44 protein-coding genes and 2 pseudogenes (2 of these 46 cut by a window edge) are annotated in these 57,671 nt (G+C 66.8%); 34 read left to right on the forward strand and 12 right to left on the reverse strand.

Translation table 11 applies throughout. The features are described from left to right. From ACFZCE_RS17520 to ACFZCE_RS17540, 5 genes are all read left to right on the forward strand, one after another. Window positions 1–394, forward strand: partial view of an HlyD family efflux transporter periplasmic adaptor subunit gene (locus tag ACFZCE_RS17520; RefSeq protein WP_390941251.1) — the end only. The gene continues 986 nt to the left of window position 1, outside the view; 394 of the gene's 1,380 nt are visible here — the last part of the coding sequence; its start codon lies off the left edge, out of view; its stop codon occupies window positions 392–394. 3 nt (window positions 395–397) lie between these two features. Continuing rightward, the gene (locus ACFZCE_RS17525) at window positions 398–2,518 is read left to right on the forward strand and encodes an efflux RND transporter periplasmic adaptor subunit (protein WP_390941253.1); all 2,121 of its coding nucleotides are present in this window, start codon (window positions 398–400) and stop codon (window positions 2,516–2,518) included. A gap of 84 nt (window positions 2,519–2,602) precedes the next feature. Next, window positions 2,603–3,589 carry a tripartite tricarboxylate transporter substrate-binding protein gene (locus tag ACFZCE_RS17530; RefSeq protein WP_390941255.1) on the forward strand — a complete coding sequence of 329 codons (987 nt, stop codon included), beginning with the start codon at window positions 2,603–2,605 and terminating at the stop codon, window positions 3,587–3,589. 75 nt (window positions 3,590–3,664) lie between these two features. Next, entirely contained in the window at window positions 3,665–4,648 is a 984-nt protein-coding gene (locus tag ACFZCE_RS17535) for a tripartite tricarboxylate transporter substrate-binding protein (protein ID WP_390941257.1), read from the forward strand. A gap of 410 nt (window positions 4,649–5,058) precedes the next feature. After that, entirely contained in the window at window positions 5,059–5,385 is a 327-nt protein-coding gene (locus tag ACFZCE_RS17540) for a hypothetical protein (protein WP_390941515.1), read from the forward strand. A 44-nt stretch (window positions 5,386–5,429) separates the two neighbouring features. Here ACFZCE_RS17540 and ACFZCE_RS17545 read toward each other — a convergent pair whose 3' ends face one another. Continuing rightward, on the reverse strand, window positions 5,430–6,494 hold the full coding sequence (locus ACFZCE_RS17545; RefSeq protein ID WP_390941259.1) for an aldo/keto reductase: 1,065 nt from the start codon (window positions 6,492–6,494) through the stop codon (window positions 5,430–5,432). A 107-nt stretch (window positions 6,495–6,601) separates the two neighbouring features. On the opposite strand from ACFZCE_RS17545, the gene ACFZCE_RS17550 reads away from it, so the two are divergent. After that, window positions 6,602–7,504, forward strand: coding sequence for a LysR substrate-binding domain-containing protein (locus tag ACFZCE_RS17550; protein ID WP_390941261.1), 903 nt, complete (start codon window positions 6,602–6,604; stop codon window positions 7,502–7,504). A gap of 53 nt (window positions 7,505–7,557) precedes the next feature. Continuing rightward, window positions 7,558–7,956, forward strand: a complete 399-nt coding sequence (locus ACFZCE_RS17555) for a hypothetical protein (protein WP_390941263.1) — start codon at window positions 7,558–7,560, stop codon at window positions 7,954–7,956. A gap of 35 nt (window positions 7,957–7,991) precedes the next feature. Here the strand turns inward: ACFZCE_RS17555 and ACFZCE_RS17560 are convergent, their stop codons facing one another. Further along, complete coding sequence (locus ACFZCE_RS17560) at window positions 7,992–8,210, reverse strand: hypothetical protein (protein ID WP_390941265.1); 219 nt, start codon at window positions 8,208–8,210, stop codon at window positions 7,992–7,994. Window positions 8,211–8,743: 533 nt separating this feature from the next. Here ACFZCE_RS17560 and ACFZCE_RS17565 point away from each other — a divergent pair. Further along, window positions 8,744–10,330, forward strand: a complete 1,587-nt coding sequence (locus tag ACFZCE_RS17565) for an ABC-F family ATPase (protein WP_390941267.1) — start codon at window positions 8,744–8,746, stop codon at window positions 10,328–10,330. A 234-nt stretch (window positions 10,331–10,564) separates the two neighbouring features. Here the strand turns inward: ACFZCE_RS17565 and ACFZCE_RS17570 are convergent, their stop codons facing one another. Beyond that, the gene (locus ACFZCE_RS17570) at window positions 10,565–11,854 is read right to left on the reverse strand and encodes an MFS transporter (RefSeq protein WP_390941269.1); all 1,290 of its coding nucleotides are present in this window, start codon (window positions 11,852–11,854) and stop codon (window positions 10,565–10,567) included. A 239-nt stretch (window positions 11,855–12,093) separates the two neighbouring features. Here ACFZCE_RS17570 and ACFZCE_RS17575 point away from each other — a divergent pair, with 239 nt between their 5' ends. From ACFZCE_RS17575 to ACFZCE_RS17600, 6 genes are all read left to right on the forward strand, one after another. Next, on the forward strand, window positions 12,094–13,467 hold the full coding sequence (locus tag ACFZCE_RS17575; protein ID WP_390941271.1) for an MFS transporter: 1,374 nt from the start codon (window positions 12,094–12,096) through the stop codon (window positions 13,465–13,467). Between the two features lie 33 nt (window positions 13,468–13,500). Further along, entirely contained in the window at window positions 13,501–15,285 is a 1,785-nt protein-coding gene (locus ACFZCE_RS17580) for a dihydroxy-acid dehydratase (protein WP_390941273.1), read from the forward strand. 18 nt (window positions 15,286–15,303) lie between these two features. Next, window positions 15,304–16,152, forward strand: coding sequence for an ureidoglycolate lyase (locus ACFZCE_RS17585; RefSeq protein WP_390941275.1), 849 nt, complete (start codon window positions 15,304–15,306; stop codon window positions 16,150–16,152). An 11-nt stretch (window positions 16,153–16,163) separates the two neighbouring features. Continuing rightward, window positions 16,164–17,294, forward strand: a complete 1,131-nt coding sequence (locus tag ACFZCE_RS17590) for a fumarylacetoacetate hydrolase family protein (RefSeq protein WP_390941277.1) — start codon at window positions 16,164–16,166, stop codon at window positions 17,292–17,294. Window positions 17,295–17,487: 193 nt separating this feature from the next. Further along, complete coding sequence (gene copD / locus ACFZCE_RS17595) at window positions 17,488–18,342, forward strand: copper homeostasis membrane protein CopD (RefSeq protein WP_390941279.1); 855 nt, start codon at window positions 17,488–17,490, stop codon at window positions 18,340–18,342. Beyond that, window positions 18,339–18,614, forward strand: a complete 276-nt coding sequence (locus ACFZCE_RS17600; protein ID WP_390941281.1) for a peptidylprolyl isomerase — start codon at window positions 18,339–18,341, stop codon at window positions 18,612–18,614. The genes copD and ACFZCE_RS17600 overlap by 4 nt, the downstream gene beginning before the upstream one ends. 73 nt (window positions 18,615–18,687) lie before the next feature. Here ACFZCE_RS17600 and ACFZCE_RS17605 read toward each other — a convergent pair whose 3' ends face one another. Next, entirely contained in the window at window positions 18,688–18,960 is a 273-nt protein-coding gene (locus tag ACFZCE_RS17605) for a DUF1652 domain-containing protein (RefSeq protein WP_390941283.1), read from the reverse strand. Window positions 18,961–19,273: 313 nt separating this feature from the next. On the opposite strand from ACFZCE_RS17605, the gene ACFZCE_RS17610 reads away from it, so the two are divergent. From ACFZCE_RS17610 to ACFZCE_RS17640, 7 genes are all read left to right on the forward strand, one after another. Then, a complete protein-coding gene (locus tag ACFZCE_RS17610) occupies window positions 19,274–20,128 on the forward strand; it encodes a Ku protein (protein WP_390941285.1) in 855 nt (284 codons plus the stop codon). 117 nt (window positions 20,129–20,245) lie between these two features. Further along, window positions 20,246–22,666 (forward strand): autotransporter outer membrane beta-barrel domain-containing protein, encoded by a 2,421-nt coding sequence (locus ACFZCE_RS17615; RefSeq protein WP_390941287.1) that lies wholly within the window; start codon window positions 20,246–20,248, stop codon window positions 22,664–22,666. Between the two features lie 100 nt (window positions 22,667–22,766). Then, entirely contained in the window at window positions 22,767–23,015 is a 249-nt protein-coding gene (locus ACFZCE_RS17620; RefSeq protein WP_390941289.1) for a hypothetical protein, read from the forward strand. Window positions 23,016–23,123: 108 nt separating this feature from the next. Beyond that, a complete protein-coding gene (locus tag ACFZCE_RS17625; protein WP_390941291.1) occupies window positions 23,124–23,609 on the forward strand; it encodes a cytochrome b/b6 domain-containing protein in 486 nt (161 codons plus the stop codon). Between the two features lie 209 nt (window positions 23,610–23,818). Further along, a complete protein-coding gene (locus ACFZCE_RS17630) occupies window positions 23,819–24,742 on the forward strand; it encodes a class I SAM-dependent methyltransferase (protein WP_390941293.1) in 924 nt (307 codons plus the stop codon). Between the two features lie 82 nt (window positions 24,743–24,824). After that, entirely contained in the window at window positions 24,825–27,104 is a 2,280-nt protein-coding gene (locus ACFZCE_RS17635) for an EAL domain-containing protein (protein WP_390941295.1), read from the forward strand. Window positions 27,105–27,177: 73 nt separating this feature from the next. Next, window positions 27,178–27,483: a DUF6482 family protein gene (locus tag ACFZCE_RS17640; RefSeq protein WP_390941297.1), complete on the forward strand. Its 306-nt coding sequence runs from the start codon at window positions 27,178–27,180 to the stop codon at window positions 27,481–27,483. Between the two features lie 132 nt (window positions 27,484–27,615). Here ACFZCE_RS17640 and glgB read toward each other — a convergent pair whose 3' ends face one another. Genes glgB through ACFZCE_RS17655 form a run of 3 tightly spaced genes read right to left on the reverse strand, consistent with a single transcriptional unit; the run spans window position 27,616 to window position 35,208 of the window. Then, window positions 27,616–29,844 (reverse strand): 1,4-alpha-glucan branching protein GlgB, encoded by a 2,229-nt coding sequence (gene glgB, locus ACFZCE_RS17645; RefSeq protein ID WP_390941299.1) that lies wholly within the window; start codon window positions 29,842–29,844, stop codon window positions 27,616–27,618. Window positions 29,845–29,861: 17 nt separating this feature from the next. Beyond that, a complete protein-coding gene (treS, locus tag ACFZCE_RS17650) occupies window positions 29,862–33,161 on the reverse strand; it encodes a maltose alpha-D-glucosyltransferase (RefSeq protein WP_390941301.1) in 3,300 nt (1,099 codons plus the stop codon). 22 nt (window positions 33,162–33,183) lie between these two features. Continuing rightward, complete coding sequence (locus tag ACFZCE_RS17655; protein ID WP_390941303.1) at window positions 33,184–35,208, reverse strand: maltotransferase domain-containing protein; 2,025 nt, start codon at window positions 35,206–35,208, stop codon at window positions 33,184–33,186. Between the two features lie 137 nt (window positions 35,209–35,345). On the opposite strand from ACFZCE_RS17655, the gene ACFZCE_RS17660 reads away from it, so the two are divergent. From ACFZCE_RS17660 to ACFZCE_RS17680, 5 genes and pseudogenes are all read left to right on the forward strand, one after another. Next, a complete protein-coding gene (locus tag ACFZCE_RS17660) occupies window positions 35,346–35,522 on the forward strand; it encodes a hypothetical protein (RefSeq protein ID WP_390941305.1) in 177 nt (58 codons plus the stop codon). Between the two features lie 167 nt (window positions 35,523–35,689). Continuing rightward, window positions 35,690–36,778: a 3-hydroxyisobutyryl-CoA hydrolase gene (locus tag ACFZCE_RS17665; protein WP_390941307.1), complete on the forward strand. Its 1,089-nt coding sequence runs from the start codon at window positions 35,690–35,692 to the stop codon at window positions 36,776–36,778. 21 nt (window positions 36,779–36,799) lie between these two features. Beyond that, complete coding sequence (locus ACFZCE_RS17670; protein WP_390941309.1) at window positions 36,800–37,945, forward strand: acyl-CoA dehydrogenase family protein; 1,146 nt, start codon at window positions 36,800–36,802, stop codon at window positions 37,943–37,945. 199 nt (window positions 37,946–38,144) lie between these two features. Next, window positions 38,145–38,273: pseudogene (locus tag ACFZCE_RS17675) on the forward strand (acyl-CoA dehydrogenase family protein); the annotation flags it as partial. A 199-nt stretch (window positions 38,274–38,472) separates the two neighbouring features. After that, window positions 38,473–38,601: pseudogene (locus ACFZCE_RS17680) on the forward strand (acyl-CoA dehydrogenase family protein); the annotation flags it as partial. A gap of 155 nt (window positions 38,602–38,756) precedes the next feature. Here ACFZCE_RS17680 and ACFZCE_RS17685 read toward each other — a convergent pair. From ACFZCE_RS17685 to ACFZCE_RS17700, 4 genes are all read right to left on the reverse strand, one after another. Then, window positions 38,757–40,172: an efflux transporter outer membrane subunit gene (locus ACFZCE_RS17685; RefSeq protein WP_390941311.1), complete on the reverse strand. Its 1,416-nt coding sequence runs from the start codon at window positions 40,170–40,172 to the stop codon at window positions 38,757–38,759. Window positions 40,173–40,176: 4 nt separating this feature from the next. After that, window positions 40,177–43,278: an efflux RND transporter permease subunit gene (locus ACFZCE_RS17690; RefSeq protein ID WP_390941313.1), complete on the reverse strand. Its 3,102-nt coding sequence runs from the start codon at window positions 43,276–43,278 to the stop codon at window positions 40,177–40,179. Window positions 43,279–43,393: 115 nt separating this feature from the next. Further along, window positions 43,394–46,513 (reverse strand): efflux RND transporter permease subunit, encoded by a 3,120-nt coding sequence (locus ACFZCE_RS17695; protein WP_390941315.1) that lies wholly within the window; start codon window positions 46,511–46,513, stop codon window positions 43,394–43,396. After that, a complete protein-coding gene (locus ACFZCE_RS17700; protein ID WP_390941317.1) occupies window positions 46,510–47,733 on the reverse strand; it encodes an efflux RND transporter periplasmic adaptor subunit in 1,224 nt (407 codons plus the stop codon). The genes ACFZCE_RS17695 and ACFZCE_RS17700 overlap by 4 nt, the downstream gene beginning before the upstream one ends. 501 nt (window positions 47,734–48,234) lie before the next feature. Here ACFZCE_RS17700 and ACFZCE_RS17705 point away from each other — a divergent pair. From ACFZCE_RS17705 to ACFZCE_RS17740, 8 genes are all read left to right on the forward strand, one after another. Beyond that, window positions 48,235–49,566 (forward strand): nucleotide sugar dehydrogenase, encoded by a 1,332-nt coding sequence (locus ACFZCE_RS17705; protein ID WP_390941319.1) that lies wholly within the window; start codon window positions 48,235–48,237, stop codon window positions 49,564–49,566. Next, entirely contained in the window at window positions 49,563–50,528 is a 966-nt protein-coding gene (locus ACFZCE_RS17710) for an SDR family NAD(P)-dependent oxidoreductase (protein WP_390941321.1), read from the forward strand. The genes ACFZCE_RS17705 and ACFZCE_RS17710 overlap by 4 nt, the downstream gene beginning before the upstream one ends. Window positions 50,529–50,564: 36 nt before the next feature. After that, the gene (locus ACFZCE_RS17715) at window positions 50,565–51,293 is read left to right on the forward strand and encodes a glycosyltransferase (protein WP_390941323.1); all 729 of its coding nucleotides are present in this window, start codon (window positions 50,565–50,567) and stop codon (window positions 51,291–51,293) included. Between the two features lie 2 nt (window positions 51,294–51,295). Continuing rightward, window positions 51,296–51,568, forward strand: coding sequence for a lipid-A-disaccharide synthase N-terminal domain-containing protein (locus ACFZCE_RS17720; protein ID WP_390941325.1), 273 nt, complete (start codon window positions 51,296–51,298; stop codon window positions 51,566–51,568). Between the two features lie 3 nt (window positions 51,569–51,571). After that, entirely contained in the window at window positions 51,572–53,107 is a 1,536-nt protein-coding gene (locus tag ACFZCE_RS17725) for a glycosyltransferase family 39 protein (RefSeq protein WP_390941327.1), read from the forward strand. A 132-nt stretch (window positions 53,108–53,239) separates the two neighbouring features. Next, a complete protein-coding gene (locus ACFZCE_RS17730) occupies window positions 53,240–53,920 on the forward strand; it encodes a methyltransferase domain-containing protein (RefSeq protein WP_390941329.1) in 681 nt (226 codons plus the stop codon). Between the two features lie 399 nt (window positions 53,921–54,319). Beyond that, window positions 54,320–55,240: an SMP-30/gluconolactonase/LRE family protein gene (locus ACFZCE_RS17735; protein WP_390941331.1), complete on the forward strand. Its 921-nt coding sequence runs from the start codon at window positions 54,320–54,322 to the stop codon at window positions 55,238–55,240. Between the two features lie 50 nt (window positions 55,241–55,290). Next, window positions 55,291–56,634 carry an MFS transporter gene (locus ACFZCE_RS17740; protein ID WP_390941333.1) on the forward strand — a complete coding sequence of 448 codons (1,344 nt, stop codon included), beginning with the start codon at window positions 55,291–55,293 and terminating at the stop codon, window positions 56,632–56,634. Window position 56,635: 1 nt separating this feature from the next. Here the strand turns inward: ACFZCE_RS17740 and ACFZCE_RS17745 are convergent, their stop codons facing one another. Beyond that, window positions 56,636–57,671: the 3' portion of an MFS transporter gene (locus tag ACFZCE_RS17745; RefSeq protein ID WP_390941335.1), read on the reverse strand. The gene runs 173 nt beyond the window's last position; the window shows 1,036 of its 1,209 coding nt (coding positions 174–1,209); its start codon lies off the right edge, out of view; the stop codon is at window positions 56,636–56,638.

Raw genomic sequence — 57,671 nt, forward strand, 5'->3', positions numbered from 1 at the left:
CCTGGCGGTGTACAGCGACCGCCGCGATTGGGAGGGCCGCTCGGTGATGGTCGGCGAGGAAATCCTCCAGGTCGCCGACCCGGCGAAGGTCAACTACCGCATCGACCTGTCTACCGCCAACGCGATCGACCTGGCCAGCGGCAACCCGGTCGCGGTGTACCTCGAAAGCGCCCCGCTCGGCGGCCTCAACGGCCAGCTGCGAAGCGTGAGCTACACGCCCAAGAGCACCCCGGCCGGGGTCACCAGCTACACCCTGATCGCCAGCCCCGGCGAAGGCGCCACCCCGCGCATCGGCGCCCGCGGCACCGCGCGGGTGTATGGCAACTACGCGCCGCTGGCGTTCCAGCTGCTGCGCCGGCCGATCGCCGCCGTGCGCCAGTATTTGGGGGTTTAGCCCATGGTCAGCCTCAGCCAAGACCCGCCACTGCCGCCGCTGCGCCAGGAGCTGCGCCTGGAGCCGGCCAGCAGCGACGACGCCGGGGCGCCGCGCTGGCGCCTGTACGACCCGCTGCAGCACCGTTTCTACCTGCTCGGTGGCGACGACGTCACCCTGCTCTCGCTGTGGCACCACGGCACCGTTGGCGGCCTGCGCCAGGCCCTGGCCGCGCGCCGCCAGGCCTGGGACAACGACGCCTTCGAAGGCCTGGTGAAATTCCTCGCCGACCACCACCTGCTGCAAGCCCGCGGCCGCCAGGCCTACCAACGCCTGGCCGAACAGGCCGAGCGCCTGCGCGGCCACGGCCTGCGCGGGCTGGTCGGGCGCTTGCTGGGGTTCCGCCTGCCGATGTGGGCGCCGCACTCGCTGCTGCGCTACTGCCTGCCGATGCTGCAAGCCATCGGCGGGCGCACGGTGGTCAGCGTGTGGGCCGTGTTCACCCTGCTCGGGCTGTACCTGACCAGCCGCCAGTGGGACGAATTCATCGGTACGTTCTCGAACTTCTTCAGCGTGCAAGGGGTGGTCGCCTACGCCTGCGCCCTGGCCGGGCTGAAGGTGCTGCACGAGCTGGGCCACGCTTACATGGCGATGACCCGCGGCGTGCGCGTGGGCAAGATGGGCGTGTCGATCTTCATGGGCGTACCGATGCTGTTCACCGAACTGGGTGACGTGGCCCGGCTCAACGACCCGCGCGCGCGGATGTGGGTCGCCGCCGGCGGGGTGATCGCCGAAACCTTCGTCGCCGGCCTGGCCACCCTGGCCTGGGCGGTGTTCCCCGAAGGCACCCTGCGCAGCATCGCCTTCGTGCTGGCCACCTCCAGCTGGACTACCAGCCTGTTCATCAACCTCAACCCGCTGTCGCGCTTCGACGGTTACTACTTCCTGAGCGACGCGTTGAAGATCGACAACCTGCAGCCGCGCGCGCTGGCCTGGAACCAATGGCTGCTCGGGCGCTGCCTGCTCGGCCCGGTGGAAGAACCGCCAGAAGCGCTGAGCCCCGGCCGCGCGGTGTTTTTCACGGTGTACGGCACCCTGGTGTGGTGCTACCAGATCACCCTGAGCTGCACCATCGCCTGGTTCACCTACAAGCAATTGTTCGAACTGGCCGGCCTGGCGCTGCTCGGCTATGCCCTGTGGAATTTCGTCGGCCGCCGCCTGCTGCGGGTCGGCGCGCACTGGTGGAAGCTGCGCGAGCGCGTGGCCCAACGCCGCCGCACCGGGCTGTGGCTGCTCGGCGGCGCCCTGCTGGGGCTGTTGCTGCTGCCGCTGGACCGCCACGTCAGCGTGCCGGCAATGCTCGGCTGGCAGCAAGAGGTGCCGATCCAGGCCCCGGAAGACGCGCGCATCGAAGAAGTGCACCTGCAGCCCGGCGCGGCGGTGAGCAAGGGCCAACTGCTGGCGCGTTTCTATTCGCCAGAGCTCGACAGCAAGCGCGCCGAGGCGCAGTTGAACCTGGTGATCGCCAGCGAGCGCCTCGACCGCATCGGCGGCGACGCCAAGGACCGCGCCGAAACCATCGTGCTGCGCCAGCAGCAACTGCAAGCCCAGGCCGACCTCAAGGGCCTGGCCGAGCGCGCCGCCATGCTCGAATGGCGCGCCCCTGAAGACGGCGTGCTGGCCGACGTGCCGGCCAACCTGCAGGCCGGCATGTGGGTGCGCCCTGCCACCACCCTGGGCCGGGTGCTGATCGGCGCCAGCCAGGATGCCAGTGGCTTCGTCAACGAAAAAGACATCAGCCGCTTGCAGGCCGGCGCCGAGGGCGTGTTCATCGCCGACGAGCCCAGCCTGCCCAAGCGCAGGGTGCGCCTGGCCCGGCTTGAAGACCAAGCCAGCGAATTCATCAGCCCCGACAGCCTCAGTTCGCGCTACGGCGGGCCAATCGACGCCCAGGAAGACAAAGAACACCGCTCGGTGCCGGTCAGTGCCCAGCACCGGGTCAGCTTCGAGGTACTGGGCTCCGCCCCGGAAGGCGCCGCCCAGCAGATACGCGGGCAAATTCAGCTAGCGGCAACGCCGCAAAGCCTGGCCGAACAAAGCCTGACCCGCCTTTGGCACCTGCTGATCGCCGAGTTGCGTGATTGACCCTGACAACAACGCTCAATGCTGGAACTGCCTGCGCCTGACGGCCTGATGGGCGAGCACCGGCAACTTTACGGGAGAAGTAGTATGCTCAACCGCCGTGGCTTTTTGTGCGCCTCCAGTGCCCTGATGCTCGCCGGCGCCCTGCCGGGCGCGCGCGCCGCCGGGTTGCCCAGCCAGGGCACCTTGTTGTTTGGCTACCCACCAGGCTCGATCGGCAGCCAACTGGCGCTGGGCGCCACGACCATCCTGGCGAGCACCGCCGGGGTGCAGTACCAGTTGCGCAACATTGAGGGCCGTAACACCCGCCTGGCGGCTGAAATGGCGGCCAAGGGCACTCCGGATGGCAGCGTGTTGCTGCAAGCGCAATCCACCGCCACCTGCCTGCTGCCAGCGGTTTACCGCAACCTGGGCTATGACCCGCAGAAGGATTTTGCCCCGCTGGCGTGTTTTGGAGAATACTCACTGTCGCTGACCGTCGGCCCGGCGGTGCCGCGCAGCGTGACCACCCTGGCGCAGTACGAGGCCTGGGTGAAGAACAACCCAGACCTGCGCGACATCGGCTTCGCCATCTACGGCTCGCAAGGTCACCTGGCGACGCTGATGCTCGCGCAAAGGGCCGGCATGGCCTTCAACGCGCGGCCCTACCAAGGTTCTGGCATCCTGATCGACGACCTGAAAAACGGCAACCTCGCCGCTGGCTTTACGGCTGCAGGCAACGGCAACTCGGCGCTGTGGGCCAACGGTACGCTGCGCTCGATCGGCACCACCCAGGCGCGCCGGGTGCCCTACTGGCCGAACGTGCCCACGCTGCAGGAACAAGGCGTAGCGGGCATGGACATCAACGTGTGGTACGGCTGGTATGCCCCCGCAGCCACGCCTACGGGGCTGCTGAACGAGCTGACCGGCAAGATTGCCGAGATGCAAGCCAAGCCCGACTATCTGGAGCTACAAAAGCGCCTGTTGATCACCCCCCTGCGGCTGACGCCGGAGCAAATTCAACAACGCACCGCGCAAGAAACCGCGCAATATGCGCAACTCTCGCGTTCGTTGGGGCTGAAGTACCTCGACTGAGCCAGCCCAACGCCGTGCATTGACTACACTACTCAGGATCGGATCCAGGTGATCTGCCCCCCAGGAGTACGCTAAATGCACCGCAGCAGGCGCAGGTTTCTCGGTAATTCCATGGCCATGTTGCTGGCCGGCGCCCTGCCGGCCTGGGCGGCCGGGCCAGAAACGGAGGTGAACACACTGGTGTTCGGGGTACCTCCGGGTGCGGTCGGCGAGCGCTTGGCAGGGCGCACCCTGGCAATGCTGGCCGCGCAGTACCAAGCCAACTATGAACTGCAGATCGTCCCCACCCATAACACCCAGGATGCCACCCGCCAGGTGAAGATCGCCCCGGCCGATGGCTCTACGCTGTTGCAGGTGCAGTCTGGCTCGATGGTGTTGTTCCCAAGCATGTACCGCAAGCTTGACTACGACCCGCTGGCCGACTTCACGCCGCTGGGCCTGTTGGGCGCCTACGACTACGCCCTGGCAGTGGGCCCGGCGGTGCCGGCTTCGGTGCGCACGGTGGACCAATACCTGGCCTGGGTGCAACGCAACCCCGACTACCGCGACCTCGGCTTTACCCTGTATGGCTCCCAGGGCCACCTGGGCAGCCTGATGCTGGCGCGGATCAAGGAAATCGCCCTGCGGCCCCAGGCCTACCATGGCCCACTGGCGATGTTCAGCGATTTGCGCGACGGCCAACTGGCCGCCGCGCTAGTGGTCAGCAGCAACCAGAAGCTGCTGGGGGGCGGCAGTATTCGCGCCTTGGCGGTGAGCAGCGCCGAGCGGCTGCAGGCCTGGCCCGAGGTGCAGACCTTCGCCGAGCAAGGCCTGCCGGAACTGATTCTCGACGGTTGGTACGGTTGGTTTGCCCCCGCGGCCCTGCCCGCCGCGCAAGCCGCCAACCTCACCCGCATGTTGCGCGGGGTGCAGGCCAGCCAGGATTACCAGGCCATGCAGCAAGACCTGCTGCTGCGCCCGGCACTGCTCACCCCGGCGCAGATCCACAGCCGCATGCGCGAAGAAATCGACCGCTACGCCGGCTTGGTGAAAACCTACGGGCTGGGCCCGATCGGTTGATTGTCCGACACTCCGGCAAAATGTAGTGCTACGAAAGTAGCACTACAAAAACAGTTGACGTGCCGCCTTTGCCCTTGCATGATTGGCCCATCTCCCCGACCGGGAGCGCTGGAAACAGCGGCCTGATCCACCTGGCCAGCCGCCAGGTGCTTCGTGAATGTGCTGCCCATAAGGCAGATTGATGAGCTAACACGCAGGCATGCCCGTATTAACGGCGTGCCATGCTGCTGGACATTGTCAACTGCCGGGCAGGCCCACCTATTGCCTCCCCTTTGCCAATGCCGTCGCCCTGCGATCGCAGCCTGTGTGTGCCTGGCATTCGTATGTAGTGCCAAACCTCATCCACTACACAGCCTTGGGCCGTTGCCTTTAATCAACCGCTAGCACAAGACGAGGTGAAGGCCATGACTATCAACCTGAACGACCAACCCACCGTCGACGACCTGGCACAGCTGTTCGCCGCCCGCCGCGACAGCCACGACAGCCACATCCTCTGGGTGTGTGAAAGCGGTGACGTGCACATCGAGGCGCTGGGCCCGGAGGCCTGCGAAACCGCCTTCGAGCAACACCGCCCGAGCATGCGTGCGCGGCTGCGCACCTACCGCCGGGGCGGCGGCTACGTGGGCAAAAAGGCCGCGGCCGACCGCGACTTCCTGCACCGCGTGCTGCATACCCTCACGCAGGAATGCCAAGGGCTGCGCCGCGGCGCGGTGAAGGTGGTTGATCGTTACTGCTGAGCCGACGGCCCTTCGCCCGCACAGCCAGGCGAAGGGCCGCCCCCCTACCACCCTCTCTGCACACGGCCACTGCCCAGCACCTGCCCCATCACCCTCGGCAGGAAGCCATGGGGAAAGATCGGCTCGATGGCACTGGCAGCCTCCAGGCGCCGCGCCTGCTCCTCGCTCAATGCCACGCTCAACGCCCCCAGGTTGTCCTTGAACTGCGCCGCCGTGCGCGCGCCCAAAATCGGAATAACCCGCGGTGCCCGCCGCCCGAGCAGCCAGGCCAACGCCACCTGGGCGCTGCTGTGCCCGGTTTCCTCGGCCACGGCCTTGACCGTGTCGGCGATCAGCAGGTTGCGCTCCCGCAGTGCGCCCAGCCCAGACACCACCGCGCCGCGCCCGGCGGTGAACATGTCTTGCCCTTGGTAGGCCTGGATATCAGCCCGGCTGTATTTGCCGGTGAGCACCCCACCGGCCAGCGGCGACCAGGCCAGTACGGCAAGGTCCAGCTCAGCGGCCATCGGCAGCAGCTCATGTTCCACGCTGCGCTCGACCAGGCTGTGCTCGATCTGCAACGCCACGAACGGCGCCCAGCCGCGCAGCTCGGCAAGCATCTGCATGCGCGCCACCTGCCACGCCGGCGTGTCGCTGATGCCCACATACAGCACCTTGCCGGCCCGCACCAGGTCATCGAAGGCGCGCATCACCTCCTCCACCGGCGTGGTCGCGTCCCACACGTGCAGGTAGTAGAGGTCAAGGTAGTCAGTGTTCAACCGCCGCAGGCTGGCCTCCACCGCGCGGACCATGTTGCGCCGGTGGTTGCCGCCGGCGTTGATGTTGCTGGGGTCAAGGTTCAGCGAGTACTTGCTGGCGATCACCGCCTGCTCGCGGCGGCCCTGCAGCAGTTGCCCAAGCAAGCGCTCGGCGGTGCCACCGGTGTAGAAGTTGGCGGTGTCGATGAAGTTGCCGCCGGCGCCCAGGTAGGTGTCGAGAATATCCCGGCAATCTGCCTCGCTGGCGCCCCAGCCCCAGTCCTGGCCAAAGGTCATGGTGCCCAGCGCCACGGGGCTGACGCGCAAGCCAGAGCGGCCGAGGGTGGTGTAGTCGTTCAACTGAAGGGGCATGCTGCGCTCCTGCTGTGCAATGGGTGAGTCCCCAGCCTAAGCCCTTGCACTGTGCGGAAAAATCGCCTAATCCTGGATGCACCTTTAAGCAAGGCTTCACAGAGACCATGCCCGCCTTCGACCTGTTCCCGGCCATCGCCGCCTTTAGCCGCGTGGCCCACCATTCAAGCTTCAGCCGCGCCGCCCGCGAACTGGGCGTGTCGCCCTCGGCGTTGTCGCAAACCGTACGCAGCCTCGAGGCCCGCCTAGGGGTACGCCTGCTCGAGCGCAGCACCCGCCGGGTGGGCCTCACCGAGTTGGGCCAGCGCTTTCTCGAGGCCACCGGCGCCAGCCTGGGTGGGCTGGAGCAGGCCATCGCCGAGGTGGCCGAGTGGCGCGAGGCGCCGGCCGGGCTGCTGCGCCTGAACGTCTCCGACGTGGCCGCGCAGCTGTTGATCATGCCGCACCTGGCGGCGTTCATGGCCGCCTACCCGCAGGTGATCGTCGACCTGCACTGCGACAACAACCTGGTCGACCTGGTCGGCGGCGGCTTCGACGCCGGCATCCGCCTGGGCGAAAGCCTTGCCCACGACGTGGTCGCCGTGCCCCTGGGCGGCTCGCTGCGCGGCGCCACCTTCGCCGCCCCCGCCTACCTCGCCCGCCACGGCGCGCCGCGGGTACCGGCAGACCTGCTGCTGCACCGCTGCGCCTGCCCGCGGCTGGGCAACGGCCAGCAGCCGATGCGCTGGGAATACCAGCAAGGCGAACAATGGCTGGAGGTGCAAGCCAACCCAGCGATGATCACCAACACCGGCAGCCTGCTGCTCGATACCGCCCGCGCCGGCGCCGCCATCGGCTGCTACCTCGAGCCGGCGGTGCGCGCCGACTTCGCCGCCGGCACCCTGGTGCCGGTGCTCGAGCCTTGGTGGCCCAGCTACGGTGGCTTTTACCTGTACTACCCCAGCCGCGTGCTGATGCCGCGCAAGTTGCGCGTGTTCATTGATTTCATCAGCGCGCGCCAGCGTGTTTGATGGCGGCGGGTGTACACTGGGGGCATTGTTCCAACGCATAAAGGACGGGGAATATGCGCGCATGGCTTGGCTGGGTGGGTGGCATGGCAGTGGCGATGGGGGGCACGGCCCAGGCCGCGGAGTTTTCATCGGCCGACATCTGCAAGGCGGCGATCGCCGTCGAGATGGGCCGCTCGCCCAAATACATGAAGACCGACCGCCCCGGTGACACGCCGCAAATCTCCTACCGCCGCGAAGACGGCGACCTGTTCCGCTACCGCTGCCGCCTCGAAGGCTCGCGAGTGATCTGGTCGGGTTACCTGAGCGACGAAAAACTCTGGGGCCGCTGGCGCAACGCCTATGGCGATGGCGACACGCAAACCCATTACGCAGTCGACAACGGCAAACTCACCATCGAGAACGAACGGGCCGGCAGCCAGAGCTTCCAGCGCTCGGACTTTACCGTCAAGTAAGCGGGGAGCCCGCCTTGGGTGGCGGGCGTGGGGGGTCAGATCGCGGCGTTGCCGGTGTTGTCATCGGCCAGCGGGTCGTCTTCAACGGCCGGTGCATCGTCTTCCGGGTCCAGCGGGATCTCACCTTCATGGTCGGCGAGGTTGCCTTCACCTGGGGTCGCTTCCGGGTCCTGGCCGGGCATGAGCGGGTCCAGCGGGTCGGCCTGCGCTTGATCGTTGCCGAAACCACCTTGTTGTTGGGTGCTGTTGTGCATGTGTGCCTCCGTGGCCTGGGCAAGTTGCCTGGGCTCATAGGTTGGAGGCGCGCGCGGGCTGGGCGTGCGAAGCAGCGGCTGAACGGTCGTGGGTGCGGGGTTCGAGGGCCCTTCGCCCGGCACAGCCGGAGTGCTGTTCACTTAAGCAATCAAAGCGCTAAATCTTAGGTACAAAGCCTTGATCTCTCCCTGGTTTTTTACCGAGCGCATGATCTGACTGGCCCTTCGCCCGGCACAGCCGGCCTCCCACGGGGTCTGTGTTGCTTCCAAAATCAATGGCTTACACAAATCTGGTGGGAGGCCGGCTGTGCCGGGCGAAGGGCCGGGCAATCCACTGCAACCCCATACACCTCCCGCCACAGCTATGACACAATACGCGCAATGTCTGGCGTACCCCCCGCATTTATCCTTTAACCGCTTGGCCACCGCGCGCAACCCGTGCACGGGGCTGACCTACGTTCATCCGGGGCAAGCGCGCACCTCAAGCCGGTGCGCGCGCGTTGCCCCACTGTAAGTCATTGATAGGTAAACCCTTGATTTCAACTGCGAATATCACGATGCAGTTCGGCCCCAAGCCGCTGTTCGAAAACGTTTCGGTCAAATTCAACAACGGCAACCGTTATGGCCTGATCGGCGCCAACGGCTGTGGCAAGTCGACCTTCATGAAAATCCTCGGTGGCGACCTCGAGCCGTCCGGTGGGCAAGTGATGCTCGAGCCGAACGTGCGCCTGGGTAAGCTGCGCCAAGACCAGTTCGCCTACGAAGACTTCAGCGTGATCGACACGGTGATCATGGGCCATGAGCAACTGTGGAAGGTCAAGGCCGAGCGCGACCGCATCTACAGCCTGCCGGAAATGAGCGAAGACGACGGCATGAAGGTGGCCGAACTGGAGTCGGAATTCGCCGAAATGGACGGCTACACCGCCGAATCCCGCGCCGGTGAACTGTTGCTGGGCCTGGGGATCCCGCTCGAGCAGCACTTTGGCCCGATGAGCGAAGTCGCCCCCGGCTGGAAACTGCGGGTATTGCTCGCCCAGGCGCTGTTCTCCGACCCGGAAGTGCTGCTGCTCGACGAACCGACCAACCACCTGGACATCAACACCATCCGCTGGCTGGAAGGCGTGCTCACCGTGCGTAACAGCACCATGATCATCATTTCCCACGACCGCCACTTCCTCAACAGCGTCTGCACCCACATGGCGGACCTCGACTACGGCGAGCTGCGCCTGTTCCCGGGCAACTACGACGAGTACATGACCGCCGCCACCCAGGTGCGCGAGCGCCTGCTCTCGGACAACGCCAAGAAAAAAGCCCAGATCGCCGAACTGCAGCAGTTCGTCAGCCGCTTCTCGGCCAACGCCTCGAAGGCCAAGCAGGCCACCTCGCGGGCCAAGCAGATCGACAAGATCCAGCTCGAAGAGGTCAAGCCATCGAGCCGCGTGAGCCCGTACATCCGCTTCGACCAAACGAAAAAACTGCACCGCCAGGCGCTGACCCTCGACAAAGTGGCCAAGGGCTTCGACGCCAAACCGCTGTTCAGCGGCCTGAACCTGCAGGTCGAAGCCGGCGAGCGGGTGGCGATCATCGGCCCGAACGGCATCGGCAAAACCACCCTGCTGCGCACCCTGATGAGCGAACTGGCCCCGGACCAAGGCTCGGTGAAATGGGCCGAGGCCGCGGAGCTGGGCTACTACGCCCAGGACCACGCCCACGACTTCGAAGCCGACGACACCCTGTTCGACTGGATGGGCCAATGGACCCAGGGCGAGCAGAACATCCGCGCCGCGCTGGGGCGCATGCTGTTCTCCGCCGACGACATCCTCAAGTCAGTGAAGGTGCTCTCCGGGGGTGAACAAGGCCGCATGCTGTTCGGCAAGCTGGCGCTGCAAAAGCCCAACGTGCTGGTGATGGACGAACCCACCAACCACTTGGACATGGAGTCGATCGAGGCGCTCAACCTGGCGTTGGAGCACTACCCCGGCACCTTGCTGTTCGTTAGCCACGACCGTGAGTTCGTGTCGTCGCTGGCCACCCGCATCATCGAGCTGTCGGCCGATGGCGTGGTGGACTTCAGCGGTACCTACGACGACTACCTGCGTAGCCAGGGCGTGATCGTTTAAGCGCTTGCGGGCCCTTCGCCCGGCACAGCCGGCCTCCCACGGGTTCTGTATTGCCTCGTAAATCGATGGCTTAAACAAATCTGGTGGGAGGCCGGCTGTGCCGGGCGATGGGCCAGTCAGCTCATGCACTCAGTAAAACCATTTGAAAAAATCAGGGCTTTTAACCCTCAACTCAGCGTTTTGATTGCTTAAGTGAACAGCATTACGGCTTTACCGGGCGAAGGGCCCGCGCCGTCAGTGCACCACCTGCGGCCGCGCCGCCGCCACACCCTCCGCCAGCGGCTGCGGTGCCCGCAACAACAGCCAGTACGCCACCGCCGAAAACACCGCCACCGCCGCGCTGGTGATGAACGCCGAGTCGAAGTTGCCGCTGTACTGCACGCTGAAGCCGGTAATGATCGGCGCCGCCGACCCCGCCAGGTAGCCGCCGAAGTTCTGGATCGAGCCGAACGAGGCGACCCGTTCCGGCACCACCAGCACATTGACGATCATCCACGCTGTGGCACTGGAGATGCTGATGAAGAACATTGCCAGGCAGAGCATCGCCACGCACAGGGTCACGTCCTTGCTGTAACCCACCACCAGGCTGAACAACGCCGCCGCCAGCAGGCCGGTGATCACCACCCGCTTACGGCTGGCCACCAGCCCGACCCCACGCTTGACCAGCCAATCGCAGGCACGCCCAGCGACGATGGTCCCGGCCGCGCCGCAGAGGAACGCCAACGACACCACCCAGGCAGTCTTGAACAAGGCCAGGCCGTGTTGTTTTTCGAAATACCCCGGCAGCCAGGTGAGGTACAGCCAGATCATGTAGATCACCCCCATGAAACCCAACAGCGCGCCCCAGGTGTTGCGCTGGCGAAACAGCGCGGCCCAGTCGCGCAGCAACTGCTTGCCGTTGGTCGCCGGCGCGCCGGGGCGCTGGGGTTCGGCGCGGCCAGTGGCGGCCATGTACTCACGCTTGCTTTTGTAGAACGCGAACCAGCAGCCAGCCAGCACCAGGCCCAGCAGCCCGGTGATCAGGAACATCCCGCGCCAGCCGGCGTGGACCATGAACAACGTCAGCAGCGGCGGCGCCAGGCACGGGCCGATGCAGGTCGACGACCACACCAGCCCCGTGGCGGTGCCGCGCTCCTGCTCGTCGAACCACTCCGCCAGGGCCTTGGCCGCCGACGGGAACACCGGCGCCTCGCCGATGCCGAGCAGCACGCGCATGCCCATCAGGCTGGAGAACTGGCTGAACAGCCCGAAGGCCATCTGCGCCAGCGACCAGAGGATCAACGAGCCGCCCAGGGCCAGCTTGCTGCCGATACGGTCGATCAGGATGCCCAGCGGTAACTGCGAGAACGCATAGGCCAGGGAGAACGCCGAGAGCAGGATGCCCATCTCGCCCGGGGTGATGGAGAGGTCTTGCTGGATGGAGGTGTTGGCCACCGACAGCGCGCTGCGGTCGAGGTAGTTGATCACGCCGATCAGGAACAGAAACGCGATCGCCAGGTGCTTACAGGTTTTTATTGTTTTCATGGTCGCCTCTTGAAGGGCCTGCGCGGGTTAGCCGCCGCAACACTGTAGGGCCGTGCGTACCCGAGCGGCCAATGACGGCTTTGCATCGCGCGATAACGCTCGGTTATCGCGTTGTTAACGGTCACGCCGCTCAACCGGAATATTGCGTATTCCGCCCAATCACGGCTTTACAGGATCGCCTGTTATCGGTAACAGTAATGGCGCAGTCAACAACAACAAAAAGACTCAGGAGACCCACCGTGAGCTCCACAACGCCCTCCCCACGCCAGCTCCGCCGCGCCATCATCACCGGTGCCATCGGCGGCGCCCTCGAATACTACGATTTCGCCCTCTACGGCCTGGCCAGCGCGCTGGTGTTCGGCCAATTGTTTTTCCCCAGCCTCGGCCCCACCGGCGCGCTGCTGGCGAGCTTCGCCACCTACGGCGCGGGCTTTCTGGCGCGGCCATTCGGCGGGCTGTTCTTCGGCTCGCTGGGCGACCGCAAGGGCCGCAAGCTGGTGCTGCTGCTGACCATCGGCCTGATGGGCCTGGCCACCACCGCCATCGGCCTGCTGCCCACCGGCCCGGTGGGTGCCGTGCTGCTGGTGGCGCTGCGCTTGCTGCAGGGCTTTGGCGCCGGCGCCGAGCAGTCTGGGGCGACCACACTGATGAGCGAACTGGCACCCAAGCACCGCCGGGGGCTGTACGCGGCGCTGCCGTTCATGGGCATTTTCGCCGGCCTGGCGCTGGCGACCATCACCTTTCGCATCCTGCAAATGACCCTCACCCCGGAAGAAATCCTCGCCTGGGGCTGGCGCATTCCGTTCCTGGCCAGCGTGGTGCTGATCGCCATGGCGATCTGGATCCGCCTGAAGCTCAAGGAAAGCCCGGTGTTCGAGAACCTCGCCGCGCACCACGCGGTGGACCACGCGCCCATGCGCGCGGTGCTCACCGAGGCGCGCCGGCCGCTGGCGGCGACCATCCTGATGCGCCTGAGCGAGCAAGGCTCCTCCACCCTCTACGCCACTGTGGCGATTGCCTTTCTCACCGGCTTTGTAGCGCCGCGCACCGGTGTGACCGGGCTCGGCGCGGTGGGCACCAACGCGGTGCTCTGGGCGAGCCTGGCCAGCGTGCTGACCACCCCGCTGTTCGGCGCGCTGTCCGACCGCATCGGCCGCCTCAAGGTGTACCGCGCCGGTGCGCTGTTCGCCGCGGCCTGGGCGTTCCCGGCGTGGTGGATGCTCAGTACCGGCAACCAGGCGCTGGCGGTGATCGCCATCTTTGGCGGCTTTGCCATTGGCGCCAACTCGATGCTTGGCGCCCAGTGCGCGCACTTCACCGAGCTGTTCGGCAACCGTTACCGCTACTCCGGCGTGGCGCTGTCACGCGAGGTCGGCGCGCTGCTGTCCGGGGGGATCGCCCCGCTGCTGGGGGTGTTCCTGCTGAGCCGGGTCGACGGCGGCTATTGGGTGATGGCGCTGTACACCCTGGTGCTGGCCCTGGCCACCCTGGCCGGCACCTGGCTCTCGGTGGAAACCCGCGACCGCGAACTGACCGACCTGCACGACGCCATCGGCCAGGGCGCCGACCACAGCCAGCGCTACAACCCGCTGGGCAAGCCCGCCGCCCCTTAAGCCTTTTACGAACAAGAACAAGGAAACTGCCCCATGACTGACTCGCCCCCACGCCGCCTGCGCAGCCAGCAGTGGTTCGATGACCCGGACCACGCCGACATGACCGCGCTCTACACCGAGCGCTACATGAACTACGGCCTGACCCGCGCCGAACTGCAATCGGGCCGGCCGATCATCGGCATCGCCCAGACCGGCAGCGACCTGACCCCGTGCAACCGCCACCATCTGGAGCTGGCGCAGCGGGTCAAGGCGGGCATCCGCGACGCCGGCGGCATCCCGATGGAGTTCCCGGTGCACCCGATCGCCGAGCAGTCGCGCCGCCCCACCGCCGCGCTGGACCGCAACCTGGCCTACCTGGGCCTGGTGGAGATCCTCCATGGCTACCCGCTCGACGGCGTGGTGCTGACCACCGGCTGCGACAAAACCACCCCGGCCTGCCTGATGGCCGCCGCCACCACCGACCTGCCGGCCATCGTGCTCTCCGGCGGGCCGATGCTCGACGGCTGGCACAAGGGCCAGCGGGTCGGCTCGGGCACGGTGCTGTGGCACGCGCGCAACCTGATGGCCGCCGGCGAAATCGACTACGAAGGCTTTATGGAGCTGACCACCGCCGCCTCGCCGTCGGTGGGCCACTGCAACACCATGGGCACGGCGCTGTCGATGAACGCCCTGGCCGAGGCGCTGGGGATGTCCTTGCCCGGCTGCGCGAGCATCCCGGCGCCCTACCGCGAGCGCGGGCAGATGGCCTATGCCACCGGCGTGCGCGCGGTGGAAATGGTCCGCGAAGACCTGCGCCCGTCGCAGGTGATGAGCCGCGCGTCGTTCGAGAACGCCATCGCCGTGGCCTCGGCCCTCGGCGCCTCGAGCAACTGCCCGCCGCACCTGATCGCGATTGCCCGGCACATGGGCATCGAACTGAGCCTGGACGACTGGCAACGGATCGGCGAAGACGTACCGCTGTTGGTCGACTGCATGCCGGCCGGCAAGTACCTGGGCGAAAGCTTCCACCGCGCCGGCGGGGTGCCGGCGGTGATGCACGAACTGGCCAAAGCCGGGCGCCTGCACGGCGGCTGCAACACGGTAAGCGGGCGCAGCATTGGCGAAATCGTCAAGGCCCACGCCGCCCAGGATGCCGAAGTGATCCGCCCGTTCGAGCAACCGCTGATGCACCGCGCGGGTTTTATCGTGCTGTCGGGCAATTTTTTCGACAGCGCGATCATGAAGATGTCGGTGGTCGGCGAAGCGTTCCGCCGCACCTACCTGTCCGAGCCGGGCGCGGAGAACACCTTCGAGGCCCGCGCCATCGTTTTCGATGGCCCCGAGGACTACCACGCGCGAATCAATGACCCGCAACTGGACATCGACGAGCGCTGCATCCTGGTGATCCGCGGCTGCGGCACGGTGGGCTACCCGGGCAGCGCCGAGGTGGTGAACATGGCCCCGCCCACCGCGTTGATCAAACGCGGGGTGGACTCCCTGCCTTGCCTCGGCGACGGCCGCCAGAGCGGCACCTCGGCCAGCCCGTCGATCCTCAACATGTCGCCAGAGGCCGCCGTGGGTGGCGGCCTGGCGCTGCTTGAAACCAATGACCGGCTGCGCGTCGACCTCAACAACCGGCGCGTCGACCTGCTGGTCGACGAGGCCGAAATCGCCCGCCGGCAAGCCTTGAGCAAGCCGAGCATCCCGCCCTCGCAAACCCCCTGGCAAGCGCTGTACCGGCAGTTGGTCGGGCAACTCTCCACGGGCGGCTGCCTGGAGCCGGCTACCCTCTACCTGCGGGTGACCGCCGAGCACCCGGTGCCACGCCATTCCCATTGACCCGAAGGAACCGTACCCATGAAATTGCTGCGTTATGGAAACACCGGCCAAGAGAAACCCGGCCTGCTCGATGCCCACGGCCAACTGCGTGACCTCTCGGCCCACCTCGATGACCTCGCCGGCGAGCACCTGGCCCCGCAGGGCCTGGCACGCATCGCCGCGCTGGATCCGGCCAGCCTGCCCAAGGTAGAAGGCAACCCACGCATCGGCCCCTGCGTGGGCCGGGTCGGCAAGTTCATCTGCATCGGCCTGAACTACGCCGACCACGCCGCCGAATCCGGCATGGCGGTGCCGGCGGAACCGGTGATCTTCAACAAGTGGACCAGCGCCATCTGCGGCCCCAACGACGACGTGCAGATCCCCCGGCAGTCGAAGAAAACCGACTGGGAAGTGGAGCTGGGCGTGGTCATCGGCCAGGGTGGGCGCTACATCGACGAGGCCAACGCCTTCGAGCACGTGGCCGGCTACTGCGTGATCAACGATGTGTCCGAGCGCGAATGGCAGCTCGAACGCGGCGGCACCTGGGACAAAGGCAAGGGCTTCGACACCTTCGGCCCGATCGGCCCGTGGCTGGTGACCCGCGATGAAATCGCCGACCCCCATGCACTGAACCTGTGGCTGGAAGTCGACGGCCACCGTTACCAGAACGGCAACACCCGCACCCTGGTGTTTCGCATCCCGCAGCTGATCGCCTACGTCAGCCGCTGCATGAGCCTGCAGCCCGGCGACATCATCTCCACCGGCACCCCGCCGGGGGTGGGCATGGGCATCAAGCCGGCGCCCGTGTTCCTGCGCCCGGGGCAAACCATGCGGCTGGGCATCGAAGGGCTCGGCGAACAAAAACAAACCACCGTGCAGGCCGACTGACAGGAGGCTGTATGCAACTGACCCTCGCCAACAGCCTGCCGCCAGACTGGCAGCAGGCCGCCCTGCTCGGCCGCGTGCGTGGCCCGGCCGGGCCCTGCGTGGTGGCGATCCGCGCCGATGGCGTGTTCGACCTCACCGCGCAGTACCCCACCACCAGCCTGCTGCTCGAAACCGACGCCCCGGCCCTTGCCCTGCGCGCGGCCCAGGGCCCGCGCCTGTGCAGCGTCGAAGAACTGCTGGCCAGCCCCGAGCGGCTGCTGGCGCCGATCGACCTGCAGGTGATCAAGGCCGCCGGGGTGACCTTCGCCAGCAGCATGATCGAACGGGTGATCGAAGAAAAAGCCGCCGGCGACGCCGGCCGCGCCGAGGCCATCCGCCGCCAGGTGGGCCAGGCCATCGGCGGCAGCCTGGCCAACCTCGAACCCGGCTCGGCCCAGGCCATGGCGCTCAAGCAGGTGCTGATCGACCAGGGCATGTGGTCGCAGTACCTGGAAGTCGGCATCGGCCCAGACGCGGAAATCTTCACCAAGGCGCCAGTGCTGGCCGCGGTCGGCAGCGGCACGCCAATCGGCATCCACCCCAGTTCCAGCTGGAACAACCCCGAGCCGGAAGTGGTGCTGGTGGTCGACAGCCGCGGGCGCATCCATGGCGCGACCCTGGGCAATGATGTCAACCTGCGCGACTTCGAAGGCCGCAGCGCGTTGCTGCTGGGCAAGGCCAAGGACAACAACGCCTCCTGCGCCCTGGGGCCGTTCGTGAGGCTGTTCGATGAGCGCTTCAGCCTCGACGACGTGCGCCAGAGCGTGGTCAAGCTGAAGGTCGAAGGCGCCGAGGATGGCTTTGTGCTGCACGGCGAAAGCTCGATGGCGCAGATCAGCCGCGACCCGGCCAACCTGGTCGGCCAGGCCATTAACGGCAACCACCAGTACCCGGATGGCTTTGTGCTGTTTCTCGGCACCCTGTTCGCCCCCACCGAAGACCGCGACCAGCCCGGCGCCGGCTTCACCCACAAGCTTGGCGATGCGGTAAGCATCACCAGCGAACGCCTGGGCGGCCTGCACAATCGGGTCACCCACAGCGACAAGGCCGCGCCCTGGACCGAGGGCATTGGCGCGCTGATCAAAAGCTTGCAACACCGCTGACGGCCATTCGAAATAAGCTGCAGGTGCCGCGCTGGCGTGCAAAGAGGCCAGGCGCGGCAGCCCAGCCATGGCAGTGCAATACCCACCCACCTCGGCTAGCCCTCCCCACACCCCCCTGTTAAAGTCGGCGCCTCAGGCACTGCAAGGCAGTGCCAAAGTATCAGCAACGACTTTAACAAGGCCTTCTAACCCAATGACTTTACTGGTTTTATTCAGGCTGGTTCATTTCATCAGCCTGATGACGCTGTTCGGCGTGGCGCTGTTTCGCCCGCTGTTGATCGAAGCCCGTGGCCTGCCACCGTTGCGCCGCCTGATGGACCCGTTCCTGTGCATGGTCGCGCTGTTCGCCCTGCTCAGCGGCTTCGGCTGGCTGCTCGCCACCTCCGCGCAGATGGCCGGCGGCTGGCCGGCCGGTATTCAGCCCGCCACCTTGCGCACGGTGCTGTTCGGCACGTTCTTCGGCCACGTGTTCGGCGTGCACCTGGTGCTGTGCCTGGTGCAGCTGGTGTATTGGCGCATTCCCGGTTGGCGCTCGCACACCCCGGCACTGGCCTTGGGCACCCTGGCCCTGGGCACCCTTGCGCCGGTGGGCCACAGCGCCATGTTCAGCGGCCTGGGTGGCGGGCTGATGGTGCTCAACCAACTCGCGCACCTGCTCGCCACCGGCGCCTGGATCGGCGCGCTTGTTGTGATTATTTGCGCGAAGTTTAAACCGCAACTGATTGAATTTAATGAAGTTGCAAAACGCTTCAGCCCCTACGGCACGCCCTTGGTCGGGGTGATTCTGCTCACTGGCGTGGTCAACGTGCGGGTGCTCACCGGGCAGTTCCTGCCCAGCGGTTCGCCGTTCGCCACGGTGCTGGCGGTCAAGGCCGTGCTGGTGCTGGCGATGCTCGCCCTGGCCCTGTACAACCGCGTACAGGCCCGCCGCGAGCAGCCGAAAGGCCTGCTGCTGAGCGTGTGCGTAGAATGGTGCTGCGGCGCCGCGGCGCTGGTGGCGGTGGCCTTGCTGGGCACCCTCGCCCCCGTGCCGCTGGGGGTGGTATGAAGGCACAAGCACGGCACATTCTGGTCAAAACCAGCGACGAAGCCGAAGCGCTGAAGCTGCGCCTGGCCAAGGGCGAGGCGTTCGACGTACTCGCGCGCAAGCACTCGATTTGCCCGTCGGGCAAGCGTGGTGGGGATTTGGGAGAAGTGCGGCCCGGGCAGATGGTGCCGGTGATCGACCAGGTGATTTTCAAGAAGCCGCTGCGCACCGTGCATGGCCCGGTGAAGAGCAAGTTCGGCTACCACTTGGTGCAGGTGTTCTTTCGCGGCTAAACCTGGCGTGGCTAAACCTGGCGTGGCTAGGCCCGGCGTGCCGCCCGCGGCCGGCGGGCGGCGCAGGCCCCGATTACAGGCTGGCGTTGGCGCGCAGGCGCTCGCTGGCCTGAATCTGCCGATGGTTGATCGCCAGGTCGTTGCGCAAGCCCATGATCAGGTTGGAAATCGCCCGGCTGCTGGTCAGCCCGCGGCTGTCGATGCCGGTCACGGTCAGGTCGACGCGATCAGAGGCGCGGTCGAAAATCCGTACCGTCAGCGAGTTGTCCTGCGCCTGGCTGCACTGGCAGCGCTGTGGCAGGAAGCTGTTTTCGATGATATTGCGAAGTTCTAGTGTGGACAGCATGCTGGCCTCTCCCTTGTTGTGTTGATTCCCTGTGCGCTACGGCCCATACCCTCGCGCTTACAGCCTTGGCCGCCCCTTGCGGCTCCCCCTTTAGCAGCACGAACCGCGCCCGCTTTAATACCGTTCGTCTGCCCTTTAAAATCAATGCGTTAGGCAACATTCTTAACAAACAACCAAAAAGCCTTCATGCGTTTTGCACGGCGGCTCGATGGGGCCCATGCAAAATGCCGCCCGGTGCACCGTGATAGCGCAATGCAACGAACTTTCCCGGCCTCGCCTGCCTCTGTTGTTCATCTATAGAGGAGGCCCGCACATGCCCCGTGCAATCTGGAAAGGCGCCGTGAGTTTCGGCCTGGTGCACATCCCCGTCGCGCTGGTGTCGGCCACCGCGCCCCACGGCGTGGACTTCGACTGGCTCGACAAGCGCAGCCTGGACCCAGTCGGTTACAAGCGCGTGAACAAGGTCACCGGCAAGGAGATGAAAAAAGACGACATCGTCAAGGGCGTGGCCTTGCAGAAGGGCCAATACGTGGTGCTGAGCGAGGATGAGATCCGCGCGGCGCACCCGCTGGCGACCCAGACGATCGACATCACTGCGTTCATCCCCCGCGAAGAGATCCCCCTGCAGCACATCGACACGCCCTACTACCTGGCGCCAGACAAACGCGGCGAGAAGGTGTACGCGCTGCTGCGCGAAACCCTGGCCAGCACGAACAAGGTGGCGCTGGCCGAGGTGGTGCTGCACACCCGCCAGTACCTCTGCGCGCTGATGCCGCTGGGCGAGGCACTGGTGTTGGTGAAGCTGCGCTGGCCCGCCGAGGTGCGTGGGCTCGACACCCTCGAGCTGCCCGCCGCCGCCCGCGCGCCGGAACTGAAAAAAACCGAGCTGGCCATGGCCAAGAAGCTGGTGCAGGACATGAGCGGGCACTGGGCGCCCGATGACTACGTGGACTCCTTCGAAGCGAAGATCATGGCGCTGGTGGAGCAAAAAGCTCGCCAAGGCAAGCTCGAGGCGGTAGAGCAGCCTGAGGCCGAACCGCGCAAAGGCGCCGAGGTGATCGACCTGACCGAACTGCTCAAGCGCAGCCTGGGGGGCAAGCCGGCGGCGGGCAAGGCCAAGCGCCCCGCCAAGGGCAAAGCCGCCAGTAAACGCCCGAAAGCCTCCTGAGGCTAGCTGGTAGATCTATCAGCTAGGCGAACAATTACAAAATGCTTACAAGGTGCGCTATCGCGCACCGTCCCGCCGTCCTTGCGCACACCCTCGCCAATAAGGATGGCCCTTTCCATGCCCCGCCCGAGCACTGCCTATTTCTGCGCCACGCTAGCGCTCAGCTGCCCCGCCGCCCACGCCGCGTGTGACCTCAGCCCCGGCGCCGGCGACGACACCTACACCTGTGACAGCGGCAGCGCCAGCGGCCTGGTGGACCTCAGCGGCAACAACCGCCTGGTATTCCCGGCCGGCTCCACGGCGGTGGTCAGCGGGCCGATCAGCTTTGGCGACGGTGCCGACAGCGCGCTGATCGAAGGCGGCACCCTGCAAGGCGCGCTCAGCCAGGGCGGCGGCATCGATGACTTCGTGATGACCGGCGGCACCCTCGCCTCGCTGGCCCAAGGGGATGGCCGCGACACCTTCAACATGAGCGGCGGTACCCTTCTCGGCGCCTTCGAAGACGGCGATGTGGCCTACTTCAGCGGCGGCAGTATCGGCCGGGTCGACATGAAGCTCGACAACAACCTGTTCGACATGAGCGGCGGCACGATCATCGGTAACCTGGTGACCGGCCTGGGCCAAGACACCATCCTGCTCTCGGGCGGGCAGATTGGCGGCAACATCAGCACCAGCGCCGGCGACGACCTGATCCGCATCAGCGGCGGGGAGCTGCGCGGCAACCTCCTCGCCAGTGTTGGCAACGACACCGTGCAATGGGCGGGCGGCAGCGTGCTGGGCAGCCTCGACCTGGGCCCCGGCGATGACCAACTGACCCTTGCCGGGCTAGGCAGCGCCGCCCTCGCCGCGCCGCCGCGCTATGACGGCGGGCTGGGCAGCGACAGCCTGGTGATCAGCGCCAGCCAGCCGCTGGGCGCGGCCCGGTACCTGAACTTCGAGCGCATCAGCCTGCAAGATGGCAGCCTCTGGCGCTTCGACGACACCCTCACCCTCGGCGACAGCGCCAGCCTCAGCGGCAGCCTGACCATTGCCGAGCAAAGCACCCTGGCCTCGGCCGGTGGCAGCGTTGCCGCGCTGAGCGGGCTGGCCAGCGTGGTCAACGCCGGCACCCTCGACCTGAGCGCTTCTGGCGCCCACGCCGGCGACACCTTCACCGTGCTCGGCAACTACCAGGGCGCCGGCGGTACCCTGGTGCTGCAGAGCGTGCTGGCCGGCGATGGCAGCCCCAGCGATGCGCTGGTCGTCAGTGGCGGCACCCTCAGTGGGCAAACCCTGCTGCGGGTCAGCAACCTCGGCGGTGGCGGCGCCGCCACCGGCGCCGACGGCATCGCCGTGGTGCAGGCGGTGAACGGCGCCAGCAGCAGCCCGGGCGCCTTCACCCTGGGTGCGCCGTTGGCGGCCGGGGCCTACCAATACCACCTGTTCCGCGGCGGCGTTAGCGCCGGCAGCGAAAACAACTGGTACCTGCGCTCCAGCGTGGTCGGCCCCACCGCTGGCGAGGCACCCACGGTGGCCGCCGAGGGAGTGGGCATCAGCGCGGCCAGCGGCGCGCTGATCGAGGCCGTGCCGGTGCTGCCCAGCGCCGCCGCCGGCGAAAGCATCCCCCTGTACCGCATGGAAGCACCGCTGTACGCGGCCGTGCCGGGCGTGGCCCAGGGCCTGCTGCGCCTGGCGGTGGGTAGCTTCCATGAACGCCATGGCCAACCCCAGGCCACCCTGCGCAGCGCCAGTTGGGGCCGGCTGATCGGCGAGCAAAGCCGCCAGCGCTGGGCCGGTGCCGCGCAGCCACGCTTTGCCGGGCGCAGCAGTGGCTTCCAGGTGGGGCAAGACGTTTTTACCGGAACACTGGGCAGTGGCCAGCAGCAGGCTGGGGTGTTTGCCGGCACCCTGCGCGGGCGCGGCGCGGTGCAGGGCTTCCACGACGGCTGGGCGAACAGCCGCGCCGGCCGGTTGAGCTTGCGCAGCGACCAACTCGGCGCCTACTGGACCTGGCAAAGCCAGCAGGGCCTTTATGTAGACGCGCAGCTGGCCACCAGCCGCTTCGATGGCAAGGCCCGCTCTGACCGCGGGCTGGCGCTGAACTTGGCCGGCCATGGCCAGGTGGCTTCAGTCGAGGCCGGGGTACCCTGGCGCCTGGGCACGCTGCAACTGGAGCCGCAGGCGCAACTGATCGCCAGCCGTGTGGCGCTCGACCGCAAGGCCGACGCGGTGTCGACCGTGGGGTTTGCCGCGGGCACCGCCTGGCAAGGCCGGCTGGGCCTGCGCCTGAGCCCGGCGGGTAACCCCAGCCGGCGCCTGCAACCGTGGTTGCGGGCCGACCTCACCCACACCCTGGCCGGCCACGACAGCGTGACCTACGCCAGCAGCGACCGCCTCAGCAGCCAGCGCCGCGCCAGCCGCGCCGACCTGCTGGCCGGCGCTACCTGGGCACTGACGGCGGAGCTGGCATGGGTGGCCAGCGTGGGCTACAGCCAGCAGCTCGACAGCCAGCCGCAGGCCAGCCACTGGGCCAGCCTGGGGGTGCGGCTAAGCTGGTGAGCGCCCCCCGGTGATCGAATGCACTTGATAGTTGGCGCCACGATGCGGATGATCGGCGTACCGGCCATAACAGCACGCAACGGAGGCGCAGCGGTTTGCCATGAGCCAGAACAAGCCTGAAGCCGATCTGAAACGAGACCTGCAGGGCATCGCCTCGGACCTGAAATGGTCCGTGGTGGAACTCAAACGCATCGCCGAACGCCTCGACAGCACCGGCAACCAGACCGACAGCCACGCCCTCAGGCGCATGATCGAGATCTTCCAGCGCGGTGAGGTGCAGCTCAACCAGTACGTCGAAGAAGTCAAGGACGGCCGCATCCAGCGCCCGGCGGCCACGCCGGCACCTTGATCTGCATCAACCGCGGCGATTACGCGCATTGAGCTGGCCAGGGGCCACTGGTAAGATTGCCTCGCATTTGCACGTGCGTCCCATCTTCAACCCTGGCCCTGCTTCCTTATGCATGCACCCTACAGCCGCAGCCGGCGCTTTTTGCACTGGTTTTCCGCCGCGATGATCCTCTGGGCCACTTTCAGTGGTTTCGGCGTGCTGGCCCTGGCCCCCGAGGCGCCGCTGCGTCAGTGGGTGGAGGCGGTCAACCCGCAGGTCACGTCGCTGTTCATTCCCTTTTTTGCCTGGCGCCTGTGGCTGCGCCTGCGCCAGCCCTCCAGCGCCGGCCATGGCGCTGCCGACGCGGTGCACTGGGCGCTGTACGCGGTGATCGCCGCGGTGTTGGCCAGCGGTGTGCTGATGATGGCCACGCCGGTGCGCATGTTCAGCCTGTTCACCCTACCGCCGCTGGTGCACAGCCCACTGTGGCTGCAGCGCTTGCACCAGTGGCACCACCTGGTATGCATGGCGCTGGCCGCGCTGGTGGCACTGCACCTGGCGGCGGTGGTGTGGCACCAGTGGCGGGGCAATGACGTGATGGCGCGGATGCGCTGAGGCTGCTGGCCCGCCCGGCATGCTCACTCAAGCCATCAGCGCGCTAAACCGAGGGTAAACAGCCTTAGTTCTTTCCAGCGGGTTTTACTGAGCACATGGCCTGACTGGCCCTTCGCCCGGCACAGCCGGCCTCCCACCAGATTTGTGTCTACGCGAGCCCCTGCTTTTCCACTACACTGCGCGCCCCCTTTCAGCCAACCTGCCAGCCCATGAACAGCGCCGCCCTCGACCTCTTCCAGCAACTGCTGCAACCCGCCCTGGCCACACTGCCCGAGGGCAGCGGGCGCCTGCTGCATGGGCGTGGGCAGCGTTGGCCGGGGTTGGAGCAAGTCAGCGCTGACTGGCTCGATGGCGTGCTGCAGGTGCAGTTGTTCCGCGAACCCGACGACCTCGCCGCGTTGGCCCAGCGTTGCCTGGCGCTGGCCGCCACCCAGCCGGCGGTGCAGGCGCTGTGGCTGCAACAGCGCTATTTGCCCGGCAGCCCGGGCCAGTGGCTGCTGGGTGAACCGCGCCGGCAGTGGGTGGTGCGCGAAGACGGCCTGCGCTACCAGCTCAGCTTTGGCGAAGCGCAGAACAACGGCCTGTTCCTCGACATGCGCGCCGGCCGCCAGTGGGTGCGCGCGCACGCCGCTGGCCAGCGGGTGCTCAACCTGTTCGCCTACACCTGTGCGTTTTCGGTGTGCGCGCTGGCTGGCGGCGCCGAGGCGGTGGTCAACCTGGACATGTCGAGCCCGGCCCTGGCCCGCGGGCGCGACAACCACCGGCTCAATGGCCATGACCTCGGCCGGGTGAGCTTTCTCGGCCATGAACTGTTCAAGTCCTGGGGCAAGGTGGCCCGCGGTGGCCCCTACGGTCTAGTGATCATCGACCCGCCGACCTTCCAGAAAGGCAGCTTCGTGCTGACCCAGGATTACCGCAAAGTGCTGCGCCGCCTGCCTACCTTGCTCAGCCCCGGCGCCCAGGTGCTGGCCTGCATGAACGACCCCGGCCTGGGCGCGGATTTTCTCATCGGCTGCATGGCCGCCGAGGCGCCGGCCATGCAGTTCGTCGAAAGGATTGCAAATCCGCCGGCCTTTGCCGATAGAGACCCTGAAGGCGGCCTGAAAGTGCTGCGCTTCCACTTCCCCGGCTAGCCCCCCGACCACCTGCCCTCAAGCCGTGGCCAAGGCAGGCCGATAGGTAAGTGAAACCTTTCAGCTATTGCCTGGAACTGCCTTGCGCCCAGCCATTACCCTCATTCGCAGCGCCCTGAGCGCCCTGCACCGTGCCTTGGGCGGCGGCCACTACCTGTTGCCGCTGGCCATCCTCGGGGTGGGGCTGCCGCTCGCCTGGGGCGTGGGCATGCTCGATGTGCAGCACCGCCGCGCCGAGCTGCGCGGCGACGTGCGGCTGCAACTGAGCGCGGTGGTGGCCCAGGCGCAAAGCCAGATCCGCCTGGCGTTCAGCAAAACCGAGGGGCTGACCCAACTGATCAGCGTCGACGGCACCATCACCGAAGCGCACTTCCATGGCATGGCCGACCGCGCCTTGGCCAGCGTACCGTACCTGCACCACCTGGCCATCGCGCCGAACGATGTGATCACCGACGTTTACCCCCACGAAGGCAACGAAGCCGCCCTGGGGCTGGATTACCGCACCCTGCCCGCGCAATACAAAACCGTGCAACGTGCCCACGAGCTGGGCCACACGCTGTTGTCCGGCCCGGCGCAATTGCGCCAGGGCGGCATCGCGCTGATCTACCGGCGGCCGGTGTTTCTCAGTGGGCACAGCGGCCGCCAGCAGTATTGGGGGGTGCTCTCGGTGATCACCGACGTCGACGGCCTGCTCAAGGCCGCCGGTATACTTGACCACCACCACCTCGACCTCGCCCTGCGCGGGGCCGATGGCCTGGGCGCCGACGGGGCGATGATCTGGGGCCCGAGTGAGCTGTTCAGCGCGCAAAGCGTACTGGCCGACATCGAAATCCCCGGTGGCCAATGGCAGATCGCCGCGCAGCCTCACGGTGGCTGGCCCAATATAGGGCTCAGCCACTCCTGGCTGTTCCTCGCGGCCTTCACCGCCACCTTGCTGTTCACCGGCTTCGCCGCCCTGCTCAGCCGCAGCCATGTGCTGGTCCAGCGCCGTAACGTCGCGCTGAAGGTCGAGATCGGTGAACGCCAGGTGGCCGAGGCCGAGCTCGAGCGCATGGCGCTGTACGACGCGGTCACCGGCCTGCCCAACCGCACGCTGTTCCACCAGCGCCTGGGCCGCTGCATCGAGGCGGTGCAGCACCGGGGCGGCTTCATGGCGGTGATGCTGCTCGACATCGACGGTTTCAAGGTGATCAACGACACCCTCGGCCATGCCCTCGGCGATGAACTGCTGCGCCAGGCCACCCGCCGCCTGGCCGAGCAGGTGCGGCCGTGGGACACCCTGGCCCGCCTGGGCGGCGACGAATTCGCCTTTATCCTCGACCGCCTCAGCCACCCGGCGGACTCCGGCCAAGTCGTACAGCGGCTGCTGCAGGCGATGCAGCAGCCGTTCGACCTCGACGGCAACACGGCGTTGGTCAGCGCCAGCATCGGCGTAGCCATTTGCCCGGCCGACGGCGGCACCGCGCTGGACCTGCTGCGCCACGCCGACACGGCGATGTACAGCGCCAAGGAAGCCGGGCGCAATGACTTCCGCTATTACCAACCGTCGATGACCTCGGCGATCCAGGAGCGGGTGGCGGTGGAGCATGCGCTGCGCCGGGCCTTGGCCTACAACGAATTCGAAGTGTGGTACCAACCCAAGCTGGACCTCGCCAGCGGCCGGGTCGACGGCGCCGAGGCCCTGCTGCGCTGGCGCGACCCGGTAGTGGGGATGGTCTTCCCGGATGTGTTCATTCCGGTCGCCGAGCGCACCGGGTTGATCATCCCGATCGGCCAGTGGGTGCTGGATCACGTGTGCGCGCAGGTGCGCCAATGGCGCGACCGTGGCCTGTTCGACGGCCGGGTGGCGGTGAACGTGGCCGCCCCGCAGATCGACCGCAGTGATTTCGTCGCCAGTGTCAGCCGCGCGCTCAAGGCCCATGGCCTGCCGGGCAGCGCGCTGGAGGTGGAAGTGACCGAAAGCCTGCTGATGGAGAGCCAGGAACACGCCTGCCAGGTACTGGCCAGCCTGCGCGGGTTGGGTGTGCGCACGGCCATCGACGACTTCGGCACTGGCCACTCGTCGCTGGCCTACCTCAAGTTGCTGCCGGTGGACCATTTGAAGATCGACCGGGCGTTCATCCGCGACCTGCCCGCCGACCAAACCTACGCCGAGATCACCCGCGCCATCGTCGCCCTGGGCCGCGCGCTGGCGTTCAACGTAACCGCCGAGGGCATCGAAACCCAGGCCCAGCTGGACTTCCTGCGCCTGGCCGGCTGCGCCAGCGGCCAGGGCTACCACATTGGCCGGCCGATGCCAGCGGCGGACTTCGAGCAGTGGCTGGCCGAGCAGCGCCGCAGCCTGCGGCCGCAGAACGCCTGACTGAACCCCTGCGCCTGGCTGCCCTCACACTGCTAAGGGCGCCCGCTTCGGGGGCCATGGCAGGAGAACACAGATGACCCTTGAACAACTGGCGCAAAAGGTCGCCTCCGGCCAGGTGCAGGCGTTGGACCTGGTCTCGGTCGAAGGCGGCTCCTATGTGTTGCACGCGCGCCTGGGCGAGCGCAATGAACGGGTGCTCAACGCCCACGGCGAGACCTTGCACGTGGCCTCGGTGGAAGAAGCGCGCAAGGTGCTGGCCAGCGTGCCGCAGGTGCCGTTCTTTCTGGTGCAGCCGGCGGTGCATGAGGAAATGGTCGGGCTGGACGCCGCGCCCTCGGGGCCGGCGCGCGAGCCGATCAAGTTGCGTTCGAGTTTGTGAGCGGGTTTACAGGTTGAGGGCCCTTCGCCCGGCACAGCCGGCCTCCCACGGGTTACGTGTTGGCTCGTAAATCAAGCCTTTACACAAATCTCGTGGGAGGCCGGCTGTGCCGGGCGAAGGGCCCGCCAACACTCAACTAGCCTCGGGCTTGAACACCACCACCGCCAACGGCGGCAGCGTCAGCAGCAGCGAGTACGCCTGCCCATGGCTGCCCTCCTCATCGGCCTGCACGCCCCCCCCATTGCCCATGTTGCTGCCGGCATACAGTTCGGCATCGCTGTTGAACAGCTCGCCCCAGTGCCCGGCAAACGGCACGCCGACGCGGTAGCCTTCGCGCGGTTCGGGGGTGAAGTTGGCCACCACCAGCAGCGGTTCGCCGTGCTTGCTCCAGCGCAGGAAGGCATACACGCTGTTGGCCGCGTCGTCGCCGATCAGCCACTGGAAGCCTTGCGGCACGCAGTCTTGGCTGTACAGCGCCGGGTGGTCGCGATACAGCCGGTTGAGGTCACTGACCAGGGTTTGCACGCCCTTGTGCTCGTTGTACTGGGTGAGGTACCAGTCAATCTGGTGGTCGTGGTTCCACTCGCGCCACTGGCCGATCTCGCAGCCCATGAACAGCAGCTTCTTGCCGGGGTGGGTCCACATGAACGCCAGGTACGCCCGCAGGTTGGCGAACTTCTGCCAGCGGTCGCCGGGCATCTTGTCGATCAAAGCCTTTTTGCCGTGCACCACTTCGTCGTGGGAAATCGGCAGGATGAACCGCTCGGAAAACGCGTAGATCAAGCCGAAGCTCATCTCGTTGTGGTGGTGCTTGCGGTGGATCGGGTCGTTCTGGATGTAATGCAAGGTGTCGTGCATCCAGCCCATGTTCCACTTGTAGGCAAAGCCCAGCCCGCCCTGCTCGGTGCTTTGGCTCACCCCCGGCCAGGCGGTGGATTCCTCGGCGATCACGATGGCGCCCGGCGCCTCGTGCTTGACCACATCGTTGAGGTGGCGCAAGAACTCGATCGACTCGATGTTCTCCCGCCCGCCATGGCGGTTCGGCACCCATTCACCGGCCTTGCGCGAATAGTCGCGGTACAGCATCGAGGCCACCGCATCGACCCGCAGGCCGTCGATGTGAAAGTGCTTCAGCCAATGCACCGCCGAGGCGATCATGAAGCCGTGCACCTCGGTACGCCCAAGGTTGTAGATCAGCGTGTTCCAATCCTGGTGGAAGCCTTCCAGCGGGTTGTCGTACTCATACAGCGCGGTGCCGTCGAAGCGCGCCAGGCCGTGTTCGTCAGTGGGGAAATGCGCCGGCACCCAGTCGAGGATCACGCCGATCCCGGCCTGGTGGCAGCGGTCGACGAACTCGGCGAAGTCATGGGCGTTGCCGTAGCGTGCCGAGGTGGCGAACTGCGACAGCGGCTGGTAGCCCCACGAGCCACCGAAGGGGTGCTCCATCACCGGCATCAGCTCGATGTGGGTGAAGCCCAGTTGCTGGATGTACGGGATCAACCGGTCGGCCAGTTCGTGCCAGTTGTACAGGCGCGACACTTCGCCGGCTTCGTCGACTTCCACTTGCCAGGAGCCGGCGTGCAACTCGTAGATCGACAACGGCCGGTCGAGTGCCTCGCCGTGGCGGTCGCCCATCCAGGCCTGGTCGTTCCACTGGTAATCCAGCACCGGTGCCACTTTCGACGCGGTCGAGGGTGGCAGCTCGGTGGCCAGGGCCACCGGGTCAGCCTTCAGCGGCAGGATGCCGTGCTGGCCGAGCAGCTCGTATTTGTACGACTCGCCCGCTTCCAGGCCCGGGATGAACACCTCCCACACCCCCGACGGAATGCGCTGGCGCATCGGGTGGCGGCGGCCGTCCCAGCCGTTGAAGTGGCCCACCACCGACACCCGCCGGGCGTTCGGCGCCCACACGCCAAAGCGCACCCCGGCCACGCCGTCGACCTCGGTCAACTGCGCGCCCAGGGCGCCACCGAGGTTGCGGTGATTGCCTTCGGCGAACAGGTACAGGTCCATCTCGCCCAGCAGTTGGCCGAAGCTGTAGGGGTCGGCGGTCAGTTGCTCGCCGCTGGCCCAGTGGATTTTCAACCGGTAGCGGTCGTGGTTGGGCAGGCGCGTGGCAAAAAAGCCCGGCACGCTGTGGGCGGTGAAGTCCGCCAGCACCTCGTCGTGGTCCCAGGCCACCGCTTGCACCCGCAGGGCATTGGGCAGGTAGGCGCGAACGAAGCGCCCGCCGTGGCCGTCATCGTGGGGGCCGAGCACGCCGAACGGGTTACCGTGTTCGGCGCGCACCAGCGCTTCGATTTCCGCTTGCGCCGGGAACATCCCCTCCGGAGCCGGGTGTGATTCATGGGGCGCGTGCATCGTGTGTGTCTCCATCATCATTCATTGAGCAACCCGGCCAGGCCTTGCAAGGGTACGGCCAGCCAGGTGGGGCGGTTTTCCGCTTCATAGGCGATTTCATAGGCGGCTTTTTCGAGGCTGAACAAGGCCAACGCGGCCTCGGCGCCACCGGCCTGGGCCCAGGCATGGGGCACCTGGCCGGCGGCCAGTTCGTAGGCACTCAAGAACGCCTGGCGTGAATCCTGGTAATACCGCTGGGCCACCTCGGCGCGGGCCTCGGCGGCGCCGCTGGAGGCATCCATGGCCTGCGCGCTGCGCACGGCCATAGCCGCAGCGTAGTCGAAGGAACGCAACACACCGCTGACGTCTTTGTACGGGCTGTATTTACCGCGGCGTTCTTCGAGCGGGCGGGCCGGCTCGCCTTCGAAGTCGATCAAGAAGGCATCGCCCTGCACCACCAGCACCTGGCCCAGGTGCAGGTCGCCGTGCACGCGCATGATCAACCCGCCCACCGCGGCGTGGGCCAGTTGGTCAATGCGGGCAAGCAGCGCGGCGCGGCGGCCGAGTACAGCGTCGGCCAGGGTGCGGGCATCATCGGGAAGAGCGTCCTTGTTCTGCTGGATCAACTGCAGCGCACGTTCGACCTGCGCGCTCACGCTTTTGCTCCATGCCTGGGCGTCATTATTTGTGCTCACCCGCGCGGCGAAGGCGTCGTCGTCGGTGGGCAGCGCCAGCACATGGTGCATCTCGCCCAGGCGCTGGCCGAGCAAGCCGGCCCATTGGGCCAGCCCGGCGAGGGCGTCGTAGTGTTGGTCCTGCTCGGAATGGGCCTGTTCCAGCGCGTCGCGCACCGCCCGTTCGAGGTTGTTCTGAGTCCATTCCCAGGCGTCGCCCTGGTTATCCAGGTAACCTTGGGCGATCATCAGCAGGTGCGGGGTGCCGTCGGCCGCGACCCGGGCCACCGAGCCCAGCAGCGGCGAAATGTTCGCGTAGCCGGCACGGGTGAGGAAGGCGCCCATTTCCAGTTCCGGGTGGATGCCGCCACTGACCTTGCGGATCATTTTCAACACCAGTGCGCCACCGACCACCACCGAGCTGTTGCTTTGCTCGGCGGAGAGGTAACGCACGCTCGGCTCCTCGGCCAGGCCCAGCCTGGCCAGGTGCTCGGTGGCGGTAAAGCGCAGTTCGCCCTCTTCCAGCGCCAGGATGCTGCCTTCGCGCATGGCCTGGACCACCGCACGGATAAAACTTTCAAGCACGAAGCCGTCGGTGATCAAGCCCACCTGGCGGCCGCGGCGCACCCGCGACAGCGCCAGTTGCTGGGGTAGCGCGCTGTTGATGTGTTCTTCGGGCAGCAGGCCAAAAGGGAACTGATAACGGCTGACCTGGCCGCCCTGCTCCACTTCGATTTCACTGAGCAGCGCCGGGTACGGCAGCGACGAAAAGCGCACCCCATAGGCGATGCGCAGGGCGTCGATGGGCGCGTCCTTGCCGGCGAACCAGCGCCGCTTGGGCAGGTACTGGGGCAAGGCGGTGTGTTCGAGGGTCTGGCGGCTGGGCGCTTCGAGCAGTTCTTCGAGGCGTTTTTTCAGCACCAGGGTGGCGAAATCCGGCAGGCTTTCGGCCGGTTCAACGTGCCAACTGGGCATTTGATTCTCCGGGGCGAGCTGGAACCAGTAAAAGGCGTAGGGCGGCAGCGTGAGCAGGAAGTTGAGCTGGCCAATCGGCGGGAAGGCGCTGCCGCCGAGCATCTCTACCGGCACGAAACCGGCGTAGTGCGACAGCTCCAGCTCTGCCGCCTGGGCGGCGCGCGACAGGTTGGCCACGCACAGGATGATCTCGGTGCGGCCGTCTTCGGCCTGGTATTCGCGGGTGTAGGCGAGAATCCGCCGGTTGCTCGGCGCGAGCATCTTCAGCACGCCACGGCCAAACGCGCGCGACTGCTGGCGCACGGCGAGCATGCGGCGGGTCCAGTTCAGCAGCGAATGCGGGTCGCTGGCCTGGGCCTCGACGTTCACCGCGGCAAAGCCGTAGAGCGAGTCCTGCACCGGCGGCAGCACCAGGCTGGCCGGGTCGGCGCGGGAGAACCCGCCGTTGCGGTCAATCGACCACTGCATCGGCGTGCGCACACCGTCGCGGTCGCCGAGGAAAATGTTATCGCCCATGCCGATCTCGTCGCCGTAGTACAGCGTTGGCGTGCCGGGCATCGACAGCAGCAGGCTGTTGAGCAGCTCGACCCGGCGCCGGTCGCGCTCCACCAGCGGCGCCAGGCGCCGGCGAATGCCCAGGTTGATCCGCGCGCGGCGGTCGGCGGCGTAGAAATTCCACAGGTAGTCGCGCTCGCGGTCGGTGACCATCTCCAGGGTCAGCTCGTCGTGGTTGCGCAGGAAGATCGCCCATTGGGCGTTGGCCGGGATGTCGGGCGTTTGCCGCAGAATATCGGTAATCGGGAAGCGGTCTTCCTGGGCGATGGCCATGTACATGCGTGGCATCAGTGGGAAGTGAAACGCCATGTGGCACTCGTCGCCGTCACCCTCGCCAAAGTACAGCTGGGTGTCTTCCGGCCACTGGTTGGCTTCGGCCAGCAGCATGCGGTCGGGGTAGTTGGCGTCGATCTCGGCGCGGATCGCCTTGAGCACCCCGTGGGTTTCCGGCAGGTTCTCGTTGTTGGTGCCGTCGCGCTCGACCAGGTACGGGATCGCGTCCAGGCGCAGGCCGTCTACCCCCAGGTCGAGCCAGAAGCGCATCACGTCGATCACCGCTTTCATCACCTGCGGGTTGTCGAAGTTCAGGTCGGGCTGGTGGGAATAGAAGCGGTGCCAGAAGTACTGGCCGGCGACCGGGTCCCAGGTCCAGTTGGATTTTTCCGTGTCGATGAAGATGATCCGGGTGCCGTCGTACTTGTGGTCGTCATCGGACCACACGTAGAAGTCCCGCGCCTTCGAGCCCTTCTTCGCCCGGCGGGCGCGCTGGAACCACGGGTGCTGGTCGGAGGTGTGATTGATCACCAGCTCGCAGATCACCCGCAGGCCGCGCTTGTGCGCCTCGGCGATGAAGCGCTTGGCGTCGGTGAGGGTGCCGTAGTCGGGGTGCACGGCTTTGTACTCGGCGATGTCGTAGCCGTCGTCGCGCCGTGGCGAGGGGTAGAACGGCAGCACCCAGATGGTGTTCACGCCCAACTGGGCGATGTAGTCGAGCTTGGCGATCAGCCCGGGGAAGTCACCGATCCCATCATTGTTGGAATCGAAAAACGACTTCACGTGGACCTGGTAGATCACTGCGTCCTTGTACCAGAGGGGGTCGTTGAGGAACGCGGCACCGCGGTTCTTTTTAGTCATGGTGCGGGAGCTGCTCCGAGGGTCAAAGGGCCGCTTCGATACGCCAGATACCAAACGGCAGGTGCCAGGGTTCGATGCGCATCCATTGGGTTTTGCCGTACCAGGTCCAGGTGTGGCCGGTCATCAGGTCTTCACCGCGGGTGGCGGCGTCGTCGGGCAGGCCCAACTCCCACAGCGGCAGCTCGAAGTGGGCTTCCTGGGCGTTGTGCGGGTCGAGGCTGACGGCGATCAGGATGAAGTTGCTGCGGTCGGGGGTGCGCTTGGCGAAGTACAGGATGTTGTCGTTGTAGCACTGGAAGAACGCGCAACCCAGGTGGGTTTGCAGCGCCGGGTTCTGCCGGCGGATGCGGTTGAGCTGGGCGATCTCGGCGATGATGTTGCCGGGTTGGGTGAAGTCCCGTGGGCGGATTTCGTACTTCTCCGAATCGAGGTATTCCTCCTTGCCCGGGATCGGCGCGGCTTCGCACAGCTCGAAGCCCGAATACATGCCCCACAGGCCCGAGCCCATGGTCGCCAGCGCGGCGCGCAGCAAGAAGCCGGCGCGGCCGGAATCATGCAGGAAGAACGGGTTGATGTCGGGCGTGTTGACGAAAAAATTCGGCCGGTAGCACTGCGACAGCGGCGGCTGGTTGAGCTGGCTGAAGTACTCGGCCAGCTCTGCCTTGGTGTTGCGCCAGGTGAAGTAGGTGTAGCTCTGGCTGTAACCCACCTTGCCCAGCCGGGCCATCATCGCCGGCTTGGTGAAGGCCTCGGCGAGGAACATCACGTCGGGGTCTTTGCGGCGGATGTCGTCGATCATCCACTGCCAGAACGGCAGCGGCTTGGTGTGCGGGTTGTCGACGCGGAAGATCTTCACGCCCTCCTGCACCCAGCCCCAGACCACATCGCGCAGCTCCAGCCACAGGCTGGGGACCGCGTCGGCGGCGTAAAAATCAACGTTGACGATGTCTTGGTATTTTTTCGGCGGGTTTTCCGCGTAGCGGATGGTGCCGTCGGGGCGCCAGGAGAACCAACCCGGGTGCTGCTTGAGCCAGGGGTGGTCCTGGGAGCACTGGATGGCGAAGTCGAGGGCGATTTCCAGGCCGTGTTCGGCGGCGGCCTTGACCAACTGGCGAAAATCCTCGCGGCTGCCCAGCTCGGGGTGGATCGCCTCGTGCCCGCCGGCCTCGGAGCCGATCGCATAGGGGCTGCCGACGTCGTCCGGGCCCGCGGTGAGGGAATTGTTCGGGCCTTTGCGGTGGGCGCGGCCGATGGGGTGGATCGGCGTGAAGTAGAGCACGTCGAAGCCCATGTCGCGGATCATCGGCAGCCGGCTGTGCACATCGTTGAAGGTGCCATGGCGGGTTTTGCTGTCGGTGATCGAGCGCGGGAACAACTCGTACCAACTGGCGAATTCGGCCAGGGTGCGCTCTACCTCCAAGGGATATTCCGGGCTTTTCGAGAGGAACGGCCGGTGGTCGGCCAGGTGCATCAGCGCCTGGGTGTCGCTTTGCAGCAGCAGCGCCACCTGGTCATCGCGGTCCAGCCCGGCCAGGCGCTCGAGCACCGCCTTCAATTGCCGGCGCAGGGTGTCGTCGCTGCGCTCGGCGGCGTGCTGGATCATCAAGCGGCCTTCTTCGAGCTCCAGCTCGATCGGCACGCCAGCGGCGTATTTTTTCTCGATCTCGTAGCGGTAGCTGGCGAAGTCGTCCTTCCAGGCTTCGATGCAGAACACGTAGCGGGTGACTTCGTCAGGGGTGAAGCGCGCTTGCCAACTGTCGTTGCCGAGGTCAGCCATGGCCACGCTGTGCCAGTCGTCGTGGCCCACGGTGCGCCAGCGCAGCACCACCGCCAGTTTGTCGTGGCCGTCGGTGAACACCTTGGCGTCGACCGTCACCTCACGCCCCACCAGGCCCTTGGCGGCGAAGGCGCCGGCCTCCAGCACCGGGCTGACGCTCTCGATGGCGATGCGTGGCAGCAACAGCGCCTGCGACAAGCTCAACGCCTGGTCGGTGGCCTGCCCCTGGGCCGAAATGGGCCCCTGTTCGAAGGTCTGGTCCGCGGTCATTGCGCTGTGCTCCTGTAATAAGCCAGTGGATGGATTTTCGAAGCCCGGCGGGTGTGGAAAGTTCAGCGGGATCGTTCGCGGGTGGCTGTTGTCCACCGCCATGCAGCCCCTGGCCCGTCATAGCGGAGGAACGCCCCATGACCATCCCGATCCCGGCGGAAACACCGGACCCGAACATCGATGCGCCCAACCTGCCGCCACCGATCCCCGAGCAAGACCCGGACAACCCCGCACCCGGCGTAGAGCCGGTACCGCCTTCGCCGCCAGTGGGCGACCCACCCAGTGAATCGCCGCCGGAACGGGTATCAGCGTAGACGAGCGGCTACGCTTGGATGAGCGCCTGCTGGCACAGGCATAAATGCCGCCGCGCCGTGCAACTTCGCCGGTTGCCGGTGCCGCCAGGCTTTGCCAGCATGGCGGCTTCCCGCGGGCAGCCGGTACTGGCGGCCGCCCAGCCCAAGAACAATCGCAGGGAACCCCGATGACCGCTCCGGCAACACCCCACCACGGCCAGCTGCAGCCCCATGTGCTGGCCCACATCGACAACGGCCTGGGCTGGTTGACCCTCAACCGCCCCGCTGGCCTCAATGCCCTCACCCTCGACATGGTGCGCCAGTTGCACGGCGCCCTGCGGGCCTGGGCGGATCACCCCGAGGTACACGCGGTGGTGCTGCGCGGCGCCGGCGACAAAGCCTTCTGCGCCGGCGGCGACGTGCGCGCGCTGTACGACAGCTACACCCAGGGCCTGGGCCTGCACGAGGCGTTTTTCAGCGAGGAATACGCCCTGGACCTGGCCCTGCACCATTACCGCAAGCCGGTGCTGGCGCTGATCGATGGCTATTGCCTGGGCGGCGGCATGGGCCTGGCCCAGGCGGCGGCGCTGCGGGTGGTCACTGAGCGGGCGCAGCTGGGCATGCCAGAAACCGCCATCGGGTTTTTCCCGGACGTCGGCGGTAGTTACTTCTTGTCACACATACCCGGTGAACTAGGCACTTATCTGGGCCTGACCGGTGAGCGGGTCGGCGCCGCCGATGCGCTTTACTGCGGCCTGGCCGACTGGCACGTGGCCCATGAACGGCTGGCCTTGCTCGAAGAGCGCCTGGGCCGCATCGAATGGACCGGCGCCCCGCTCAAGGACCTGCAGAACGTGCTCGCCAGGCTCGGCGTGCAGGTGCTCCCCGAACCGCCGCTGGAGCCACTGCGCGCGGCGATCGACCACTTTTTCGGCCAGCCCAGCGTGGCGGCGATGCTTGAGCAACTGCGCCAGGTTTCGCTGGGCGACAGCCGCGCCTGGGCGCTGGCCACCGCCGAGTTGCTGGCGCAGCGCTCGCCGAAAGCGCTGGTGGTCACCCACCAGTTGCTGCAGCGCGGCCGCCACCTCAGCCTGGAGGCCTGCTTCGCCCAGGAAACCTACGCCGGCCGCCAGTGGCTGGAACATGGCGACTTTCTCGAAGGCGTGCGCGCGCAATTGGTCGACAAAGACAAACGCCCACGCTGGGCCCCCGCCACCCTGGCCGAGCTGGCCCCCGCCGACCTGGCGGTGTTTTTCACTGAAACGGCGCCCCAATAACAAAAAGCCCGGAGCCGCAGCATGAACGACCTTGAACTGAGCGAAGAACAACTGATGTTCCGCGACATGGCCCGGCAATTCGCCCAGGCCGAAATCGCCCCCCGCGCGCGCGAATTCGAAGCCGCCGGCTGGATCCCCGAAAGCCTCACCACGCAGATGGGCGAACTGGGCCTGCTGGGCATGGTGGTGCCCGAGCAATGGGGCGGCAGCTACCTCGACTACGTGGCCTATGCCCTGGCGGTAGAAGAAATCAGCGCCGCCGATGCCGCGGTCGGTACTCTGATGAGCGTGCACAATTCGGTGGGCTGCGGGCCGATCCTGCAATTCGGCACGCCTGAGCAGCAGGACGCCTGGCTGCCCAGGCTGGCCAGCGGCGAGGTGATCGGCTGCTTTTGCCTGACCGAGCCCCAGGCCGGCTCCGAGGCGCACAACCTGCGCACCCGCGCGGTGCTCGACGGCGACCACTGGGTGCTCAGCGGCGCCAAGCAGTTCGTCACCAACGGCCGCCGCGCCGGGCTGGCGATCGTGTTCGCGGTGACCGACCCAGCCCTGGGCAAAAAGGGCCTGTCGGCGTTTTTGCTGCCCACTGATACCCCCGGCTTCACCGTCGAACGCAGCGAGCACAAGCTGGGCATCCGCGCGTCAGACACCTGCGCGATCAACCTCGACCAGTGCCGGGTGCCGGCGGCCAACCTGCTGGGGGCGCGCGGCAAGGGCCTGGCCATTGCCCTGGCCAACCTCGAAGGCGGGCGCATCGGCATCGGCGCCCAGGCGGTGGGCATCGCCCGCGCCGCGCTGGAGGCGGCCGTGGCCTACGCCCGTGACCGCCAGCAGTTTGGCCAGCCGATCATCGAGCACCAGAGCGTGGCCAACCTGTTGGCCGACATGCACACCCGGGTGAACGCCGCGCGCCTGCTGGTGCTGCACGCCGCGCGCCTGCGCAGCGCCGGCCTGCCCTGCCTGAGCGAAGCCTCCCAGGCCAAGCTGTTCGCCTCCGAGGCGGCCGAATGGGTGTGCTCGAAGGCCGTGCAGGTGCACGGCGGCTACGGCTACCTGGAGGACTACCCGGTGGAGAAATACTACCGGGATGCGCGGATCACGCAGATCTACGAAGGCTCCAGCGAGATCCAGCGGATGGTCATCGCGCGGGACCTGGCGCGGAGTTGAAGGGCCCCTCGCCCGGCACAGCCGGCCTCCCACGGGGTCTGCGTAAGTACTTGATTTACAAGGCAACACAGAACCCGTGGGAGGCCGGCTGTGCCGGGCGATAGGCCCTCAAGCCCAGCCACTGAATCAACAACCCTCACCGCTGAGGTGGCCGGTCAATCCCACCCGCCACCCAGCGCGGCGATCAGCTCGACGCTGGGGTGGCTACGGCTACCTGGAGGACTACCCGGTGGAGAAATACTACCGGGATGCGCGGATCACGCAGATCTACGAGGGCTCCAGCGAGATCCAGCGGATGGTCATCGCGCGGGATCTGGCGCGGGGTTGAAGGGCCCCTCGCCCGGCACAGCCGGCCTCCCACGGGGTCTGCGTAAGTACTTGATTTACAAGGCAACACAGAACCCGTGGGAGGCCGGCTGTGCCGGGCGATAGGCCCTCAAGCCCAGCCACTGAATCAACAACCCTCACCGCTGAGGTGGCCGGTCAATCCCACCCGTCACCCAGCGCGGCGATCAGCTCGACGCTGGGGTGGCTACGGCTACCTGGAGGACTACCCGGTGGAGAAATACTACCGGGATGCGCGGATCACGCAGATCTACGAGGGCTCCAGCGAGATCCAGCGGATGGTCATCGCGCGGGACCTGGCGCGGAGTTGAAGGGCCCCTCGCCCGGCACAGCCGGCCTCCCACGGGGTCTGTGTTGCTGCCAAAATCAATGGCTTACACAGATCTGGTGGGAGGTCGGCTGTGCCGGGCGATAGGCCCTCAAGCCCAGCCACTGAATCAACAACCCTCACCACTGAGGTGGCCGGTCAATCCCACCCGCCACCCAGCGCGGCGATCAGCTCGACGCTGGTCACCATCTGCGTACTCACCAGGGTCAGCAGGCTTTGCCGGGCGCTGAGCAGGGTGGCCTGGGTGGTGGCAACATCCAGGTAGTCGATCTTGCCGGCGTCGTACTGGTCCAGGGTGACCCGCGCGGACTCTTCCGCCGCCGCCACCTGGCGCTGGCGCGCGTCGATTTCCGGTGCCTGGGTGCGCAGTTGCACCAGGTAATCCTCCACCTCGCCCAAGCCGCTCAGCACCGTTTGCCGGTAGCTTGCCACCTGCGCGTCGTACCCGGCCTGGGCCTGCTCGACGCTGGCGCGGGTGGCGCCGAAGTCCAGCAGGGTGCCGGCCAACGACGGGCCGATCGACCAGAAGCGGTTCGGCACGTTGACCAGCTTGCTGAACACCGAGCCCTGGTACCCGCCACTGGCGCTGAGGGTCAGGTCGGGGTAGTACGCAGCGGTCGCCACCCCCACCGCGGCATTCGCCGCAGCCACCTGGCGTTCGGCGGCGGCGATGTCTGGCCGGCGCTCGAGCAGGCGGCTGGGCACCCCCACCGGCACCTGCGGCACGCGGTACTGCCAGTGCGGGTCCGCAGCGAGGCTGAAGCCGGCCGGCGCCTGGCCGATCAGCAGGGCGATGGCGTGTTCGTATTGGGCGCGCTGCCAGGTGGTGTCGAGCAGCGAGGCCTGGGCACCTTCGAGCTGGGTCTGGGCCTGGGCCAGGTCGGCGCGGGTGGTCAGCTCGGCGTCGTACTTGTTGCGGGTCACCTCGACATAGCGCTGGTAGGTGGCCACGGTTTCGCGGTACAGCGCCAGTTGCTGGTCGAGCAGGCGCAACTGGAAGTAATCCTGGGCCAGCGACGATTGCGCGCTGAGGGTCGCCGAAGCCAACTGCGCGGCCGAGGCCTCGGCACTGGCGCGGTTTTCTTCAACGGTGCGGCGCAGCTTGCCCCACAGGTCGGCCTCCCAGCTCAGGCTGAGGGTGGCACTGTGGGCGTTGCTCACCCCGCCCTGCCCCGTGCCCTGGCTGCTACTGCCGCTGCCGGTCTGGCTGCGGGTACTGGCCAGGGTGCCGCTGACGGTGGGGAGCTGATCCGCCTGCGAGCCACGCACCAGGGCCAGTGCCTGGCGGTACTGCGCCGCGTAGCTGGCGACGTTCTGGTTGTTCAGGCTGACCTGATCGAGCAACCCGGCCAGCACGGGGTCTTGATACAGCGCCCACCATTGCCCGCGCGGGGTGGCGTCGGCCGGTTGCGCGGCTTTCCAGCCGTCGGCTTCCTTGAAGGCCACCGGCACCGGCGCTGTGGGGGTATGGTAGTCCGGGCCAACGGTGCAGCCGGCCAGCAGGGCCACGGCCAGCAAGGTAGGAACGAACGGCAAGCGGCGAGACAAAAACATGGCATCAACCCTGGGCATCGAGGCGGCGAATACGGGTGTTCCAGAAGCGCCGGGTGGCCCGGCTCATCCGGTCGAAATACAGGTACACCACCGGGGTGGTGAACAACGTCAGCAGTTGCGACAGCGCCAGGCCGCCGCAGATGGCCAGGCCCAGCGGCCGGCGCAGGTCGGCGTCGCCGCCGTGGGCAATGGCCAGCGGCAAGGCGCCGAAGAACGCCGCCAGGGTGGTCATCAGGATTGGCCGCAGGCGCATCCGGCAGGCCTCGAAAATCGCCTGCTCGGCGGCCATGCCCTGCTCGCGCTGGGCGACCAGGGCGAAGTCGATCAACAGGATGGCGTTTTTCTTGACGATGCCAATCAACAGCAAAATGCCGATCAGGGCGATCACCGTCAGCTGGGTGCCGGTGATCTGCAGCAACAGCAGCGCGCCGACCCCGGCCGAGGGCAAGGTGGTGAGGATGGTCAGCGGGTGCACGTAACTCTCGTAGAGCACCCCCAATACGATGTACACCGCCGCCAGCGCGGCGAGGATCAGCCACGGCATGCTTTGCGCCAGTTGTTCGGTGGCCTGGGCGGTGCCCGAGTAGCTGCCGTGCACGTTGCTCGGCAGGCCGATGTCGAGCAACGCCTGCTTGATGGCCTTTTGCGCGTCTTCGATCACCGCGCCGTCGGCCAGGTTGAAGGCGATGGTGGTGGTCGCCGCCTGGCCCTGGTGGGCCACCGCCAGCGGCCCTTCGGCCGGGCTGAACTGGGCGAACGCCGCCAGTGGCACCTGCGCGCCGGTGGTGGTCAGCACATACAACTGGCGCAGCACCTCTGGGTCCTGGGTGTAGTGGTCGGCCAGGCCCATCACCACGTAGTACTGGTTCAGCGTGCGGTACACCGTGGCCACGTCACGCTGGCTGAAGGCGTTGTTCAGCAGCGTGTCGATGTCTTCGACCGTGACCCCGAGGCGCTTGGCGGCGGCCCGGTCGATGGTCAGCATCACTTCCTGGCCACCGGTCTGGGCGTCGGAGTCCACCCCGGTCAGTTGCGGCAGGCGCTCGAGGGCCTGCTGCACCTTCGGTGCCCAACTGCGCAGCAGCGCAAGGTCATCGGCTTGCAGGCTGAACTGGTAGGTGGCGTTGGCGCTGCGGCCACCGATGTGCAGGTCTTCGGCGGGCATGCTGAACACCTGGATGCCCGCATGGTTGCTGTAGGTTTTAGTCAGGCGGTTGGCGATCACCTGGGCGCTGTCCTTGCGCTGGTCGAAGTCTTTCAGGCGGATGAACAACTGCGCGCTGTTGCGCGAGCCGAACATGCCGCTGCCGGTGGAGGCCATCACCGCGGCGACGTCTGGCTCCTTGGCCATCTTCTGGGCGATGCCGAGCAAATAGGGGCGCAGCGCCTGGTAGGAGATGTTCTGGTCGGCGCGAATCGCGCCCATCAGCACGCCGGTGTCCTGAGCGGGGAAGAACCCCTTGGGCACCACCGTGTACAGGTACACGTTGAGCAGCACCGTCAGCAGCAAGCCGAGCAGCGTGACCAACCGGTGCCGCAGCACCCAGGCCAGGCCGGCCAGGTAAAGGCTTTGCAGTTCGTCGAGGCCGCGTTCGATCATCCGGTACAACCACGGCGTGCGCTGGCGCGGGCTGGCGTGGCGCAAGAACGCCACGCACAGCACCGGCGTCAGGCTCAGCGACACCAGCATGGAAATCAACAGCGCCACGCTCAAGGTCACCGCGAACTCGCGGAACAACCGGCCCACGATGCCGCCCAGCAACAGCAGCGGGATGAACACCGCCACCAGCGACACGGTCATCGACAGCACCGTGAAGCCCACCTCCTTGGCCCCCTGCAGCGCTGCGCGCAACGGGCGCATGCCGGCTTCCTGGTAGCGGGCGATGTTCTCCAGCACCACGATGGCGTCGTCCACCACAAAGCCGGTGGCGATGATCAGCGCCATCAGCGACAGGTTGTCGAGGCTGTAGCCGAGCAGGTACATCACCGCGCAGGTACCCACCAGCGACACCGGCAACGCCACCGCCGGGATCAACGTGGCGCGGGCATTGCGCAGGAACACAAACACCACCGCCACCACCAGCAGCACCGCCAGCAGCAGGGTTTCCTCGGTGTCGTGCAGCGACTGGCGAATGGTCGGCGAGCGGTCGATGACCTTCACCAGTTGCACATCGCCCGGCAGCATCGCCTGCAACTGCGGCATCAGCGCGGTCACCGCGTCGATGGTCTCGAGCATGTTGGCGCCGGCCGAGCGGGTCACGCCCAGGGTCACCGAGGGCTGGCCGTTGTAGTAGCCGGCCACGTACTGGTCTTCGATCGAGTCGTACACCTTGGCCACATCGCCGAGGCGCACCGCGGCGCCATTGCTGTAGCCCACCAGCAGCGGCCGGTAGTCTTTGGCGGTGTCCAACTGCTGGTTGCCGTCGATCAACCAATGCTGGCCCTCGCCCTGCAACAGCCCCAGCGGTTTGTTCGCGGTGGCGCTGTTGATGGCCTTGCGCACGGCGTCTAGCGAGATCCCGGCATGGGCCAGTTGCTGCGGTTGCAGGTCGACCCGCACCGCGGGCAGCGAACCACCGCGCACCGACACCTGGCCCACGCCTTTGACCTGGGCGATCTTCTGCTGCAGTTTGCTCGAGGCGAGGTCGTACAGTTCGCCGCCGCCACGGCTGGCGGAGGTCAGCGCGAGCATCACCACCGGGCCGTCGGAGGGGTTGGCCTTGCGGTAGGTGGGCAGCGACTTCATCGCGCTGGGCAACAGGCTGCGCGCGGCGTTGATACCGGCCTGCACGTCGCGGGCGGCGCCGTTGATGTCGCGGTCGAGGTCGAACTGCAAGATGATATTGGTCGAGCCTTGAGAGCTGGTCGAGGTCATCTCGGTGACCCCGGCGATCTGCCCCAGGGTGCGCTCCAGCGGCGTGGCCACGGTGGCCGCCATGGTCTCCGGGCTGGCCCCGGCCAGGCTGGCCTCAACCATCACCGTGGGGAAGTCGACCTGTGGCAGCGGCGCCACCGGCAGCAGGCTGTAGCCCAGGCTGCCGAGCAACAGCGTGGCCAGGGTCAGCAGCATCGTGGCCACCGGGCGGGCGATGAAGAAGCGGCTCATGGGGCAGCTCCAAGGCAGGCACAAGCGATCAGCTGCAAGCCGCAAGCACACTCATACCGCGGTTGAACACCCACCGCTTGTGGCTTGTAGCTTGCCCTTTGTTCTCTCGCGGCCCTCATCCGCGCTTCCTTTCGAAACGGTCAAAGAGCAAGTAAATCACCGGCGTGGTGAACAGCGTCAGCACCTGGCTGATCAACAGGCCACCGACGATCACCAGCCCCAGTGGCCGGCGCAATTCGGCGCCGGCGCCGCTGGCGAACATCAGCGGCAAGGCGCCGAGCAAGGCGGCGAAGGTGGTCATCAGGATCGGCCGCAGCCGCAGCAGGCAGGCGCGGTGGATCGCCGCGCGGGCGTCGAGCCCTTGCTGGCGGGCCTCAAGGGCGAAGTCGACCATCATGATGGCGTTCTTCTTGACGATGCCGATCAGCAGGATCACCCCGATCAGCGCGATCAGGCTGAAGTCATTGCCGGTGACGATCAGCCCGAGCAAGGCGCCGATGACCGCCGAGGGCAAGGTCGAGAGAATGGTCAGCGGGTGGATGTAGCTCTCGTAGAGCACGCCGAGCACGATGTACATGGTCAGCACCGCGGCCAGGATCAACCACAGGGTGTTGCTCGAAGCCTGCTGGAACGACGCCGCCGCGCCCTGGTAGCGCAGGGTCACCGAGGCCGGCGCCTGCACCTGTTGCATCACCTCGCTGATGGCCTGCTGGGCCTGCTCGAGGGCATAGCCCTTGGCCAGGTTGAACGACACCGTGACCGCCGGGAACTGCCCCAGCCGGCTGACCGACAGCGCGCCGGTGCGCTGGCTGATGCGGGCGATGTTGGTCAGGCGGACCATTTGCGTGGGCGTGGTGGTGGTCGTGCTGGTGCTGGCACTCGAGGTGCTGGTGCTCGCCGTGCTGCTGGCCGCCGCCAGGTAAATGTGCTCGAACGCCTCCAGCGACTGCTGATAGCGCCCCGGCACCTGCAACACCACCCGGTACTGGTTGGCCTGGGTGAAGATGGTCGAGATCAACCGCTGGCCGAAGGCGTTGTACAGCGCGGTGTCAACGTCCTCGGCGGTAATGCCGTAGCGCGCCGCGGCCTGGCGGTCGAGGTCGACGTAGGCGATCAGGCCTTGGTCCTGCAGGTTGTCGATCACGCTGGTGAGTTCGGGCCGCTGCTGGAGTTTTTCCATCAACGCCGGCAGCAGCGCGCTGAGGTTGGCGCTGTCGGCGTCGTCGAGGGTGAACTGGTACTGGCTGGGGGTGAGCTGGTCGTCGACGGTCAAGTCTTGCGCCGGGACCATGTTCAACTGCAGGCCGGCGACGTTCTGGCTGGCCGTGGCCAGGCGGGCAATAACCTCGCTGGCGCTGTCGCTGCGTTCGTCGAAGGGCTTGAGCTGGATCTGCAAGCGGCCGTTATTGAGGCTGGCGTTATTGCCGTCTACGCCCAGGGTCGAGGCCACGCTGGCCACGGCCGGGTCTTGCATGACCACCTTCACCATGGCGGCCTGGCGGCGCACCATCTCGTTGAACGACACATCTTGGGAGGCGCGGGTAAAGCCTTGGATCAATCCGGTGTCTTGCAGCGGGAAAAACCCCTTGGGCACCATCAGGTACAGCAGCGCGGTGAGCACGAAGGTGGCCAGGGCCAGCAACAAGGTCAGCGCCTGGTGCCCGAGCACCCAGCCCAGGCCGCGGTCGTAAGCGGCGATCAGGCGCTCGAACTGGCGCTCGCCAAAGCGCGCGAAGCGGCTTTGCTGTTCGGCCGGCACATGGCGCAACAGGTGCGCGCAAAGCATCGGCGTGAGGGTCAGCGAGATCACCATCGACACGCCAATGGCCACCGCCAGGGTGATGGCGAACTCGCGGAATAGCCGCCCGACCACATCGCCCATGAACAGCAGCGGGATCAGCACGGCCACCAGCGAAAAGGTCAGCGAGATGATCGTGAAGCCGATTTCCTTCGAGCCTTCGAGCGCCGCCCGCAGCGGGCTTTTGCCTTGTTCCAGGTGGCGCGAGATGTTCTCCACCACCACGATGGCGTCGTCGATCACAAAGCCGGTGGCGATGGTCAGCGCCATCAGGCTGAGGTTGTTCAGGCTGAACCCGGCCAGGTACATCACCCCGAAAGTGCCCACCAGCGACAACGGCACCGCCACGCTGGGGATCAACGTGGCGGTGAAGTTACCCAGGAATAAAAAGGTCACCAGCACCACCAGGCCGATCGACAGCAGCAGTTCGACCTGCACGTCGTGCACCGAGGCGCGGATGGTCTGGGTGCGGTCCGAGAGCAGGGTCAGCTTCACCGAATCGGGCAGCGAGGCTTGCAGCGCCGGCAGTTGCGCCTTGAGCGTGTCGACCACCTGGATCACGTTGGCGCCGGGCTGGCGCTGCACGTTGATCACGATCGCCGGCTGGCCGTTGGCGCTGGCCTGCAGGTAGGCGTTTTCGGCGCCGTCTTCGCTGGTCGCGACGTCACGAATGCGCAGCGCCGCGCCGTTTTCGTACTTGAGCACCAGCTCGCCGTATTGGTCGGCGTTGCGCAGTTGGTCGTTGGCGTCGATGGTGATCGAGTGCGCCGGGCCGTCGAAGCCGCCTTTGGAGCCGTTGACGTTCGCCGCGTTGACCGTGTCATAGAGGTCTTCGAGGGTCAGCCCGTGGGCCGCCAGCGCGGCCGGGTCGGCGTCGATCCGTACCGCCTGCTGCTGGCCGCCGGCCAAGCTCACCAGCCCTACCCCGCTGATCTGCGAGAGCTTCAGGGCGATGCGGGTGTTGATCAGGTCCTGCACCTGGGTCAGCGGCAGCGCCGTGGAGGTCGCCGCCAGGCTGATCACCGCGGTGTCGGCCGGGTTGACCTTCTTGTAGGTGGGCGGGTTGGGCAGGTCGCTGGGCAGCAGGCTGTCGGCGGCGTTGATCGCGGCCTGCACCTCCTGCTCGGCTTCGTCCAGCGACAGGCTCAGGCTGAACTTCAGGGTGATCACCGACGCGCCGGCGCCGCTGGTCGAGTACATCTGGTCGAGCCCGGCCATCTGCCCGAGCTGGCGCTCCAGCGGCGCGGTGACCGCGGTGGCCAGCACTGTCGAGCTGGCACCAGGGTACAGGCTGGTGACCTGGATGGTCGGGTAGTCCACCTCCGGCAGCGCCGAGGTCGACAGCAAGCGGTAGGCGACGACCCCGGAACACAGCAGCGCCACCATCAGCAGCACGGTGGCCACCGGGCGCTGGATGAACAAACGGCTCGGGTTCATGGTGCCGCCTGGTCTTCAAGCTTGACCTTGATCCCGCTGCGCAAGTGGTCGATGCCGCGGGTGACCACCTGCTCACCGGCCTTGACGCCTTCAGTGACCGCAGTGCGCTCGGTATCGGCCGGGCCCGTGGTGATGCTGCGCCGCTCCACCGTGCCGTCGGGTTTGACCACGTACACAAAGCTGCCGTCCGAGCTCAGTTGCACCGCCGCCGAGGGGATGGTCACCGCCTGCTTGAGGGTGCTGGTCTGCAGTTTGACGTTGACGAACTGGTTGGGGTACAGCACCTGGTTCGGGTTGGCGAACTCGGCCTTGAGCTTGATGCTGCCGGTGGCGGTGTCGATCTCGTTGCTGATGAACTTCAACTGGCCCTGGGCCAGGGTGGTGTTCTGCAGTTGGTCTTGCGCCAGCACCGCCAGCGCTTCGCCGCCGCGCACTTTCGGCAGCAGCGTGGCCAGTTGCGCCTGGGGCAGGCTGAAGGTCACCGCGATCGGGTCGGTCTGGGTCACGGTGACAATCCCGGTGGTGTCGCTGCTGTGCACCATGTTGCCCGGGTCGACCAGGCGCAGGCCCACGTAGCCGTCGATCGGCGAGACGATGCGGGCGTATTCCACGTTCAGTTTGGCGGCGTCGATCTGGCCTTGGTCGGCCTTCACCGCGCCTTCGTACTGGCCCACGCTGGCGGCCTGGGTGTCGAGGTCCTGCTTGGCCAGCGACTGCTTGGCGTACAGGCCCTGGTAGCGCACCAGGGTGGCCTTGGCGCTTTTCAGCAGCGCCTGGTTCTGCGCCAGGTCGCCCTGGTACTGGGCCAGGGTGGCCTGGTAGGCGCGCGGGTCGATCTGCGCCAGCAGTTGGCCTTTCTTGACCTTTTGCCCTTCGTTGAAATACACCGCCAGCAACTGGCCGTCGACCCGGCTGGTCACGGTCACCGAGGCATTGGCGACCACCGTGCCCAGCGCCTGCTGGTACACCGGCACGTCGGCCAGGGCCGCCACGCCAGCGGCCACGGTCACGCTGGCCTCGCTGGCATCGCTACCCTTGCCCGCCGCCGCGCCGGCACGCCGCCCGGGTGGGCCACCCGGGCCACCGCCGGGCGGGCCGAAGCCCGGCGGGGCGTCGCTGTGTTGGGTGGAACGCCACAGGCCCAGGCCGATGAAGGCCAACAAGGCAAGGGCAAGCAAGGACAAGGCAATGTGCAGAAAACGCTTGGACGGCTGGCTCATGGTTCCGGCGGCAACAGATCGGGAGAGTGCTCAGGCTGGGGGGAAAATGTGCAGGAAGTGTGGAGGGGCGTTGGCCGCGGTGAGCTTCAGGGCCCTTCGCCCGGCACAGCCGGCCTCCCACGGATTCGTTGTTGCCTAGTAAATCAAGCACTTACACAAATTTGGTGGGAGGCCGGCTGTGCCGGGCGGTGGGCCAGCCAGCTCATGCGCTGAGTAAAACCACTGGGAGAAATCAGGGCTTTTCACCCTCGTTTTAGCGCTCCGATTGCTTAAATGAACAGCACTCCGGCTGTGCCAGCCGATGGGCCCTCGGCAACTTTCACAATCCTCCCACCTCCCTGAACAATTCTTTACCTCGCCCCCATCGCCCCAACACCCCGGAATCAAGCGCCCGCGGCGATATTCGCCATGCCGCTGTCATCTGGCTGCCATATGACGCAAACAAAAGCTTAACCAGACCGTGACATGTTCGTCGTCGCCCCCCGCTAAAGGATGCCCGCGATGAATGTCAGCGTTTTCGGAACCGGTTATGTCGGCCTGACCCAGGCCGCCTGCCTGGCGGAGGTAGGCCATGTGGTGTGCTGCGTCGATATCGACGCCGCGCGCATCGCTCGCCTTGGCCAGGGCGAGTGCCCACTGTTCGAGCCCGGCCTGGCTGAGTTGCTGAAGAAGAACCTCGCCTGCCAACGGCTGCGGTTCACCACCGACGCCAAGGTCGCCTGCGACCACGCCGAGCTGATTTTCATCGCCGTCGGCACCCCGGCGCTGCCCACCGGCCAGGCTGACCTGAGCCAGGTGTTCGGTGTGCTGGCCACGGTGCTGCAGTACTCACGCCCGCCGAAGGTGATCGTCAACAAGTCCACCGCCCCGGTCGGCACGGTCGATGCCCTGAGCGCGCGCATCACCGAACAGCGCGGCCGAGGCCATGGCTTCCAGGTGCTGAGCAACCCGGAGTTTCTCAAGGAAGGCGCGGCGGTGAACGACTGCATGCGCCCGGAACGGATCATCATCGGCGGCGCCGACGAGCACGCCCTGGCGATGCTGCGCGAGCTGTACGCGCCGTTCAGCCGCAACCGCGACAAGGTCATGGCGATGGACGCGCGCAGCGCAGAAATGACCAAGTACGCGGCCAACTGCATGCTCGCGACGAAAATCTCGTTCATCAACGAAATGGCCAACCTCGCCGAGCACCTGGGCGCCGACATCGAAGCGGTGCGCAAGGGCCTGGGTTCCGACCCGCGCATCGGCTATGACTTCATCTACCCCGGCGCCGGCTTTGGCGGCTCGTGCTTCCCCAAAGACCTGCAAGCCCTGCGTGGCAGCGCCGAGCAGATCGGCTTCGACGCCCAGTTGCTGACCGCGGTCGAGGCCGTCAACCGGCGCCAGCAGCGGCGCCTGTTCGAGAAAATCAGCCGGCATTACCAAGGCCAGTTGCAGGGCAAGGTGTTCGCCGTGTGGGGCCTGGCCTTCAAGCCCAACACCGACGACGTGCGCGAAGCCTCCAGCCGGGTGCTGATCGAGGCGCTGTGGCACGCCGGGGCGCGGGTGCAGGCCCATGACCCGCAGGCGATGGAAGAAATCCAACGCATCTATGGCACCCGCCCCGACCTCACCCTGGTGCCGTGCAAGGACGAAGTGCTCGAAGGCGCCGACGCCCTGGTGGTGGTCACCGAGTGGCAAGACTACCGCGTGCCGGACCTCGCCCAGTTGTACGGCCGCCTGCGCGACCGCGTGGTGTTCGATGGCCGCAACCTGTTCGAGCCGGCCCAGGTGCGCGCCGCCGGCCTTGGCTACTACGGCATCGGCCGCGGCCACACGGCGGCGCCGCTGTGACCGTGCTGGTGACCGGCGCCGCCGGCTTCATTGGCTACCACCTGGCCCAGCGGCTGTGCGCCGAGGGCCATGAGGTGGTCGGCCTGGACAACCTCAACAGCTACTACAGCCCGGCGCTCAAGCAGGCGCGCCTGGAGCGCCTGCTGCGCCTGCCGGGGTTTCGTTTCGAACGGCTGGACATCACCGACGCCGCCGCGCTGAATGCGCTGTTCGCCCGCCATGGCTTCAGCGAGGTGTTCCACCTCGCCGCCCAGGCCGGGGTGCGTTATTCGCTGGAAAACCCCGGCGCCTATGGCCAGGCCAACCTGGTGGGGTTCCTCAACGTGCTCGAAGCCTGCCGCCAGCATCCGCCGCGGCATGTGGTGTATGCCTCGAGCAGTTCGGTGTACGGCGCCAACGCCAAGCTGCCCTTTACCGTGGGCGACCCGGTCGAGCAGCCGGTGTCGTTGTACGCCGCCAGCAAGCGCGCCAACGAGCTGATGGCCCACAGCTACGCCCACCTGTACCAGCTACCGCTCACCGGGCTGCGCTTTTTCACCGTGTACGGCCCCTGGGGCCGGCCCGACATGGCGCTGTTCGGGTTTACCCGGGCAATCCTCGAAGGGCGCCCGATCGACGTGTACAACCACGGCCAGATGGCCCGCGACTTCACCTACATCGACGACATCGTCGAGGGCATCGCCCGCCTGCGCGTGCGCCCGCCGCAAGGCCCGGTGCCGGCCAACCTGTTCAACATCGGCCGCGGCCAACCGGTGCCGCTGCTCGACTTCATCAGTTGCCTGGAGCATGCCCTGGGCCTGCGCGCGCAGCGCAACCTGCTGCCGCTGCAGCCGGGCGATGTGCTGCGCACCTGGGCGGATGTCAGCGCGCTGGCCGAATGGACCGGCTTTGAACCCCAGGTGCCGCTGGCCGAGGGGGTGCAGGCGTTCGTCGCCTGGTACCGCGAGCATTACCGGGTGTAAGCCCGGGCTTTCTTTCTACTCAGCAACAAGGTTGCCATGAACCCAAGCATTGACGTGTCGGTGTTGATCCCGGCCAAGAACGAAGCGCAGAACCTCCCGGCGTTGCTCGAAGAAGTGCGCCAGGCCCTCGCCGGCCAGGCCTGGGAAGTGCTGGTGGTCGACGATGGCAGCGACGACGACAGCCTCGCCTGCCTCAGCGCCCTGCGCGCGCGCCTGCCGCAACTGCGCGTGCTCAGCCACGAGCGCTCGCTGGGCCAGAGCACCTCGGTGTGGCACGCCGCCCAGGCGGCCCGTGGCCAATGGCTGGCGACCCTCGACGGCGACGGCCAGAACGACCCGGCCGACATCCCCGGCATGCTCGCCCGGGTGCAGGCCGACCCCGGCCTGGTGCTGGTCGCCGGGCACCGGGTGAACCGCCGCGACAGCGCCAGCAAACGCTGGGCCTCGCGCTTCGCCAATGGCCTGCGCAGCCGGCTGCTGCGCGACGCCACGCCCGACACCGGCTGCGGGCTGAAGCTGATCGAGCGCGCGACCTTCCTGCGCCTGCCGTACTTTGACCACATGCACCGGTTCATCCCGGCGCTGGTGCGCCGCGCCAACGGGCGCATGGCGGTGCACCCGGTCAACCACCGCCCACGCAGCGCCGGGGTGTCGAAATACGGCAACCTCGACCGCGCGCTGGTGGGCATCCTCGACTTGGCCGGGGTCTGGTGGCTGATCCGCCGCACCCGGCTCAACGCCGTGCCCCGGGAGCTGGAGGGATGATCATGACCCGCGAAACCCTGTGGTTGATCGTCGGCTTCGCCGGCCAGGCGGTGTTCACCGGCCGCTTCGTGCTGCAATGGCTGTACAGCGAATTCAAAAAGCGCAGCGTGATCCCGGTGGGTTTCTGGTACCTGAGCATGCTCGGCAGCGCCTTGCTGCTGGTGTACGCCATCTACCGGCAAGACCCGGTGTTCATCATTGGCCAGTCCTTCGGCCTGCTGGTGTACCTGCGCAACCTGCAACTGATCGCCAAATACAAAGACGCCAAGGAATAACCCGTGCTGTACGCCCATTCACTCAAGGCCGAGCGCCTCGGGCTGGCCCTGCTCGCCCTGCTGTTGGTCGGCGCTGGCGTTGGCTGGCGCGAGCCGCTGAACGTCGACGAAGAACGCTTTCTGGGCGTTGCCCTGGAAATGATCCAAAGCGGCCACTGGCTGGTGCCGCACCGCGCCGCGGAAATCTACCCAGACAAACCGCCGCTGTTCATGTGGGCGGTGGCCGCCCTGACCTGGCTCACCGGCTGGCCAAAAGTCGCGCTGTACCTGCCGGGGCTGGCCTCGGCGGTGGTCGCCAGCCTCAGCCTGCATGACCTCGGCCGGCGCCTGTGGGGCCTGCGCGCCGGGCGCATCGCCGCCTTGCTGTTCCTGGCCACCTACCAGACCTTCAGCATTCTGCGTACCGGGCAGATCGACAGCTTTCTCTGCCTGTGGGTGGCGCTGGCGGTATACGGGCTGCTGCGCCACCTGCTGCTGGGCCCGGCCTGGGGCTGGTTCTATGTGGGCTGCGCGGCCATGGGGCTGGGCATTATCACCAAGGGCGTGGGCTTTGTGCCCGGGCTGATGCTGCTGCCCTACGCCCTGGCGGTGCGCTGGCAATGGCCCGGGGTGGCGCGCATGCCTGGGCAGGCCCGGCGCTGGTGGCTGGGCCTGGCGGTGCTGCTCGGCGCCTGCCTGTTGTGGCTGCTGCCGGTGGTGCTGGCCACCCTGCTGCAGGGCAGCGACGAGCAATGGGCGTACCTGCGCAACATCCTCTTCAAGCAAACCGCCGACCGCTACGCCGATGCCTGGGAGCACCGCGAGCCGGTGTGGTACTTCTTCACCGATGTGATCCCGCATTACTGGCTGCCGCTGGTGCTGGCCCTGCCCTGGCTGGTGCCGGCCTGGCGCAAGCAACTGCGCAAGCGCGACGGCCGGGTGCTGGTGCTGTTGGGCGGCCTGCTGCTGACGTTGCTGTTTTTTTCGCTGAGCACCGGCAAGCGCAAGCTGTACATCTACCCGGCCCTGCCGGAGCTGGTATTGCTGGCCACCCCGCTGCTGCCCTGGCTGCTGCAGCGCTGGTTCGCCGGCAAGGCGCGGGCGCGGCGGGTGTTCACCGTGGTGGTGGTGGCCTGGTTCGGGCTGTGGTTCGCCCGCGGCCTGGTCGAGCCGTTCATCGAAGGCGAAAACCCCCATGAGGCGTTGATGGCCGACGCCGCCGAGCACAGCGAGGGCCGCGAGCTGGTGCTGGTGGAATGGCGCGAAGGCCACTGGCTGTACGCGCGCCAGCCACTGCTGCACTTTGGCTTCATGGGCGGGCGCAGCAACGTGGCCAACGCCGCCGCCTGGCTGCAGGCCCACCCCGAAGCCCGCGCGCTGGTACCGGCGCACAGCCTGGAACAATGCTTTGTGCTGAGCAAGGCGCGGGCGCTGGGGCAAACCTCCCGCGCCGACTGGTACCTGGTGGGGCCGGACGCCGACAACGGGCAATGCCGGGGCGCGCTGCCGGCGCCGGTTTACCGCTTCAGCTGGGTGGCGCCGCCGCTGGCCGGGGGCTGAACATTTTGAAACATCATGAAACTATTGGCCTAGACCTGCCGCTGCGCTTTTACTATTCGTTCACAATTCATTAACTCGATGGGGACGCCCGCAACACAACACTGGCAGCACTGAGCCAAAGGACGCTGCCCCATGAACAACCCCATCAAACTCCCGTTCTCCGACAAATACGACCGCGAGCACGCGCAGCAGTATTTCGAGAAGCACCAGGACGGCCTGGCCCGGCGCTTGTCGCACACCCGCGACCTGCAGCTGGGGCGCAAGGCGCTGGAGCTGGCCGGCGACCCGGGGCTGGTGCTAGACCTCCCCTGCGGCGCCGGGCGCTTCTGGCCAATGCTGGCGGAAAAACCCGGCCGGGTGATCATCGGCGCCGACAACTCCCCGGCCATGATCGCCACCGCCAAGGCCTCGCAGCCGCCGGAAGTGGTCGCCCGGGTGCAAACCCTGCACACCTCGGCGTTCGCCATCGACCTGCCCGACAACGCCGTCGACAGCGTGTTCTGCATGCGCCTGCTGCACCACATCGGCCAGCCCGAGCACCGCGCCACCCTGCTCGAGGAATTCCACCGGGTCACCCGTGACAGCGTGATCCTGTCGATGTGGGTAGACGGCAACTTCAAGGCCTGGAAACGCCGCCGCCACGAAGCCAAGCGCATTGCCGCGGGCAAACAGGGCAGCTACCAGAACCGCTTCGTGATCCCCCAGGCGGTGTGCGAGGCCGAGTTCGAAGCCGCGGGCTTCACCATCCAGAAGCGCCTCGACTTCATCCCGCTGTACGCGATGTGGCGGGTGTACGTGTTGCGCAAGGCCTGACGGCCACCCTTCCCCACTCGCTGCTGCTGTATTCGCGCGCGTAGCCACTTCGGTGGCTATGCGCGTTTTTGTGTGCCGGGTTTGCTGGGCCATCGCCCGGCACAGCCGGCCTCCCACAAGGTAGTGTAAGTACCTGATTTACCAGGCAACACAAAACCCGTGGGAGGCCGGCTGTGCCGGGCGATGGGCCAGTCAGGTCATGCGCTTGGTAAAACCACCTGAAGCAATTAAGGCTTTTTACCCTCGACTTAGCGCTCTGATTCCTTAAGTGAACAGCATTACGGCACAGCCGGGCAAAGGGCCATCGAACTCATTCCACTCGGGTATTTCGAAACGCCATTTCATTATGTTACTGTCAGCTCATCGTCCTCCTCACCCAACAACAAACCAGGAGACACCATGAGCTTCTTTGCCGCGCCGCCCTCGGTGGAAACCACCGTCTTCACCCGCCTCCCTCAGCGCTTTCGGCAGGCGCGCCCCACCGCCTGGGCCAATGCCAACCGCCAGGGGCGGCCGATCGATTCGTTCCTCGAAGGCCCGTCGTTCGACCGCCAAGGCCGGCTGTACGTGACCGACATCCCCTACGGGCGGATTTTCCGCATCTCGGCCGAGGGCGAGTGGGAGCTGGTGTGCGAGTACGACGGCTGGCCGAACGGGCTGAAGATCCACGCCGACGGGCGCATTTTCATCACCGACTACAAGCGCGGCATCATGCTGCTGAACCCCGACACCGGGCACATCGAGCCGTGCCTGGAAACCGCCGGCTCCGAAGGCTTCAAGGGTGTCAACGACCTGGTGTTCGCGCCCAACGGCGATCTGTACTTCACCGACCAGGGCCAGACCGGCCTGCAAGACCCCACCGGGCGGGTGTACAAGCTCGACGCCCAAGGCAACCTCAGTTGCCTGCTCAGTACCCTGCCCAGCCCCAACGGCATCGTCTTCGACCCGCAACTGAACCACCTGCTGGTGGCGGTGACCCGTGCCCAGCAGATCTGGCGCATCCCACTGGGCAACGGCCCGATCACCGGCAAGGTCGGCGTGTTCGCCCAACTGCATGGCGGCCTCGGCGGCCCCGACGGGCTGGCGCTGGACGAACAGAGCAACCTGTACATCGCCCACACCGGCTTCGGCTCGGTGTGGAAGCTGTCCAAGGTCGGCGAGCCGCTGCAGCGGATCGTTTCCTGCGCGGGCATCAGCAACACCAACCTGGCCTTCGGCGGGCCGGGTAACCGCAGCCTGTTCATCACCGAATCGGAGACCGGCAGCATCCTCCGGGTCGAGGCCCAAACCCCGGGCCTGGCGATGTATTCCCACCGCTAAGCCCTTGCCGCGCCCCTGATTGGCCCGACAACGATAAAAGAAGAGACGCCATGACCCACCACGACGATCCCGCGTTGCCGCCCTTGACCGACGTCGAAGGCGAACAGGTACTGCGCCGGGTAATGCGCCGGCTGCTGCCGTTCATTTTCCTCTGCTACGTGGTCAGCTACCTCGACCGCACCAACATCGGCTTTGCCGCGCTGGGCATGAACCAGAGCCTGGGCCTGACCGCCACCCTGTTCGGCTGGGCCGCGGGGCTGTTCTTCCTCGGCTACTTCGTGTTCGAGATCCCCAGCAACCTGCTGATGCAGCGCTTCGGCGCGCGGATCTGGATCGCCCGGATCATGATCAGTTGGGGCTTGATTTCGATGGCCACGGCGTTCGTCACTGGGCCGGTGAGCTTCAGCATCGCGCGCTTTTTGCTGGGCGTGGCCGAAGCCGGCTTTACCCCCGGGGTATACCTGTACTTCACCTACTGGTTCCCCGGCACATGGCGCGCCAAGGCCACCGCGGCGTTCCTGCTGGGCATCCCCACCGCGAGCATTTTCGGTTCGCCATTGTCGGGCTGGCTGCTCACCCTGCACGGGGTGGCGGGCCTGGAAAGCTGGCAACTGCTGTTGGTGATGGAAGCCCTGCCAGCAGTGCTGCTGGGCATCGCCTGCCTGTTCGTGCTGGTCGACACGCCGAGCCAGGCGCGCTGGTTGTCAGCGCGGGAAAAACACTGGCTCAGCGCCCAGCTCGCGCAAGAACAGCGCAGCATCGCCGCCAGCCACGGCAACACCCTGCGCGGCGCGCTGACCAACCCCAAGGTGTTCGTACTGGCGGCGATCAACTTCTGCTGCATCGTCGGCTCGGTCGGCATCGGCATCTGGATGCCGCAGATCATCAAGAGCCTGGGCATGGCCAGCGGCACCGTGGGGCTGATCGCCGCGCTGCCGTACCTGCTCGGCGCGGTGGTGATGACCCTCTGGGCCCGGCTGGCCAACCGCAGCGCGCGGCGCATGCCCTACGTGGTCTCAGCGCTGGCGTTCGCCGCCTGCACCCTGGTGGCGGCCGGGCTGATCGACCAGCCGCTGCTGAAAATCACCTGCCTGAGCCTGACGGTGGCAAGCATCCTGGCCTTCCAGGCAACCTTCTGGGCGCTGCCGTCGAGCTTCCTCACCGGCCGCGCGGCGGCCGGCGGGCTGGCGCTGATCGTGTCGATCGGCAACCTCGGCGGCTTTGCCGGGCCGTTCACCATCGGCCTGATCAAAGACGCCACGCAAAGCTTCTCGGGGCCCTTCTATGCCGTGGCGGGCATCCTCCTGCTCGGCACGTGCCTGATGCTGGTACTGGGCGACCCGGCCCGGCGCCAACCCAAGGCGCAGGCCGAAGGCCAACCAGCCCACGGCTGACTCAACCGGCGGCGCGCCAGTAACGGTTCGCCGCGCAGTACAGCAACAAGGCGCCGCCGGCCAGGCCCAGGGCCGGCAAGGCGCCCAGCGCGGCCGCCAGCAGCCCGGCGAGCAACCCGCCCAGGGCCTCGAAACCAAAACGCAAGGCGATATAGAACGCGACCACCCGGCCGCGCAAGGCGCCGGGCGCGTCGCTCTGCAGTAGCATGTTGGTGCTGACATTACTCACGGTGATGCCAAACCCCAGCACCGCCAAGGCCACCAGTGCCGCCAGCAGCGGCGTGCCCACGGCCAACGCGAGCAAGGCCGCCGCGCACACCAGCGCGCCCAGGGCGATCATCCCACGCAGGCGCGACAAACTGCCGTTGAACGCCAGAAACACCGTGGCCGCGAACGCCCCGGCGCCGGCCGCGCCCCACAACCAGCCCAAGGTGCGCGCATCGCCGGCATACACCCCGCGGGCGAGGATCGGCAGCAGCACGCTGTAACAGGAAGCCAGCAGGTTGACCATCACCACGCTGAGCAACAACCGCCGCACCGCGCGGGTGTGCCACAGGTAGGCCAGGCCTTCCTTGAACGCCTGGCCGGTGCTGCCCGCGGCCTTGGCCACTGGCACCGCTTCAGCCTTGTACAAGCCCAACAGCAAGGCGGCAAAGGCGAAGGCAGTGAGCAAAAAGCAGCCGGCCTCGCCCCAACTGGCGATCATCCAGCCGGCCAGCGGCGGCCCGACGAAGCGCGCAGCGTTGATCAGCATGGCATTGAGCACCAGTGCATTGGGCAGGTCTTCGGCCACTGGCACGAAGCTGCCGATCAGCGCTTGGCGCAACGGCGTTTCAAAAGCGCTGAGCAAGCCCAACAGCAAGGCCATGGCGATGATGCCCGGCGCGTTGAGCCAGCCTTGCCAGGTGAGCAGGGCCAACGCCAGCGACTGCAGCGCGAGAATGCCCTGCACGCCAATCAATAGCCGGCGTTTGTCGTGGCGGTCGATCCAGGCACCGGCGAGCGGGCCGACCAGCAGTTGCGGCAGCAGGCTGAGG

It is taken from the genome of Pseudomonas sp. NPDC007930 (genome assembly GCF_042958985.1).
Taxonomy (GTDB): Bacteria; Pseudomonadota; Gammaproteobacteria; order Pseudomonadales; family Pseudomonadaceae; genus Aquipseudomonas.

What these genes read in the sequence shown, in the direction of transcription:
- ACFZCE_RS17525 (WP_390941253.1), top strand. Translation starts at nt 398, where the DNA reads ATGGTCAGCCTCAGCCAAGACCCGCCACTGCCGCCGCTGCGCCAGGAG.
- ACFZCE_RS17530 (WP_390941255.1), top strand. Translation starts at nt 2,603, where the DNA reads ATGCTCAACCGCCGTGGCTTTTTGTGCGCCTCCAGTGCCCTGATGCTC.
- ACFZCE_RS17535 (WP_390941257.1), top strand. Translation starts at nt 3,665, where the DNA reads ATGCACCGCAGCAGGCGCAGGTTTCTCGGTAATTCCATGGCCATGTTG.
- ACFZCE_RS17545 (WP_390941259.1), bottom strand. Translation starts at nt 6,494, where the DNA reads ATGCCCCTTCAGTTGAACGACTACACCACCCTCGGCCGCTCTGGCTTG.
- ACFZCE_RS17550 (WP_390941261.1), top strand. Translation starts at nt 6,602, where the DNA reads ATGCCCGCCTTCGACCTGTTCCCGGCCATCGCCGCCTTTAGCCGCGTG.
- ACFZCE_RS17555 (WP_390941263.1), top strand. Translation starts at nt 7,558, where the DNA reads ATGCGCGCATGGCTTGGCTGGGTGGGTGGCATGGCAGTGGCGATGGGG.
- ACFZCE_RS17560 (WP_390941265.1), bottom strand. Translation starts at nt 8,210, where the DNA reads ATGCACAACAGCACCCAACAACAAGGTGGTTTCGGCAACGATCAAGCG.
- ACFZCE_RS17570 (WP_390941269.1), bottom strand. Translation starts at nt 11,854, where the DNA reads ATGAAAACAATAAAAACCTGTAAGCACCTGGCGATCGCGTTTCTGTTC.
- ACFZCE_RS17580 (WP_390941273.1), top strand. Translation starts at nt 13,501, where the DNA reads ATGACTGACTCGCCCCCACGCCGCCTGCGCAGCCAGCAGTGGTTCGAT.
- ACFZCE_RS17585 (WP_390941275.1), top strand. Translation starts at nt 15,304, where the DNA reads ATGAAATTGCTGCGTTATGGAAACACCGGCCAAGAGAAACCCGGCCTG.
- ACFZCE_RS17590 (WP_390941277.1), top strand. Translation starts at nt 16,164, where the DNA reads ATGCAACTGACCCTCGCCAACAGCCTGCCGCCAGACTGGCAGCAGGCC.
- copD (WP_390941279.1), top strand. Translation starts at nt 17,488, where the DNA reads ATGACTTTACTGGTTTTATTCAGGCTGGTTCATTTCATCAGCCTGATG.
- ACFZCE_RS17600 (WP_390941281.1), top strand. Translation starts at nt 18,339, where the DNA reads ATGAAGGCACAAGCACGGCACATTCTGGTCAAAACCAGCGACGAAGCC.
- ACFZCE_RS17605 (WP_390941283.1), bottom strand. Translation starts at nt 18,960, where the DNA reads ATGCTGTCCACACTAGAACTTCGCAATATCATCGAAAACAGCTTCCTG.
- ACFZCE_RS17610 (WP_390941285.1), top strand. Translation starts at nt 19,274, where the DNA reads ATGCCCCGTGCAATCTGGAAAGGCGCCGTGAGTTTCGGCCTGGTGCAC.
- ACFZCE_RS17615 (WP_390941287.1), top strand. Translation starts at nt 20,246, where the DNA reads ATGCCCCGCCCGAGCACTGCCTATTTCTGCGCCACGCTAGCGCTCAGC.
- ACFZCE_RS17620 (WP_390941289.1), top strand. Translation starts at nt 22,767, where the DNA reads ATGAGCCAGAACAAGCCTGAAGCCGATCTGAAACGAGACCTGCAGGGC.
- ACFZCE_RS17625 (WP_390941291.1), top strand. Translation starts at nt 23,124, where the DNA reads ATGCATGCACCCTACAGCCGCAGCCGGCGCTTTTTGCACTGGTTTTCC.
- ACFZCE_RS17630 (WP_390941293.1), top strand. Translation starts at nt 23,819, where the DNA reads ATGAACAGCGCCGCCCTCGACCTCTTCCAGCAACTGCTGCAACCCGCC.
- ACFZCE_RS17640 (WP_390941297.1), top strand. Translation starts at nt 27,178, where the DNA reads ATGACCCTTGAACAACTGGCGCAAAAGGTCGCCTCCGGCCAGGTGCAG.
- glgB (WP_390941299.1), bottom strand. Translation starts at nt 29,844, where the DNA reads ATGCACGCGCCCCATGAATCACACCCGGCTCCGGAGGGGATGTTCCCG.
- treS (WP_390941301.1), bottom strand. Translation starts at nt 33,161, where the DNA reads ATGACTAAAAAGAACCGCGGTGCCGCGTTCCTCAACGACCCCCTCTGG.
- ACFZCE_RS17655 (WP_390941303.1), bottom strand. Translation starts at nt 35,208, where the DNA reads ATGACCGCGGACCAGACCTTCGAACAGGGGCCCATTTCGGCCCAGGGG.
- ACFZCE_RS17660 (WP_390941305.1), top strand. Translation starts at nt 35,346, where the DNA reads ATGACCATCCCGATCCCGGCGGAAACACCGGACCCGAACATCGATGCG.
- ACFZCE_RS17665 (WP_390941307.1), top strand. Translation starts at nt 35,690, where the DNA reads ATGACCGCTCCGGCAACACCCCACCACGGCCAGCTGCAGCCCCATGTG.
- ACFZCE_RS17670 (WP_390941309.1), top strand. Translation starts at nt 36,800, where the DNA reads ATGAACGACCTTGAACTGAGCGAAGAACAACTGATGTTCCGCGACATG.
- ACFZCE_RS17685 (WP_390941311.1), bottom strand. Translation starts at nt 40,172, where the DNA reads ATGTTTTTGTCTCGCCGCTTGCCGTTCGTTCCTACCTTGCTGGCCGTG.
- ACFZCE_RS17690 (WP_390941313.1), bottom strand. Translation starts at nt 43,278, where the DNA reads ATGAGCCGCTTCTTCATCGCCCGCCCGGTGGCCACGATGCTGCTGACC.
- ACFZCE_RS17695 (WP_390941315.1), bottom strand. Translation starts at nt 46,513, where the DNA reads ATGAACCCGAGCCGTTTGTTCATCCAGCGCCCGGTGGCCACCGTGCTG.
- ACFZCE_RS17700 (WP_390941317.1), bottom strand. Translation starts at nt 47,733, where the DNA reads ATGAGCCAGCCGTCCAAGCGTTTTCTGCACATTGCCTTGTCCTTGCTT.
- ACFZCE_RS17705 (WP_390941319.1), top strand. Translation starts at nt 48,235, where the DNA reads ATGAATGTCAGCGTTTTCGGAACCGGTTATGTCGGCCTGACCCAGGCC.
- ACFZCE_RS17715 (WP_390941323.1), top strand. Translation starts at nt 50,565, where the DNA reads ATGAACCCAAGCATTGACGTGTCGGTGTTGATCCCGGCCAAGAACGAA.
- ACFZCE_RS17720 (WP_390941325.1), top strand. Translation starts at nt 51,296, where the DNA reads ATGACCCGCGAAACCCTGTGGTTGATCGTCGGCTTCGCCGGCCAGGCG.
- ACFZCE_RS17730 (WP_390941329.1), top strand. Translation starts at nt 53,240, where the DNA reads ATGAACAACCCCATCAAACTCCCGTTCTCCGACAAATACGACCGCGAG.
- ACFZCE_RS17735 (WP_390941331.1), top strand. Translation starts at nt 54,320, where the DNA reads ATGAGCTTCTTTGCCGCGCCGCCCTCGGTGGAAACCACCGTCTTCACC.
- ACFZCE_RS17740 (WP_390941333.1), top strand. Translation starts at nt 55,291, where the DNA reads ATGACCCACCACGACGATCCCGCGTTGCCGCCCTTGACCGACGTCGAA.